At 71.0% G+C, this 56,135-nt stretch carries 47 protein-coding genes, 1 rRNA gene, 2 pseudogenes and 1 riboswitch (1 of these 51 only partly in view); of the genes and pseudogenes, 32 read left to right on the top strand and 18 right to left on the bottom strand.

All coding sequences use genetic code 11. The features are described from left to right. From rrf to IF04_RS0128170, 11 genes and pseudogenes are all read left to right on the top strand, one after another. A 5S ribosomal RNA gene (gene rrf, locus IF04_RS40430) occupies window positions 1-73 on the top strand; the annotation flags it as partial. A gap of 217 nt (window positions 74-290) precedes the next feature. Then, window positions 291-899, top strand: a complete 609-nt coding sequence (gene clsA / locus IF04_RS0128220) for a cardiolipin synthase ClsA (protein WP_030263923.1) — start codon at window positions 291-293, stop codon at window positions 897-899. A 112-nt stretch (window positions 900-1,011) separates the two neighbouring features. Further along, the gene (locus IF04_RS0128215) at window positions 1,012-3,507 is read left to right on the top strand and encodes a mannose-1-phosphate guanyltransferase (RefSeq protein ID WP_030263921.1); all 2,496 of its coding nucleotides are present in this window, start codon (window positions 1,012-1,014) and stop codon (window positions 3,505-3,507) included. A gap of 84 nt (window positions 3,508-3,591) precedes the next feature. Then, on the top strand, window positions 3,592-4,509 hold the full coding sequence (locus IF04_RS0128210) for a DUF881 domain-containing protein (protein ID WP_037960976.1): 918 nt from the start codon (window positions 3,592-3,594) through the stop codon (window positions 4,507-4,509). Further along, a complete protein-coding gene (locus IF04_RS0128205) occupies window positions 4,506-4,838 on the top strand; it encodes a small basic family protein (RefSeq protein WP_003984969.1) in 333 nt (110 codons plus the stop codon). The genes IF04_RS0128210 and IF04_RS0128205 overlap by 4 nt, the downstream gene beginning before the upstream one ends. A 695-nt stretch (window positions 4,839-5,533) precedes the next feature. Beyond that, complete coding sequence (locus IF04_RS0128195) at window positions 5,534-6,460, top strand: DUF881 domain-containing protein (RefSeq protein ID WP_078600891.1); 927 nt, start codon at window positions 5,534-5,536, stop codon at window positions 6,458-6,460. 439 nt (window positions 6,461-6,899) lie between these two features. Continuing rightward, window positions 6,900-7,436, top strand: a complete 537-nt coding sequence (locus IF04_RS40155; protein WP_030263908.1) for a double zinc ribbon and FHA domain-containing protein — start codon at window positions 6,900-6,902, stop codon at window positions 7,434-7,436. A 17-nt stretch (window positions 7,437-7,453) separates the two neighbouring features. Continuing rightward, complete coding sequence (ftsR, locus tag IF04_RS0128185; protein WP_030263905.1) at window positions 7,454-8,203, top strand: transcriptional regulator FtsR; 750 nt, start codon at window positions 7,454-7,456, stop codon at window positions 8,201-8,203. Window positions 8,204-8,277: 74 nt separating this feature from the next. Continuing rightward, complete coding sequence (locus IF04_RS0128180; RefSeq protein ID WP_030263902.1) at window positions 8,278-8,751, top strand: bifunctional nuclease family protein; 474 nt, start codon at window positions 8,278-8,280, stop codon at window positions 8,749-8,751. Between the two features lie 390 nt (window positions 8,752-9,141). Beyond that, window positions 9,142-9,587, top strand: a pseudogene (locus IF04_RS36100) (MerR family transcriptional regulator). 170 nt (window positions 9,588-9,757) lie between these two features. After that, window positions 9,758-11,383 carry a DNA polymerase IV gene (locus IF04_RS0128170; RefSeq protein WP_078600895.1) on the top strand — a complete coding sequence of 542 codons (1,626 nt, stop codon included), beginning with the start codon at window positions 9,758-9,760 and terminating at the stop codon, window positions 11,381-11,383. Here the strand turns inward: IF04_RS0128170 and IF04_RS39945 are convergent. Beyond that, window positions 11,269-11,727: pseudogene (locus IF04_RS39945) on the bottom strand (PRC-barrel domain-containing protein); the annotation flags it as partial. The gene IF04_RS0128170 and the pseudogene IF04_RS39945 sit on opposite strands and share 115 nt — an antisense overlap. Window positions 11,728-11,789: 62 nt before the next feature. Beyond that, a riboswitch (glycine riboswitch) is annotated at window positions 11,790-11,887 on the top strand. Between the two features lie 188 nt (window positions 11,888-12,075). Here IF04_RS39945 and gcvP point away from each other — a divergent pair. Beyond that, entirely contained in the window at window positions 12,076-14,961 is a 2,886-nt protein-coding gene (gene gcvP, locus IF04_RS0128160) for an aminomethyl-transferring glycine dehydrogenase (protein WP_030263891.1), read from the top strand. A gap of 131 nt (window positions 14,962-15,092) precedes the next feature. Here the strand turns inward: gcvP and IF04_RS0128155 are convergent, their stop codons facing one another. Further along, complete coding sequence (locus IF04_RS0128155) at window positions 15,093-15,299, bottom strand: DUF5999 family protein (protein ID WP_030263889.1); 207 nt, start codon at window positions 15,297-15,299, stop codon at window positions 15,093-15,095. Window positions 15,300-15,687: 388 nt separating this feature from the next. Then, a complete protein-coding gene (locus IF04_RS0128150) occupies window positions 15,688-16,272 on the bottom strand; it encodes a hypothetical protein (RefSeq protein ID WP_030263886.1) in 585 nt (194 codons plus the stop codon). 534 nt (window positions 16,273-16,806) lie between these two features. On the opposite strand from IF04_RS0128150, the gene IF04_RS0128145 reads away from it, so the two are divergent. Both IF04_RS0128145 and IF04_RS0128140 read left to right on the top strand, forming a co-directional pair. Continuing rightward, complete coding sequence (locus IF04_RS0128145; protein WP_030263883.1) at window positions 16,807-18,309, top strand: glutamate-cysteine ligase family protein; 1,503 nt, start codon at window positions 16,807-16,809, stop codon at window positions 18,307-18,309. 274 nt (window positions 18,310-18,583) lie between these two features. Beyond that, window positions 18,584-19,378 carry a CPBP family intramembrane glutamic endopeptidase gene (locus IF04_RS0128140; protein ID WP_245654534.1) on the top strand — a complete coding sequence of 265 codons (795 nt, stop codon included), beginning with the start codon at window positions 18,584-18,586 and terminating at the stop codon, window positions 19,376-19,378. A gap of 104 nt (window positions 19,379-19,482) precedes the next feature. On the opposite strand, the gene IF04_RS0128135 is transcribed toward IF04_RS0128140, so the two are convergent. After that, entirely contained in the window at window positions 19,483-20,334 is an 852-nt protein-coding gene (locus IF04_RS0128135; protein ID WP_051831633.1) for a PhzF family phenazine biosynthesis protein, read from the bottom strand. Between the two features lie 257 nt (window positions 20,335-20,591). On the opposite strand from IF04_RS0128135, the gene IF04_RS36095 reads away from it, so the two are divergent. Next, window positions 20,592-21,185 (top strand): PadR family transcriptional regulator, encoded by a 594-nt coding sequence (locus tag IF04_RS36095; protein ID WP_030263877.1) that lies wholly within the window; start codon window positions 20,592-20,594, stop codon window positions 21,183-21,185. Window positions 21,186-21,269: 84 nt separating this feature from the next. On the opposite strand, the gene IF04_RS0128125 is transcribed toward IF04_RS36095, so the two are convergent. Continuing rightward, window positions 21,270-21,710 carry a type II toxin-antitoxin system Rv0910 family toxin gene (locus IF04_RS0128125; protein ID WP_030263874.1) on the bottom strand — a complete coding sequence of 147 codons (441 nt, stop codon included), beginning with the start codon at window positions 21,708-21,710 and terminating at the stop codon, window positions 21,270-21,272. A 359-nt stretch (window positions 21,711-22,069) separates the two neighbouring features. Between IF04_RS0128125 and IF04_RS0128120 the strand changes: the two genes are divergently transcribed. Together IF04_RS0128120 and IF04_RS0128115 are read left to right on the top strand one after the other, a co-directional pair. Continuing rightward, window positions 22,070-22,618 carry a Clp protease N-terminal domain-containing protein gene (locus IF04_RS0128120; protein ID WP_030263872.1) on the top strand — a complete coding sequence of 183 codons (549 nt, stop codon included), beginning with the start codon at window positions 22,070-22,072 and terminating at the stop codon, window positions 22,616-22,618. A gap of 125 nt (window positions 22,619-22,743) precedes the next feature. After that, entirely contained in the window at window positions 22,744-23,766 is a 1,023-nt protein-coding gene (locus IF04_RS0128115; protein ID WP_051831632.1) for an EamA family transporter, read from the top strand. A gap of 50 nt (window positions 23,767-23,816) precedes the next feature. On the opposite strand, the gene IF04_RS0128110 is transcribed toward IF04_RS0128115, so the two are convergent. Then, the gene (locus IF04_RS0128110; RefSeq protein WP_030263867.1) at window positions 23,817-24,449 is read right to left on the bottom strand and encodes an FMN-binding negative transcriptional regulator; all 633 of its coding nucleotides are present in this window, start codon (window positions 24,447-24,449) and stop codon (window positions 23,817-23,819) included. Between the two features lie 8 nt (window positions 24,450-24,457). After that, window positions 24,458-25,195, bottom strand: a complete 738-nt coding sequence (locus tag IF04_RS0128105) for a pyridoxamine 5'-phosphate oxidase family protein (protein ID WP_051831631.1) — start codon at window positions 25,193-25,195, stop codon at window positions 24,458-24,460. 37 nt (window positions 25,196-25,232) lie between these two features. Here IF04_RS0128105 and IF04_RS0128100 point away from each other — a divergent pair, with 37 nt between their 5' ends. Next, window positions 25,233-26,564 (top strand): aminotransferase class I/II-fold pyridoxal phosphate-dependent enzyme, encoded by a 1,332-nt coding sequence (locus IF04_RS0128100; protein WP_030263861.1) that lies wholly within the window; start codon window positions 25,233-25,235, stop codon window positions 26,562-26,564. A gap of 197 nt (window positions 26,565-26,761) precedes the next feature. Here IF04_RS0128100 and IF04_RS0128095 read toward each other — a convergent pair whose 3' ends face one another. Both IF04_RS0128095 and IF04_RS0128090 read right to left on the bottom strand, forming a co-directional pair. Then, the gene (locus IF04_RS0128095) at window positions 26,762-27,133 is read right to left on the bottom strand and encodes a DUF4180 domain-containing protein (RefSeq protein ID WP_030263857.1); all 372 of its coding nucleotides are present in this window, start codon (window positions 27,131-27,133) and stop codon (window positions 26,762-26,764) included. 85 nt (window positions 27,134-27,218) lie between these two features. Then, the gene (locus tag IF04_RS0128090) at window positions 27,219-28,274 is read right to left on the bottom strand and encodes a DMT family transporter (protein ID WP_030263854.1); all 1,056 of its coding nucleotides are present in this window, start codon (window positions 28,272-28,274) and stop codon (window positions 27,219-27,221) included. Window positions 28,275-28,349: 75 nt separating this feature from the next. Here IF04_RS0128090 and IF04_RS0128085 point away from each other — a divergent pair, with 75 nt between their 5' ends. Continuing rightward, entirely contained in the window at window positions 28,350-29,255 is a 906-nt protein-coding gene (locus tag IF04_RS0128085) for a LysR family transcriptional regulator (protein WP_030263852.1), read from the top strand. Window positions 29,256-29,447: 192 nt separating this feature from the next. Here IF04_RS0128085 and IF04_RS0128080 read toward each other — a convergent pair whose 3' ends face one another. From IF04_RS0128080 to IF04_RS0128070, 3 genes are all read right to left on the bottom strand, one after another. After that, on the bottom strand, window positions 29,448-30,800 hold the full coding sequence (locus IF04_RS0128080) for a carboxyl transferase domain-containing protein (RefSeq protein ID WP_245654533.1): 1,353 nt from the start codon (window positions 30,798-30,800) through the stop codon (window positions 29,448-29,450). A 427-nt stretch (window positions 30,801-31,227) separates the two neighbouring features. Further along, entirely contained in the window at window positions 31,228-32,712 is a 1,485-nt protein-coding gene (locus tag IF04_RS0128075; protein WP_030263846.1) for an acyl-CoA synthetase, read from the bottom strand. Window positions 32,713-32,802: 90 nt separating this feature from the next. Next, the gene (locus tag IF04_RS0128070) at window positions 32,803-34,077 is read right to left on the bottom strand and encodes an SLC13 family permease (RefSeq protein ID WP_030263844.1); all 1,275 of its coding nucleotides are present in this window, start codon (window positions 34,075-34,077) and stop codon (window positions 32,803-32,805) included. 130 nt (window positions 34,078-34,207) lie between these two features. On the opposite strand from IF04_RS0128070, the gene IF04_RS0128065 reads away from it, so the two are divergent. Beyond that, a complete protein-coding gene (locus IF04_RS0128065; protein ID WP_030263841.1) occupies window positions 34,208-34,918 on the top strand; it encodes a FadR/GntR family transcriptional regulator in 711 nt (236 codons plus the stop codon). A 28-nt stretch (window positions 34,919-34,946) separates the two neighbouring features. On the opposite strand, the gene IF04_RS0128060 is transcribed toward IF04_RS0128065, so the two are convergent. Continuing rightward, window positions 34,947-35,417: a pyridoxamine 5'-phosphate oxidase family protein gene (locus IF04_RS0128060; protein ID WP_030263838.1), complete on the bottom strand. Its 471-nt coding sequence runs from the start codon at window positions 35,415-35,417 to the stop codon at window positions 34,947-34,949. Between the two features lie 200 nt (window positions 35,418-35,617). Between IF04_RS0128060 and IF04_RS0128055 the strand changes: the two genes are divergently transcribed. Beyond that, the gene (locus IF04_RS0128055) at window positions 35,618-36,271 is read left to right on the top strand and encodes a cysteine hydrolase family protein (protein WP_030263836.1); all 654 of its coding nucleotides are present in this window, start codon (window positions 35,618-35,620) and stop codon (window positions 36,269-36,271) included. 23 nt (window positions 36,272-36,294) lie between these two features. On the opposite strand, the gene IF04_RS0128050 is transcribed toward IF04_RS0128055, so the two are convergent. The 4 genes from IF04_RS0128050 to IF04_RS0128035 all read right to left on the bottom strand — a co-directional run bounded on the left by IF04_RS0128050 (window position 36,295) and on the right by IF04_RS0128035 (window position 41,898). Further along, complete coding sequence (locus tag IF04_RS0128050) at window positions 36,295-36,789, bottom strand: Rieske (2Fe-2S) protein (RefSeq protein WP_030263833.1); 495 nt, start codon at window positions 36,787-36,789, stop codon at window positions 36,295-36,297. Between the two features lie 126 nt (window positions 36,790-36,915). Next, entirely contained in the window at window positions 36,916-38,595 is a 1,680-nt protein-coding gene (locus tag IF04_RS0128045; protein WP_030263830.1) for an acyl-CoA dehydrogenase family protein, read from the bottom strand. Between the two features lie 192 nt (window positions 38,596-38,787). Further along, a complete protein-coding gene (locus tag IF04_RS0128040) occupies window positions 38,788-39,690 on the bottom strand; it encodes a LysR family transcriptional regulator (protein WP_030263828.1) in 903 nt (300 codons plus the stop codon). A 33-nt stretch (window positions 39,691-39,723) separates the two neighbouring features. Beyond that, window positions 39,724-41,898 carry a S9 family peptidase gene (locus tag IF04_RS0128035; RefSeq protein ID WP_051831630.1) on the bottom strand — a complete coding sequence of 725 codons (2,175 nt, stop codon included), beginning with the start codon at window positions 41,896-41,898 and terminating at the stop codon, window positions 39,724-39,726. Between the two features lie 198 nt (window positions 41,899-42,096). Here IF04_RS0128035 and IF04_RS0128030 point away from each other — a divergent pair, with 198 nt between their 5' ends. From IF04_RS0128030 to arfA, 7 genes are read left to right on the top strand one after another with little or no spacing between them, the layout of a single operon-like run. Continuing rightward, window positions 42,097-43,380 (top strand): extracellular solute-binding protein, encoded by a 1,284-nt coding sequence (locus IF04_RS0128030; protein WP_030263821.1) that lies wholly within the window; start codon window positions 42,097-42,099, stop codon window positions 43,378-43,380. A 13-nt stretch (window positions 43,381-43,393) separates the two neighbouring features. Next, window positions 43,394-44,350, top strand: a complete 957-nt coding sequence (locus IF04_RS0128025; RefSeq protein WP_030263818.1) for a carbohydrate ABC transporter permease — start codon at window positions 43,394-43,396, stop codon at window positions 44,348-44,350. Further along, entirely contained in the window at window positions 44,347-45,198 is an 852-nt protein-coding gene (locus IF04_RS0128020; RefSeq protein ID WP_051831629.1) for a carbohydrate ABC transporter permease, read from the top strand. Before IF04_RS0128025 ends, IF04_RS0128020 begins: the two co-directional genes overlap by 4 nt. Window positions 45,199-45,200: 2 nt before the next feature. Beyond that, window positions 45,201-45,803 (top strand): hypothetical protein, encoded by a 603-nt coding sequence (locus IF04_RS0128015; protein WP_245654532.1) that lies wholly within the window; start codon window positions 45,201-45,203, stop codon window positions 45,801-45,803. A gap of 19 nt (window positions 45,804-45,822) precedes the next feature. Next, window positions 45,823-48,567, top strand: coding sequence for an exo-rhamnogalacturonan lyase family protein (locus tag IF04_RS0128010; protein WP_030263809.1), 2,745 nt, complete (start codon window positions 45,823-45,825; stop codon window positions 48,565-48,567). Further along, a complete protein-coding gene (locus IF04_RS0128005) occupies window positions 48,564-49,604 on the top strand; it encodes a rhamnogalacturonan acetylesterase (protein ID WP_030263805.1) in 1,041 nt (346 codons plus the stop codon). Before IF04_RS0128010 ends, IF04_RS0128005 begins: the two co-directional genes overlap by 4 nt. A 56-nt stretch (window positions 49,605-49,660) precedes the next feature. Next, complete coding sequence (arfA, locus tag IF04_RS0128000; RefSeq protein WP_030263802.1) at window positions 49,661-51,190, top strand: arabinosylfuranosidase ArfA; 1,530 nt, start codon at window positions 49,661-49,663, stop codon at window positions 51,188-51,190. Between the two features lie 17 nt (window positions 51,191-51,207). Here the strand turns inward: arfA and IF04_RS0127995 are convergent, their stop codons facing one another. Continuing rightward, entirely contained in the window at window positions 51,208-53,094 is a 1,887-nt protein-coding gene (locus IF04_RS0127995) for a rhamnogalacturonan lyase (RefSeq protein ID WP_030263800.1), read from the bottom strand. A 189-nt stretch (window positions 53,095-53,283) separates the two neighbouring features. On the opposite strand from IF04_RS0127995, the gene IF04_RS0127990 reads away from it, so the two are divergent. From IF04_RS0127990 to IF04_RS0127975, 4 genes are all read left to right on the top strand, one after another. Next, window positions 53,284-53,808: a SigE family RNA polymerase sigma factor gene (locus IF04_RS0127990; protein WP_030263796.1), complete on the top strand. Its 525-nt coding sequence runs from the start codon at window positions 53,284-53,286 to the stop codon at window positions 53,806-53,808. A 13-nt stretch (window positions 53,809-53,821) separates the two neighbouring features. Further along, window positions 53,822-54,526, top strand: coding sequence for a hypothetical protein (locus tag IF04_RS0127985; RefSeq protein ID WP_030263794.1), 705 nt, complete (start codon window positions 53,822-53,824; stop codon window positions 54,524-54,526). Window positions 54,527-54,613: 87 nt separating this feature from the next. After that, window positions 54,614-55,447, top strand: coding sequence for a pectate lyase (locus IF04_RS0127980; protein ID WP_030263792.1), 834 nt, complete (start codon window positions 54,614-54,616; stop codon window positions 55,445-55,447). A gap of 174 nt (window positions 55,448-55,621) precedes the next feature. Continuing rightward, window positions 55,622-56,135 carry the 5' portion of a GntR family transcriptional regulator gene (locus tag IF04_RS0127975; RefSeq protein WP_030263790.1) on the top strand. The gene runs 170 nt beyond the window's last position, so only the first 514 of its 684 coding nucleotides appear in the window; the start codon lies at window positions 55,622-55,624; its stop codon lies beyond the right edge, outside the window.

Here is a 56,135-nt window from a genome sequence, read left to right as displayed (position 1 = left end):
CCCGGAAGCTAAGCCTTTCAGCGCCGATGGTACTGCAGGGGGGACCCTGTGGGAGAGTAGGACGCCGCCGAACAATTCTTCAGCTCCGGTCCCTGAACCAAAAAGGTTCAGGGGCCGGAGCTTTTTTGTTTTCGGTGTGTCCGGCTGCCGGCCGGCGTTTGTTTCCGGACATGGTGGAGCCTCGCCGCCGGCCTGACGGCGGCCGATACGGGGCCCGCGGTACAAGGGGACGAACCGGGCAGGTAAAGTCATGGGGCATCGTCGCTACGTTCCCCACAGGAGGCACACGGGTGGAGGTTCAGGAGACGCGCATCCAGACTGATCGCGTCCTCACCATCCCCAACATTCTGAGCATGGCTCGCCTGGTCGGCGTGCCCGTGTTCCTGTGGCTGATTCTGTGGCCGGAATTCGGTGGTCCCAAGGCTGACGGCTGGGCGCTGCTGGTGCTGGCTCTGAGCGGCGTCAGTGACTACCTGGACGGCAAGCTCGCACGCCGCTGGAATCAGATCAGCAAGCTGGGGCGCATTCTCGACCCGGCGGCCGACCGGCTGTACATACTGTCCACGCTGGTCGGTCTGACCTGGCGGGAGATCCTGCCGCTGTGGATCACGATCGCGCTGCTGGCCCGAGAGCTGATGCTGCTGATCGCGGTGGGCTGGCTCGCCCGGTACCGGTACGGGCCGCCCCAGGTGAACTTCCTGGGCAAGGCTGCCACGTTCAACTTGATGTATGCGTTCCCGTTGCTGCTTCTCAGTGACGGAAGTGGCTGGCTGCATACACTCGCTGCTATTTTCGGATGGGCGTTCGCCGGATGGGGTACAACGCTCTACTGGTGGGCAGGAATCCTCTACGTGGTTCAGGTCCGCCGCATCATCAAGGCGGACGCCGCGGCCGACTGAGCTCGCCGAACCGGCAGCCGTGCGATGGCCGGGTGCCCAACGCGAGAGAAGTGGGCCATCTGGCGGGCGAAGTCGGCAAGATCGTCGTCTCTTAGAGGAGGACGCTTCCGACATGAAGGCCGTTGTGATGGCGGGCGGAGAAGGCACGCGCCTTCGGCCCATGACTTCGAGCATGCCCAAGCCACTGCTTCCGGTGGCAAACAGGCCGATCATGGAGCACGTGCTGCGGCTGTTGAAACGGCATGGCCTCAGTGAGACCGTAGTGACGGTGCAATTCCTGGCCTCGCTGGTGAAAAACTATTTCGGCGACGGTGAAGAGCTCGGCATGGAGCTCACCTACGCCAATGAGGAAAAGCCGCTCGGCACCGCCGGCAGCGTCAAGAACGCCGAGGAGGCGCTCAAGGACGATGCCTTCCTGGTGATCTCGGGCGATGCCCTCACCGACTTCGACCTGACCGACCTGATCCGTTTCCACAAGGAGAAGGGCGCCCTCGTCACCGTCTGCCTGACGCGGGTCCCGAATCCGCTGGAGTTTGGTATCACGATTGTCGACGAGGACGGTCAGGTCGAGCGTTTCCTGGAGAAGCCGACCTGGGGTCAGGTTTTCTCCGACACCGTGAACACGGGCATTTATGTCATGGAGCCCGAGGTCTTCGACTACGTCGAACCGGACGTTCCGGTGGACTGGTCCGGCGATGTCTTCCCGCAGCTCATGAAGGAGGGCAAGCCGATCTACGGCTATGTCGCCGAGGGCTACTGGGAGGATGTCGGTACGCACGAGAGTTATGTAAAGGCCCAGGCCGACGTCCTCGAGGGAAAAGTCGATGTCGATATCGACGGCTTCGAGATGTCCCCGGGTGTGTGGGTGGCCGAGGGTGCCGAGGTTCACCCGGACGCCGTATTGCGCGGCCCGCTCTACATCGGCGACTACGCGAAGGTCGAGGCGGGCGTAGAGCTGCGTGAGCACACCGTCGTCGGCTCGAATGTCGTCGTGAAGAGCGGCGCGTTCCTGCACAAGGCTGTGGTGCACGACAACGTGTACATCGGGGAGCAGTGCAATCTTCGCGGCTGTGTCATCGGGAAGAACACCGATGTGATGCGGGCGGCCCGCATCGAGGACGGCGCCGTCATCGGCGACGAGTGCCTCGTCGGTGAGGAATCGATTGTTCAGGGCAACGTTCGCGTCTATCCGTTCAAGACGATCGAAGCGGGCGCGTTCGTCAACACTTCGGTGATCTGGGAGTCCCGCGGCCAGGCGCATCTTTTCGGCGCCCGCGGCGTTTCCGGAATTCTGAACGTGGAGATCACGCCCGAGCTGGCGGTGCGGCTCGCGGGCGCGTATGCGACGACGCTGAAGAAAGGTTCCTCGGTCACCACGGCGCGGGACCATTCCCGGGGTGCCCGGGCGCTGAAGCGTGCGGTGATCTCCGCGCTGCAGGCGAGCGCCATCGATGTACGCGACCTCGAGAACGTGCCGCTGCCGGTGGCCCGTCAGCAGACCGCGCGGGGCAGTGCCGGCGGAATCATGGTCCGCACGACGCCGGGCGTGCCGGACTCCGTGGACATCATGTTCTTCGACGAGCGGGGCGCGGACCTCTCACAGGGCGGGCAGCGCAAGCTCGACCGGGTGTACGCCCGCCAGGAGTACCGTCGTGCGTTCCCCGGCGAGATCGGTGATCTACACTTCCCGTCCAGCGTCTTCGACTCGTATACGGGTTCGCTGCTGCGGTCCGTGGATACGTCCGGGATCGCGGAGGCCGGCCTCAAGGTCGTCGTGGACGCTTCGAACGGCAGTGCCGGTCTGGTGCTGCCCAGCCTGCTGGGCCGCCTCGGGGTGGACTCCCTGACGATCAACCCCGGTCTCGACGAGTCGCGGCCCACGGAGACCGAGGACGCGCGGCGGTCCGGCCTCGTACGGCTCGGCGAGATCGTCGCGTCGGCGCGTGCGGCCTTCGGGGTGCGTTTCGACCCGGTGGGCGAGCGGCTGTCCCTCGTTGACGAGCGGGGGCGGATCATCGAGGACGACCGCGCCCTGTTGGTCATGCTGGACCTGGTGGCCGCCGAGCGGCGCAGCGGGCGAGTGGCGCTGCCCGTGACCACCACTCGTATCGCCGAGCAGGTGGCGGCGTACCACGGTACGCAGGTGGAGTGGACGACCACTTCGCCCGACGACCTGACCCGGGTCGGCAGGGCGGACGACACGATCTTCGGCGGCGACGGCCGGGGCGGCTTCATCGTCCCGGAGTTCGCGAGCGTCTTCGACGGCTCGGCCGCGTTCGTCCGGCTGATCGGTCTGGTGGCCCGTACGCAGCTCACGCTGAGCCAGATTGACGCGCGTATCCCGCGTGCGCATGTCCTCAAGCGCGATCTGGCGACCCCCTGGGCTGTCAAGGGGCTCGTCATGCGACATGTGGTGGAAGCGGCCGGCGACCGCTCCGTGGACACCACGGACGGCGTGCGGATCGTCGAGGCCGACGGGCGCTGGGTGCTGGTGCTGCCCGACCCGGCAGAGGCGGTCACCCACCTGTGGGCGGAGGGCCCGGACGACGCCTCCGCGCAGCAGCTCCTTGACGAGTGGGCGTCCGTAGTGGACAGCGCGGGCCGCTGACCCGAGTCCCCACCGGCGCGTCCGATTCGGCGCGCCGGTGGGGCCATTGGGTGACCGCGCCGCCGACGTGCGACGATGTGCGGCATGTCGCAGCAGCACCCCGAACGGAGCAGCCCCGGATACGCTCCGCGCCCCGATGCCTCCATGTCGCTGCTGACCAATGTCATGGAGCACAGCCTCGATGACGGGTACGCCGAAGCGGCGGCCCGTAAGGCGGCGACGGCCGGGGGCCTGCCCCGTACGCTGCGGGCCAAGTTGGGCTTGGCGGCCGGGCTGGTCCTCGCCGCGGTGGTCGTCACGGTGGGTGCAGCGCAGGCGCGGATATCAGCACCGACCCTGGCGAAGGAGCGCGAGGAGCTCATCGCCCGGATCGACCAGGGCACCGACAAGGCCGACAAGCTGCAGCAGCACGTCGACTCGCTCCGTGAGGACGTCGGCGACATGCAGCGCAGGGCGCTCAAGAAGAGCGACGGCGAACGGGCCGACCTGCTGGCGCTGCTGTCCGGCTCCACGCAGGTCACCGGGCCCGGGGTGAAACTGGTCGTGGACGACGCCAAGGAGGCGGAGACGGGCGGTGGCGGCCCCCGTGAGAGCACCGGCTTCTCCGATACCGGGCGGGTGCGCGACCGGGACATGCAACGGGTGGTCAACGGCCTCTGGGAATCCGGCGCCGAGGCCATCTCCGTCAATGGGCAGCGCCTCACGTCCCTCTCGGCGATCAGGGCGGCGGGAGACGCCATACTGGTCGACAACAAACCGCTGGCGCCTCCGTATACGGTGCTGGCGGTGGGGGACGGGCAGCGGCTGAGCACCACGTTCCAGGACAGCGCCGACGGTCAGTACCTGCATGTGCTGCAGCAGAACTACGGCGTCCGCACCAGGATTTCCACCGAGGGTGACCTCACGCTGCCGCCCGCGCCGAGCTTGATCGTACGTACCGCACAGCCGAAGACCGGTGCCGCGCAGCCGGGCGGCACCGACACAGGGAAGGGCACATCGTGATCGCCGTACTGGGCCTCATCGTGGGAGTCGTGGTCGGACTTGTCGTCCGCCCCGTGGTGCCGACGGTGGTCGAGCCCTACCTGCCGATCGCTGTCGTCGCGGCGCTGGACGCCGTGTTCGGCGGTCTGAGGGCGATGCTGGACGGCATTTTCGACGACAAGGTCTTTGTCGTCTCCTTCCTGTCCAATGTGGTTGTCGCCGCACTCATCGTCTTCCTCGGGGACAAGCTGGGCGTCGGCGCCCAACTCTCCACCGGTGTGGTCGTGGTGCTCGGCATCCGCATCTTCTCCAACGCCGCCGCGATTCGCCGGCACGTGTTCAGGGCGTGAGACCAATGGCATCCGACGAGCACGACGAGCACAACGAGCGTGATGAGGCGCAGGGGCGCGAGGAATCGCAGGAGCGCCCCGAGTCGCCCGAGGGCGACCGGACGGCCGGGCGCGACGAGACCGGGCCTGCTGAGGGCGGTGCGGCGCAGAAACGTCCCGTGACGCCTGGAAGTGGCGATCCGTCAGAAGACAGCGACACTCCGAAGGATGACGATGTCCCGGAGCGCCGCGAAACGCCCAAGGCGCCCGAGAAGTCCGGTAAGGCCGAGGAGGGTGAGCGTACCGAGGCGCCCGAGAAGCCGGTGACACGCAGGCCGGACGAGGCTGCCGATCAGGCGGCTGCCGCGCAGGCTCCGAAGGAGGAGCCCGGCGAAGGCCGTACGCAGCGTCCCGGCCCCGGACGTCTGCAAGGACCGCTGCAGGGCCCCACCCAAGGACGCCCGCCGCGCCCCGTACAAGGGCGGGGCGGCGGCCCCCAGGGGCCCGCTCAGGGACGTCCGCCGCGCCCGGTACAGGGCCGCCCGCAAGGAGGGCCGCAGGCCCGCCCTCAGGGGGGCGGTCAGGCCGGCCCTCATGGTGCGCACGGTGCCGTACGGGGGCGTCCGCAAGGGCCTGCGCAGGGACCTGGGCAAGGGCCCGGGCAGCGGCGCCCGCAAGCCCCCGGAGACCGTCCCGGGTCCGCTGGGCGGCTGCCCATGCCGCCCGAGCGGCAGGGTGCCGGCGGGCCTCCTCAGGGGGCGCAGCACGGCCGTCCTGGTGGCGCGTCGGCAGCGCCTCAGGGTGACCGTCCCGCGGCCGCCGCGGCATCGGGGGCGGAGCAGCGCGGCCCGGTAGGGCCCGGGCAGGCTGCCGCATCCGGTCAGCCGTCCGCGGCGCGGCCGGGTCCCGAAGGCGAGCCCCAGCTCACGGGTCGGGAGCGGCTGAAAGCGGGTCTGTGGCCGCCGCGACTGAACCGGGCTCAATTGATTGCCGCCGTACTGCTGTTCATTCTCGGGCTGGGGCTTGCTATTCAGGTACGTTCCACCAGTGACAGCAGTGCGCTGCGCGGAGCGCGCCAGGAGGACCTGGTGCGCATCCTTGACGAGCTCGATGACCGCTCGCAGCGCCTGGAGGACGAGCAACGGCGGTTGGAAGGCCAGAAGACCGAGCTGGAGAACAGCTCGGACCAGGCCGAGGAGGCCCGTAAGCAGACGGTGGAAAAAGAACAGCAGCTCGGGGTGCTGGCCGGTACGGTGGCGGCCGAGGGGCCCGGCATCGCGCTCACGATCGACGACCCGTCGCGCTCCGTCGAGGCGGACAAGCTTCTGGACACGATCCAGGAGCTGCGCGCGGCCGGCGCGGAGGCCATTCAGGTCAACGACGTCCGTGTCGTGGCGAACACCTACGTCTCGGACGTGCGGGGCGGTGTGGAGATCGACGGGAAGCGGGTCGTGCAGCCGTTCCGTTTCAAGGTCATCGGCAAGCCCGAGGACCTGGAGCCGGCCCTGAACATCCCCGGCGGAGTGGTTCAGACATTGGAGAAGGAGCAGGCCACGGTGTCTGTGACCCGTCAGGACAAGATTGTCGTGGACGCCTTGCGCAAGGCGGAACGGCCCGACTACGCGCGGTCGTCGTCGCAGTGAGGCGGGAACGTATGGCGAGGCGTGCGACGGGGCATGAGGTAGCCGGGGGTCGGCGCACCGCACAAGTGGTGCGTGGTGGAAACTGTGTGAAGGCCCCGGACGTTGAATGGATGTCCGGATCGGCCGGTGTGTGCATCGAGGGTTCGTCCTGCCCCACGGGCGGGTCTGTTTCGTTCAAGGGGAATCGCCCGTGAGTTTTTTTGCGAAGCTGTTCGGCAAGAGTGACCGCAAGGACGGCGGCAACGCCTCTGCGCGGCACGCCGCGCCACGGCAGTCAGGTGAGCCGGCGTCCAATGAGGAGCGCCCGCTCTTCCGTGACGAGGTGGCCGGCCCGGCCGGTGGTACTTCCGGTGGTCAGCAGCCCGGTTCTGTTGACCCTGCCGCGTCCGGCCCCATAGGTTTCCAGGAACCATCAGCCGCTACGGGTGGAGGGTCCGCCTTGCCGGTTTGTACGAGGTGCGGGCACCGCAATGCCGAGGCGAGCCGGTTCTGCTCCAACTGCGGCGCGCCGCTGCGCGCCGGTGGGCAGGCCGAGCGTCCCTCTGAGACGACCTCGACCATCTCCATCTCGGGTATCGAGGCGTACGACGCGGAGACGACGGGGCAGACCCCGATGCCTTCGCTGTCCCCCGAGGCCCAGGCCGCCGTGGACGCGCTGCCGCTCGGCTCCGCGCTCCTCGTCGTGCGCCGGGGCCCCAATTCCGGCAGCCGCTTCCTGCTGGACGGTGAGCTGACCACGGCCGGCCGCCATCCGCAGAGTGACATCTTCCTGGACGACGTGACGGTCTCCCGCAGCCATGTGGAGTTCCGCCGCGGCCAGGACGGCGGCTTCACCGTCACCGACGTCGGCAGCCTGAACGGCACCTACGTCAACCGCGAGCGGATCGACTCCGTTCCGCTGGCGAACGGCGACGAGGTGCAGATCGGCAAGTTCCGCCTGGTCTTCTACGCGAGCCAGCGGGGCGTCGGCATCTGACCTGCCAGGGAAGGCACATGCACCACACACCGTCCGGCGGTGCCGGTTCCTCCGGCACCGCCGCCGCGGGCGGCGAGCTGGTGAGCATCGGTACGGTGCTCAATCTGCTGCGCGACGAATTCCCCGAGGTCACGATCTCCAAGATCCGTTTCCTGGAGTCCGAGGGCCTGGTCGAGCCGCAGCGTACGCCGTCCGGGTACCGCAAGTTCAGCACGGAGGACGTCGAGCGGCTGGCGGGCGTGCTGCGGATGCAGCGCGACCACTACCTGCCGCTGAAGGTCATCCGTGAGCACCTGGACGCCGTGGCGCGCGGTGAGGACGTGCAGCTCCCGGCACCCGCCTCGCCGCCCAGGGAGTTCCTGGACGGTGTACAGGAGCCGTCCGGTGAGCATCCGACGGCCGCCCGGATCGGCCGCGACGAGCTGTTGGCCGCCACTGAGGTGGACGAGTCCGAGCTCGCGGACTGGGAGGCGTACGGTCTGCTCGCCCCGGCGTCCGACGGCGGGTACGGCATCGAAGCCGTCGCGGTCGCCAAGCTCGTCGCCGAGCTGGGCCGCTTCGGCCTGGAAGCGCGTCATCTGCGGGCGGTGAAGGCCGCTGCGGAGCGCGAGGCGGGCCTGATCGAGCAGGTCGTGGCGCCGCTGAAGCGGCATCGCAACCCGCAGACCAGGGCCCATGCGGAAGCCACGGCCAGGGAGCTGGCCACGCTCTCCGTACGACTTCATGCGGCCTTGGTCCAGGCCGCTCTCCACGTCCGGCTGCCGTGACCTTGGGTACGGTCACCCCCGCCGAGGGGGTGCCCGACTACCCAAACCGGCCGGGCACGTCCTAGGGTTGCTGTGTGAACGAGCTCGACGTCGTGGGTGTCCGGGTAGAAATGCCTTCCAACCAACCGATCGTGCTGTTGCGCGAGGTGGGAGGCGACCGCTACCTGCCCATTTGGATCGGGCCCGGCGAGGCGACCGCCATCGCCTTCGCCCAGCAGGGCATGGCCCCTGCCAGGCCGCTGACGCACGACCTGTTCAAGGACGTGCTGGAGGCGGTGGGCCAGGAGCTGTCCCAGGTGCGCATCACGGACCTGCGGGAAGGTGTCTTCTACGCCGAGCTGGTCTTCGCCAGCGGTGTGGAGGTCAGCGCCCGCCCGTCCGACGCCATAGCGCTGGCGCTGCGCACGGGTACGCCGATCTACGGGACCGACGGGGTGCTGGACGATGCCGGCATCGCGATCCCGGATGAGCAGGAGGACGAGGTGGAGAAGTTCCGCGAGTTCCTCGATCAGATCTCGCCCGAGGACTTCGGCACCAACAGCCAGTAGGGCCGCAGCGGGCGCCGCGCCGTAAGGGAGCGAGCGGGGCGCACGGCAGCACACCCGGCGCACAACCCACCAGACATTCCCCGCATAAAGTCACGTGAAACCACTCGTAGGGTGATTATCACTCGGCGTGGCGAGCGCGGCGATCGTTGACGCACCCCGAGTGACTGCATACCGTCGATAAGGCAGGTCCCGTCCGGGACGTGAAGGACGGAGGTCGGCGTGGCAATCACCGGCGACGGTACGGCGGCGGGAGGGGCATTGCCGCTTCACACTGGCGCGGCGAATCGTGCCCCGGTAAACCGTGCCCCGGCTCAGGCCGCCGGGAAGCCGGCGGACCCGGTCGGCGAGACGGTCGGATACCGAGGCCCGACGGCATGCGCCGCCGCGGGGATCACTTACCGGCAGCTGGACTACTGGGCGCGTACGGGACTGGTCGAGCCCAGCGTGCGGCCGGCGTACGGCTCGGGCACCCAGCGGCTCTACAGCTTCCGGGACGTCGTCGTCCTGAAGATCGTCAAGCGGCTGCTGGACACCGGCGTCTCGCTGCAGAACATCCGTACGGCCGTGCAGCACCTCGCCTCCCGTGAACTGCCCGATCTGGCCCAGATGACGCTGATGAGCGATGGCGCGACGGTGTACGAGTGCACGTCGCCCGACGAGGTCGTCGATCTGCTCCAGGGTGGTCAGGGCTCTTCGGTATCGCCGTCGGCGTGGTCTGGCGGGATGTGGAGGCCGGACTGTCGCAGCTCCACGGAGAGCGCGTGGACACCGGGGAGACCCTCGTCGGCCACAACCCCCACGACGAGCTGGCCCGCCGGAGGAACCGGGCGGTCTAGAGCGCCCGGGCGGTACGACACGGGGGCGGACGCGCGGTACGGAGGCCGTGCGGGCGCACGGTACGACGCGGGGCACGGAAGCCGCTGTACGGCTCGTGCAGAGCTCTCCCGGCCGCGCTTCCGGCCCGCCGAGCGGCCGATTGTCAGTGGCGTACGGCACCATCAGTGACGTGAGACGTGCGCCGACGATTCTGCATCTGGACATGGATGCGTTCTTCGCGGCCGCCGAGCAGGCGGCCAAGCCCAGCCTGCGCGGGAAGCCCGTGGTGGTGGGCGGCATCGGCGGGCGCGGCGTCGTCTCCACCGCGTCGTACGAGGCCCGCGTCTTCGGCGTCCGCTCGGCCATGCCCACTGCCCAGGCCCGCCGGCTCTGCCCCAACGCCGCCTACCTCACGCCCCGCTTCCACGTGTACCGCCAGGTGAGCGAAAAGGTGATGGCGCTGCTGCACGAGCTGTCGCCCCTGGTGGAGCCGCTGAGCCTGGACGAGGCGTTCGTGGACCTGGAGGCCGGCGGCGTCGCCGACGACGCGGCATCGGCCCGTGCGGTGGGTGAACAGCTGCGCCGCGACATCCTGGCGGTCACGGGACTGACCGGCTCGGTGGGCCTCGCGGGCGCCAAGATGCTCGCGAAGATCGCGTCCGAGCAGGCGAAGCCGGACGGCCTGGTGCTGATCGAGCCGGGCACCGAGCGCGAGCTGCTCGGGCCGATGACCGTGCGGACGCTGCCGGGCGTCGGCCCGGCCACGGCCGAGGCGCTGCGCAAGGCCGGGATCCACACGGTCGCGGAGACTGCCGAGGCCGGCGAGGCGGAGCTGGTGCGGCTGCTGGGGCGGGCGCACGGCACGGGGCTGTACGCGATGGCGCTCGGCCGGGACGACCGGCCCGTGGTCGCGGAGCGGGACGCCAAGTCGGTCTCCGTCGAGGACACCTTCGAGGTGGACCTCACCGACCGTACGAGGGTGCGCGCCGAGGTGATGCGGCTGGCGGACCGGTGCGTGCAGCGGCTGCGCGCGGCCGGACGCTCGGGCCGTACGGTCGTGCTGAAGGTGCGCAACTACGACTTCTCCACGCTGACCCGGTCCGAGACGCAGCGCGGGCCGACGGACGACCCCGCGGTGGTGCGGGAGGCGGCGGGGCGGCTGCTGGATCTGATCGACACGACGGGCGGGGTGCGGCTGCTCGGCGTGGGGGTGACCGGCCTCGCCGACTTCACGCAGGAGGACCTCTTCGCGCAGGTGGCGACGGAGCGGGCGGCCGAGGAGGCCCGGCTCGTCGAGGAGGCCAGGGCGGTGGACGGGGCGGCAGCGAACAGTGGGGGAGAAGAGGCTGAGGAGGCCGCTGAGCGGCCCAGGAAGTGGCTGCCGGGCCTGGACGTGGTCCATGCCGAGTACGGCCCCGGATGGGTCCAGGGAAGCGGCCTGGGGCGGGTCACCGTACGGTTCGAACAGCCCTGGTCCGCTCCCGGACGGGTACGGACGTTCCTGGTGGACGATCCGGCGCTGTCGCCGGGGGAGGCGCTGCCTCTGGTGGGCGGCGGTCCGGACGTTCCGCCGGTGGCCGATGAGGGCGCGCACCCGCCCATAACGTCGGATCCGCTCCGGCCGATGGCCGCGGATCCGCCCTCGCCGACAGCTCCGGCAGCCCCGACGGCCGCGGAGTCGTTCCCGCCTGCCGCTCAGTCCTCCGACGAGCCCGCTATCCGTCCGAACTCCCGGTCGGCGGACCCGGCGGCCGGGCGGCCGACCGCGTCCTCCCCGGCGAGCTCCGCGTCCGTGGCGGAGATATCCAGCCGGTAGTGGTGGTAGAGCTGCAGTTCCTGCTCCGGTGAGAGGTGGCGGCCCACCCCGAAGTCCGGCGCGTCCTTGATCAGCTTCCGCTCGTACGGCACGTGCAGCGCGTCGTCGACCAGCCGGCTCGGCTCCAGCGGCACGAACGCGTCCCGGCTGAAGAGCCCCGTACGGACCGCCGCCCACTCCGGCTCGCCGGTCGCGTCGTCCAGGTACACCTCGTCGACGGTGCCGATCTTGGTGCCGTGCCGGTCGAACGCCTTGCGGCCGATCAGACTGCGGGGATCGATGTCGGTCTGCACTGTTCCTCCTACCTGCTGGAACTGCCCTCTGCACCCTACGAAACGGCACATTTACCGCCCTGGCCACTCGAGGGATGCCGAGCAGTCGCGCTGGTAGGCTGGTCAGCGATCGATGACCCCGTGCGGGAGAGCTCTCCGACCCCCGGGCCGGAGGCGCCGAAGGAGCAACTCCTCCCCGGAATCTCTCAGGCACACGTACCGCGCGGACGAGATCACTCTGGAAAGCAGGGCGGGCCACGGACCAGCGCAGTACCGGAGCCCCTCCTCACCGACGGTGAAAACCGGACGCTGCGTGCGTTCCGGTGAAGCTCTCAGGTTGAGATGACAGAGGGGGAGGCCGTCCGGGCACCAGCGCCGTGGTGCCCCTCGTAGGTCCCAGAGACCAGGAGGCCCCCGCAGATGACCACCAACCGCATCTCGTTGACCGAGCTGGAGCGCGGCACCCCCTTCGAGCAGCGCCACATCGGCCCCGACCAGGCGGCCCAGGCGAAGATGCTCGCGCACATCGGCTTCGGCTCGCTGGACGAACTGACCGCGGCCGCCGTCCCCGACGTGATCAAGAGCGCCGAGGCGCTGGACCTGCCCCAGGGCCGCACCGAAGCGGAGGTCCTGGACGAGCTGCGGGGCCTCGCGGACCGCAACCGCGTGCTCTCCTCCATGATCGGCCTGGGTTACTACGGCACGTTCACGCCGCCGGTCATCCTGCGCAACGTCATGGAGAACCCGGCCTGGTACACCGCGTACACCCCGTACCAGCCGGAGATCTCGCAGGGCCGGCTCGAAGCCCTGCTGAACTTCCAGACCATGGTCGCCGACCTCACCGGACTGCCCACCTCGGGCGCCTCGCTGCTGGACGAGGGCACCGCGGCCGCCGAGGCCATGGCGCTCGCCCGCCGCGTCGGCAAGGTCAAGAAGGGCGTCTTCCTCGTCGACGCCGACTGCCTGCCGCAGACCGTCGCCGTCATAGAGACCCGCGCCGAGCCCACCGGCGTCGAGGTCGTCGTCGCCGACCTGAGTGAGGGCATCCCCGCCGAGATCGCCGAGCGCGGCGTCTTCGGTGTGCTGCTGCAGTACCCCGGCGCCTCCGGCGCGGTCCGCGACCCCCGCGCGCTCATCGAACAGGCTCACGAACTTGGCGCGATCGTGACCGTCGCCGCCGACCTGCTCGCGCTGACCCTGCTCACCTCGCCCGGTGAGCTCGGCGCCGACATCGCGGTCGGCACGACGCAGCGCTTCGGTGTGCCGATGGGCTTCGGCGGCCCGCACGCCGGCTTCATGGCCGTCCGCGAGAAGTTCGCCCGCAGCCTCCCCGGCCGCCTGGTCGGCGTCTCCGTCGACGCCGACGGCAACAAGGCGTACCGCCTGGCTCTGCAGACCCGCGAGCAGCACATCCGCCGTGAGAAGGCCACCAGCAACATCTGCACCGCGCAGGTCCTTCTCGCCGTCATGGCCGGCATGTACGCCGTGTACCACGGCCCCGAGGGCCTGGCCGCCATCGCCCGCCGCACGCACCGTTACGCCACCGTCCTCGCCGAGGGCCTGCGCGCCGGCGGCATCGACGTCGTGCACGGCACGTACTTCGACACCCTCACCGCGCGGGTCCCCGGCCGCGCCGCCGAGATCGTCGCCGCCGCCCGCGAGGCCGGCGTCAATCTCCGCCAGGTCGACGCCGACCTGATCGGCATCGCCTGCGACGAGACCACCGGGCGCGCCCAGCTCACCGCCGTGTTCGGCGCCTTCGGCGTCCAGGGCGACATCGATCAGCTGGACGCGGCTGCCGCCGACGCGCTGCCCGAGTCCCTGTTGCGCAGCGACGACTACCTCGCCCACCCGGTCTTCCACCAGTACCGCTCCGAGACCGCGATGCTGCGCTACCTGCGCACCCTCGCCGACCGCGACTACGCGCTGGACCGCGGCATGATCCCGCTCGGCTCCTGCACGATGAAGCTGAACGCGACCACCGAGATGGAGCCGGTGACCTGGCCGCAGTTCGGCCAGCTGCACCCCTTCGCGCCGGTCGACCAGGCCCAGGGGTACCTCACCCTCATCCAGGAGCTGGAGGAGCGCCTCGCCGTCGTCACCGGCTACGACAAGGTCTCCCTGCAGCCCAACGCCGGTTCGCAGGGCGAGCTCGCGGGCCTGCTGGCGGTCCGCGCGTACCACCGCGCCAACGGCGACGAGCAGCGCACCGTCTGCCTCATCCCGTCCTCCGCGCACGGCACCAACGCCGCCAGCGCCGTGATGGCCGGCATGAAGGTCGTCGTCGTCAAGACCGGCGAGGACGGCGAGGTCGACGCGGACGACCTGCACGCCAAGATCGAGCAGTACCGCGACGAGCTGGCCGTCCTGATGGTGACCTACCCGTCCACGCACGGCGTGTTCGAGGAGCACATCACCCAGATCTGCGCGGCCGTGCACGACGCGGGCGGTCAGGTCTACGTCGACGGCGCCAACCTGAACGCGCTGGTCGGCGTCGCCGAGCCGGGCAAGTTCGGCGGCGACGTCTCGCACCTGAACCTGCACAAGACCTTCTGCATCCCGCACGGCGGCGGCGGTCCGGGCGTCGGCCCGGTGGGCGTGCGCGCGCACCTCGCGCCGTACCTTCCCAACCACCCGCTGCAGCCCACCGCGGGTCCCGAGACCGGCGTCGGCCCGATCTCCGCCGCGCCCTGGGGCTCGGCCGGCATCCTGCCGATCTCCTGGGCGTACGTCCGGCTCATGGGCGGCGAGGGCCTCAAGCGCGCCACGCAGGTCGCGGTGCTCTCCGCCAACTACATCGCCAAGCGCCTGGAGCCGCACTATCCGGTGCTGTACACGGGCCCCGGCGGTCTTGTCGCGCACGAGTGCATCATCGACGTACGGCCGCTGACCAAGGCCACCGGCGTCAGCATCGACGACGTCGCCAAGCGCCTGATCGACTACGGCTTCCACGCGCCGACGATGTCCTTCCCCGTGGCCGGCACGCTCATGATCGAGCCGACCGAGAGTGAGGACCTCGCCGAACTGGACCGTTTCTGCGACGCGATGATCGCCATCCGCGCGGAGATCGAGAAGGTCGGCACGGGGGAGTGGGACAAGGAAGACAACCCGCTGCGCAACGCCCCGCACACCGCCGCCTCCCTCACCGGCGAGTGGAACCACCCGTACACCCGTGAGGAAGCCGTGCACCCGGCCGGCGTGGACGCCGCGGCCAAGTACTGGCCGCCGGTGCGCCGCATCGACGGCGCCTACGGCGACCGCAACCTCGTGTGCTCCTGCCCGCCGCTGGAGGACTACGACGGCTGACGGCGCCCGGCGCGCTTCCTGAGCTGACGGCGGCCGGCGCTCTTCCTGAAGTCCAGGCAAGCGTCCCGGCACGTCAAAGGGCCCTCGGCGATCTCCGCCGGGGGCCCTGCTCGTTCTTCCCGCTCACCGCGTCAGGCTGCGGTGACGACCTGCCCGGTGCCCATCGGCCGGTGCGGGTCGATGACCTGCCCGTCCGGCAGGAGCTCACCGGTGTCCTCGAAGAGGAGGACGCCGTTGCACAACAGGCTCCAGCCCTGCTCCGGGTGGTGCGCCACAAGATGGGCGGCCTCCCGGTCGGCGGACTCTGCTGACGGACACGGTGGCTGGTGCTGGCACATGGATGCTGTCTTTCGCTGCGGTGTGGTGGTGGACGTCTTCCTGCGGCTCGATGAGGTGTTCATGGCCGCCCCCCGTTCGGTAGTTCGCTCCCAGTGTTGCCCTACGGACGTGATTCCGCAGGGATTTCGCAGCAGCGGTACTTACTCGGTAAAGACGCATCACCCATGCGGGCGGTTGCCGCTTCTCGTAGTGCACCTCTGGGTGGTCTTGACTGGTCATTGTGGGCTAGTCACCCGGCGGAACGGTGCGTTCGAGGGAGCACCGGACGTTCGGGGGGAGCGGCCGGACAGCAGTGCGCCCCGCGGCGAGGAGAACCGCGGGGCGCACTCCGGTGAATCGGAACCGATCCGGCACACGGCGCTTCGAGGGACGCCGCGTCCCGGGACCTCAGGCCGGCGAGCCCAGAAGGGACGCGGGCGTGAGGCGGAGCGTGAGACGGGACAGGAGCTCGGCGACACGGTGCGGCCGGTGGGCGGCGATGCCGGGGGGAGCCGGGGCGAGTGGGACCAGCAGATCCCCCGCCGCCGGGCACCCTTCGGCACCGTCCGCCGTGACGTCCTCGTGCAGCCACAGCGTGAGCATGTACAGCTCCGGTACGGAGAGCAGCCGTGGCTGGTACGCGGTGGGCACGGATTCGGCCTGGTGCAGGGCCCGTTCGATCGCGGACACATACGGACCCTCGCCGAAGTGCGAGAACGCCCAGCCGTCCGGCGTGAGCATGGCGTCCGCCGTGGCCAGCGCATGCTCACCGCCGCGGATGAGGAATCGCCAGCCGGTCAGGCGGGTACGCGGGGTGCCGCGACGGGAGACGTCGTCGAGTACATGGACGGGCAGGGGGCGTTCGGGACGCAGGGGCCCCTGGTGGACACGGAGGGCGGGGGTCGGAGCCTCACGTACGGCGGTAGGAGAACCGAGGGCGGTGAGGACGCTGCGCAGGGCGGGAGCGGGAGCAGGGGGTACATGCAGCGGCATGGTGGGTCGCCTCTCACTTGGGAGACACGGTGGTGCTGGGCAAGTGCGGACGGCGCTGTCAGCAGACGGGAGCAGAGCGTGGCCGACCGGGGCCATGGCCCGGCGGGGGTGTCAGCCGCTGTGCCTCAGCCTCGGAAATGCCCCGCTAGCTGGGCGCCAACTCTCTGCCTCGTCCACGAAGTTTATACGACAGGTGTTCAGTGCTTGTTTCGACTACCGCTCACGGAGATTTTTGGCAAGTCGTATTACGGCCCGTTCTCCACGGTGTTTTCGATGCAATTATGCACCCCGCTGGTCCGCGGACCTCGGATTACCCCGGCGACGCGGTCGGCCTGATGTCATCGTGCTTTGGAACAGGGCCAATGCGCGGGGCCCGAGCCCCCTCGGTATGCCCTCGGAATGTGCCATTCGGCTCGCGCTCCCCAGCCTATCGGGGGCACCCGGCTCCCCGAGGCGTTATCGAACCGATTGCCGGGCATCATCGACCGCACGGGCCCGCGGCCGCGGGCCGGCCACGTCAGGAGGGACGCTTCGATGGGGGAGAAGGTCACGGCCGGTGGAATTGAGCACGACGACCGGCAGCGTTATCGAAGAAGACTGGGCGAGTGCCTGGAGGGTTTGACGAGGCTACTGGACGAGAAGCGCTTCGACCGCCCGAAGAACCTCATGGGCATAGAGATAGAATTGAATCTTGCCAGCGCCGACGGCATGCCCAGGATGATGAACTCCGAGGTGCTGGAACGCATCGCCAGCAGGGATTTCCAGACCGAGCTCGCCCAGTTCAATCTTGAAGTCAATATCCTGCCGCACCGCCTCTCCGGGCGCGTGCTGGACCAGCTCGCCGAAGAACTGCGCACCGGCCTCGCCTACGCCGACCGCAAGGCCCGCGAGGTCGCCGCCCGTATCGTGATGATCGGCATTCTGCCCACGCTCACCGCTGAGGACCTGGTCTCCTCGAACCTCTCCGAGGCCGACCGCTACACGCTCCTCAACAACGAGATGCGCGCCGCACGCGGCGAAGACTTCGAGATCGACATCGAAGGGGTGGAGCGGCTCACCGCCACCTCACCCTCCATCGCCCCCGAAGCCGCCTGCACCTCCGTACAACTGCACCTCCAGGTCACCCCGAACCGCTTCGCCGCCGTATGGAACGCCGCCCAGGCACTCACCGCCGTACAGGTCGCCATCGGCGCCAACTCGCCCTTCCTCTTCGGCCGCGAACTGTGGCGCGAGTCCCGGCCCCCCGTCTTCCAGCAGTCCACCGACACCCGCCCGCCCGAACTCCAGACCCAGGGCGTCCGCCCGCGCACCTGGTTCGGTGAACGCTGGATCGAATCTGCACACGACCTCTTCGAAGAGAACGTTCGCTACTTTCCCCCGCTGCTCCCGATGTGCGGCGAGGAGGATCCGCTCGCCGTACTGGAGAAGGGGGGCGTGCCGGAACTCTCCGAACTGGTCCTGCACAACGGCACGGTCTACCGCTGGAACCGCCCCGTCTACGCCGTCGCCGAAGGCGTCCCCCACCTCCGTGTCGAGAATCGCGTGCTGCCGGCCGGCCCCACCGTCACCGACGTCATCGCCAACACCGCCTTCTACTACGGCCTCGTACGGGCCCTGGCCGACGAACCCCGGCCCATCTGGACCCGGCTGCCGTTCGCCGCCGCCGCCGAGAACTTCGACACCGCCTGCCGCTACGGCATCGACGCCGCCCTCCAGTGGCCACGCCCCGGCCGCTCCGGTGGCATCGCCCAGATCCCCGCCGTACGCCTCGTCCTCCAGGAGCTGCTGCCCATGGCCGCCGCCGGACTGGACGGCTGGGGCGTGGCACCGGCCGACCGGGACCACTACCTCGGCGTCATCGAGGCCCGCTGCCGGCGCCGCGTCAACGGTGCCTCCTGGCAGGCCGCCGCCTTCCATCGTGCCCTGCAGGGCGGCCTGGAGCGCGAGGAAGCCCTGGCCGCGATGACCCGGCGGTACAGCGAACTGATGCATGAGGGGCGGCCGGTGCATGAGTGGCCGTTGGAGGGGGTTGTGTAGGGGCTGGGGCAGGGGGCTGCTGGCTTCCTGGAGCGAGGTGGGGGCGTACGGGGCTGGCCGTACGCCCCCACCTCTGGCCGTCCTGGGCACGGCCCCCGTGCTGACGGCCTCCGGTCCTTCGGGCAAGCTGTGATCTCCTCCATGCGGAGGGCGCCCGTACTCGGCTTGTCGCGCGCGCTCTTCGTACCTGCTGTCCGAGACCCTGGCAGGGCAGTGGAGGCGTACCGGCGCTATCGCGGAACTGGAGGCAGGCGTGCAGTCCGAAGTGCACCCCGTGGCTGAATCTCTCCCTGACCAGGGCCCGCCCGGCGGCCTCGCACGCAGCACCCTGAGAAGCGAGACCCTGATCGTCCTCGCCCTCTCCGTCGGCGCCAGCGCGGTATCCGCCCTCATCAGCTTCACGGGATCACTCACCAAGCCCGGCGGTCTGAAGGACCAGGCGGCGAACCTCAACAGCTCGCAGGCGCCCGGCCGCCCATGGCTGGATCTCGCCTGGCAGCTCTTCGGGATCGCCACCGCGCTGGTACCCGTACTGCTCGTCGCCCACCTGCTGCTCAGGGAGCGCGCGGGCGGCCTGCGCGCCCTCGGCTTCGACCGCCGGCGCCCCGGCTTCGACCTCGGCTGGGGACTCGTCGTGGCGGCCGGTATCGGAGGCAGCGGCCTGCTGCTCTACCTGGGGGCCAGGGCGGCCGGGGCCAACCTCACCGTCGTACCGGAATCGCTGCCCGATGTGTGGTGGAAGTTCCCGGTACTGATTGCCTCCGCGCTGCAGAACGCCGTACTGGAAGAAGTGATCGTCCTCGGCTACCTGTTGCGCCGCCTCGGCCAGTTGGGCTGGTCACCGATGGCCGCACTCGTGGCCAGCTCGGTCCTCCGCGGCTCGTACCACCTGTACCAGGGCATCGGCGGCTTCGTCGGCAACATGGTGATGGGCGCACTCTTCGTACTTATCTACCGCCGCTGTGGACGAATCGCCCCCCTCGTCGCCGCCCATGCCATCATCGACATCATCGCGTTCGCCGGCTACGCCCTCCTGGCGGGGAGAGTGGGGTGGCTGCCTACGGGGTGAGGGGGAGGTGGGGTGGGGTGGGGGTGGGGGCCCCAGAGGCCGCCGAGGAAAAATCCCCCTCCCCGCCCTCGCCTCCATCCCCACCCCCGCTCGCTCCTCAGCCTTCAGCCCCCACTTGCCCCCTCACCCCCAGCCCGCGCCGCCTCCGTAAGCTCGCCGTCGATGACCGTCACCGCGCGTCCGGTCAGCAGCGTGCGGTCGCCGCGCAGAGCAGTGCGCACGAATCCGGTACGGGCGGAGCCCTGCAGGCCGGTCAGCTCGTCGCGGCCCAGCCGCTCCGACCAGAAGGGCGCGAGCGCGGTGTGCGCGCTCCCTGTCACGGGATCCTCGTCAATACCCACACCCGGGAAGAAGCACCGCGTGGCGAAGTCATAACCGCCGTCCGGGTCCTCGGCGCGCGCCGTCGCGATCACGCCCCGACTGCCGAACCGGATCAGCGCCGCGAGATCCGGGGACAGCTCGCGTACGGTCCGCTCGTCCGCCACCTCCACGAGCAGGTCCCCGACCTGTGACCCCGTCTCGTACGTGGAAACCGGCTCGGCGCCGAGCGCGGTGGCCAGCCCCGGCGGTACGGGCACCGCGGTGAGCGGCGCGGTCGGGAAGTCCATCGTGATCGAACCGTCCGCCGATGCCGTGGTGGTCAGCACGCCGCTGCGGGTCGCGAAGCGGACCGTTCCGGTGGCCGTCCCGGTGGAGTGCAGTACGTGCGCGGTGGCGAGCGTGGCGTGGCCGCACATGTCGACCTCGGTGGCGGGGGTGAGCCAGCGCAGCGCCCAGTCGGCCTCGTCACTGTCCGGCAGCGGCAGCGCGAACGCGGTCTCCGAGAGGTTGACCTGGGCCGCGACCTGCTGCAGCCAGTGCTGGTCGGGGAAGGAGGGGCCGTTCAGCAGCACGACTCCCGCCGGATTGCCGGCGAAGGGGCGGTCGGTGAAGGCGTCGACGATTCGAATTCTCATGGCGCGAGCCTAGGCATCGGAGATCGCGAGCGACGAGGTCCAATCCGCGAATATTGGCCTGCACGAGAACGCCGAGTGGCACGTACTCCTCAAGCCAGTTTCCAGGCCGCGCACCCAACGGGCCTCGGGCTCCCACGGATTCCGACACCCGTCAGCGCTCAACACCGGCAGAAACCCGCCGGCGAATCCTTGTCGACCGAACGCTTCCGATATATCGTTGAAGCATCGTGACAGATCAACGATGGGAGTGACGAGAAATGCGTCCACATGGACACGAGCACTGGGCAGCCGGGCGTCACGGTGGTGGCCGGGGTGAATACGAGGGGCGGCGCGCCGCCTTCGGGCCGTTCGGGCCGCCCTTCGGTGGGCCTCCGTTCGGCGGTGGCCGGGGCCGGGGAGGCCCGCGCGGCCGGGCGCGGCGTGGTGACGTGCGCGCTTCGATCCTGGCGCTTCTCAAGGACCGCCCGATGCACGGTTACGAGATGATCCAGGAGATCGCCGAGCGCAGCGGCGGTACATGGAAGCCGAGCCCCGGCTCCGTGTACCCGACCCTTCAGCTGTTGGAGGACGAGGGCCTGATCGCCAGCCGGAGCGAGGGCGGCAAGAAGCTGTTCGAGCTCACCGACGAGGGGCGTGCGGCTGCGGAGAGCGGCTCGGACGCCCCCTGGGAAGAAGCCGGCCGCGGCGTGGACTGGGAGGCGATGAACGAGGTCCGCAAGGCGGGCGGCGGCCTGGTCGAAGCGTTTCGGCAGGTTTGGGCGACCGGGACGCCCGAGCAGCGCGAGAAGGCGATCACGGTCGTCAATCGGGCGCGGAAGGAGCTCTACCTGATCCTCGCCGAGGATGAGTGAGCGAAGCTTGCGAGTGATCGAGTACGGAGAACGAGGGCCGGGCGAGGCCGTGGCCGGTGCGCGGACCGGCCACGGCTCTCGCGATCAGGCGACCAGTCGCGCGAGTCTGCCGAGCGACTCCTCGAGTGCGGACGTCGCCGAGTCCCTGAGCTTGCCGGCCATCAGCGACACGGCCGCGCCGGTGAACGAACCGTCGATCCGTACGGTCGTGGCCCCGGTCGTCGCCTCGCTCTCCGGTGCGAGTGTGTACCGCATCCCGAGGGTCACGCCCATCGGGCCCTTGCCCCGGAGATCGAGCAGGCGGGCGGGCTCCACGGTCCGCACCGTCCAGGTCACCTCGGCCGGAAAGCCCATGAGCTTCATGTTCTCCGCGTAAGTGGCCCCGGGTTCCAGCGTCGCCGGGCCCCCTTCGGGGAAGCTGGTGTGGGTGGCGTTCCACTGGTCGTAGCCGTCGAAATCGGTCAGGCGGTCCCAAATCTTCTCCGCCGGTGCTTCTATGTGAGCCTGGGCGGTGACATCGGCCATGCGGCACCCCTTGGTGACGACCCAAGGGCCGTCCGGTCGGTGACTGGTCCTGCGAGTCCTGCGCGCTCTGCGTGTCCTGCGTGGTGCCGCGGAAGGTAGCCGCCGGAGGTGCAAGGTTCAATACTGATGGGCCGTCAGGTAATTCGGGGGTGTACGGCCGTCAGATGCGTCAGGGGGGCGTAGTGGTGTGGTGCGGGGCGCGCGTCCGTGCCTCTGCCGCATCCTTGATCGCGGCTTCCGTGCCGGGCATATCCTCCGTAGGGATGAGATTCCGTTCCCGCGTACCCAACCATGGTCGGATGCGCAAATGCTCCCTCCCGGGGATGTTCCGGTAGCAAGAGCCTGGTGGGGTGAGTACTGTGCAAAACCGTACTGTGTACAACAGCGGACCGGGTCCGTCGCCGGAGGACCTTGATGCTTGCCTGACCGACGAGCTCGCGTCGGTGCTGACGTCTGCCCGCAGGCGGGCCACCCGCGACGGGGACCGGCAAGTGGACACCGCCCACCTCCTGCACGGCCTCCTCGAATCCGACCCGGCCGTACGGGAGATGGTCGACCCCGAAGGCGGCAGGATCGCGGGCCTCCTCGGGTACCTCGTGCAGCGCAGCATCGGTTACGGACGGCAGTGGCACGGCACGGTGGAGGACTCCGGGGCGGTGCCGATCGTGACCGAGGGCGGTGTCCCGGGCTGGTCACCGGCCGCTGCGGCTGCCATGGACGGCGCGCGGGACCGCGCGCACGCCCGCTATGCCGTCCGTGCCGAATGCCTCGATCTGCTGGCCGCGCTCGTGGACGACGCGGAATGCCGTGCCGTCGAGGTACTGCGCCGGGCTTCGATCGACACGGTGCAGCTCGCGGTACGCCTGGACCGGCAGACGCAGGACGTGATGTTGGAGGATGAGCGGTAACTCCCTTATTGGAGGGCGAGCGGTAACTCCCGCACCGAACCGCACTCTCCTGAATGCCCCCTGTCCCGCCTAGCGACAGGGGTATTGGTGATGACGCTGCTGACCTCCCCTGCCATCATGGCCGGATGCACGCGACTGTGGAGACGGAATCGAGTCAGAGAGGCAGGGGGAGAGGCTTCGGCCTCGGTCTGGCCCTGCTGTCGGCGTTGGCCTTCGGCGGATCGGGCGTGGCCGCCAAACCGCTGATCGCAGCCGGTCTGGAGCCCTTGCACGTCACCTGGTTGCGGAGCGCGGGCGCCGCGCTCGTCATGCTGCCCCTCGCCTGGCGCCACCGCGCCCTGTTGCGCCGTCGCCCCGCGCTGCTGGCGGGATTCGGGCTGCTCGCCGTCGCGGGCGTCCAGGCGTGTTACTTCGCGGCGCTTTCCCGGATTCCGGTCGGCGTCGCGCTGCTCATCGAATACCTGGCACCCGCCCTGGTCCTGGGCTGGGTGCGCTTCGTGCAGCGCCGGCCCGTCAGCCGCGCCGCCGCGGCCGGTGCCGTCCTCGCCGTCGGCGGTCTCGCCTGTGTTGTGGAGGTGTGGGCCGGGCTGAGCTTCGATGTGTTCGGGCTGGCGCTCGCGCTGGGCGCGGCCTGCTGCCAGGTGGGGTACTTCGTTCTCTCCGACCACGGCGGTGACGGCGACGACGCCACGCACCCGCTCGGCGTGATCGCGTACGGTCTGCTTTTCGGCGCACTCGTACTGACCGTGGTCGCGCGCCCCTGGACCATGGACTGGTCGGTGCTCGTCGGCACCGCGGACATGGACGGCACGGGCGTCCCCGCCGTGCTGCTCCTCGCGTGGCTCGTCCTGATGGCGACGGTGCTCGCCTACCTCACCGGCGTGATCTCCATCCGCCGGCTGTCGCCGCAGGTCGCAGGCGTCGTCGCCTGCCTGGAGGCGGTGATCGCCACCGTACTGGCGTGGGTGCTGCTCGGCGAGCACCTGTCCGCGCCGCAGATCATCGGCGGTGCGGTGGTACTGATCGGTGCGTTCATCGCGCAGTCCACCACACCCAAGGCGCCTCGGGATGTGGCGTCGCAGCACGATGGCGAGGCGCATCCGGAAGCCGCCTTGCCGGCCGGTACAGCGGGCACGCCCGGCTTGTAAGAGCCTGCGCCCGGGTTATGGCACAGGCTTTGTCCGCCCGGTCAGCAGTACTACACCGCCATGCGGCGCAGCTGGTGGGAGCGGGCCGCGGCGTCTCTGGGGCCGTCGCGGTCTGCCAGTCGCTGTGCGATGCGTTCCTGTACCTCCCTGCTCTTCTTGCCGGCGTACTTGAACTTGGCGCGCACCTCCGTCACTTCGAGGCGCAGCGCGCGGATGCCCGAGAGCATGCGGCCGTACGGCGGGCCGTCGGCCGTGACCGGGGCCGACCCGCCCTCGGGTTGGAAGTGCGCCATCTGGCGACGCAGCAGCTCGGCCTTCTCCTCCGGGTCGTCCACGACGTGAGCCGTGCAGCGGAGCTGGACCGCCGCATAGAAGCTCGTGGGTACGCCGTGCTCGGGCGGGGTGCCCTCGGCGGCCTGCCAGGGGCCGGGTATGAAGGTGTAGTCGTCGACGACGCTGAGCACGACGGAAGGGTCGGCCTGCAGCGCGGGCCACAGGGGGTTCGGGCGGGCGAGGTGGGTGACGGCCTCGCGGCGGCCGGCGTCGTACGCGAAGTGCAGCGGCTGTATCCACGGCGGATCGCTGGGCAGACCGTTGCCCGCGAGCTGGCCGAAATCGTGTCCGGCCAGCCAGGTCTGCCACTCGGTGTCGTCGGACGGCGCGTCCCAGGGATGGATCAGCATGGCCGACCTCAGAGGTCCTCGAGGTAGGCGGGCAGGGGGACACCGGGGGCCAGGTCGTCGGACGGTATGGGGGCGCCGTATGTGGGCGCCACGGGGACGACGCCGCTCCAGTGGGGGAGCGAGAGGTCCTCGGGCTCGTCGTTCGGCCCGCCGGTACGGATCTTGGCGGAGACCTCGGTCAGGTCGAGCCGGATGACGGCCGTGGCGGCCAGCTCCTTGGCGTTTCCGGGGCGGGAGTCGGCGGCGCGGCCGGGCAGTACCTGGTCCACCAGCGCGTCGAGTGCCGCGGTCTTCTCCTCGGGGTCGGTGACCTGGTGGGCGGTGCCGTGCACCACGACGCTGCGGTAGTTGAGGGAGTGGTGGAAGGCGGAGCGGGCGAGGACCAGGCCGTCGACGTGGGTGACGGTCACACATACCGCCAGGCCGGGGTCCGTCTGGCGGGCCTGGCGCAGCGGCCGCGAGCCCGTGGAGCCGTGGAGGTAGAGGCGGCTGCCGACGCGGCCGTAGAGCGTGGGCAGTACGACCGGGGCGCCGTCGCGCACGAAGCCGAGGTGGCAGACGTATCCGGCGTCGAGGATGGAATGGACGGTGTCGTGGTCGTACGCGGCGCGGTCGGCGGACCGCGTCGGGACCGTGCGCTCGCTCGGGGCGTAGGCCGCGGATGAGCCGTCACCGGCACCGGTCTCGGCGACGGCGGCGAACTCGGGACCGGCGTCGGACGTTGTGGGAGATACGGGCTCGGGCATCTTGCCAACTCCATTGCACTAGTGCATAATCAAGTTTGTGCTAGAAGAGTATCGGATCGAAGGGCGGCGCGCATCGGAAATTGCCGCCAGCGTCGAGCGAGCCGTCGGTGCGGGCGAGCTCCTACCAGGCGAACTGCTGCCCCCTATGCGGGAGTTGGCCGTCTATCTAGAGGTGAATCCCAATACGGTCGCGTCCGCGTACCGGACGCTGCGGGACCGCGGGGTGATCGAGACCGCGGGGCGACGCGGCACCCGGGTGCGTCCACGGCCGACGAGTACGCCGCGCGAGGCGCTGCGGGTCGACGTGCCGCCGGGCGTGCGGAACGTGTCCGACGGCAACCCCGACCCCGCGCTGCTCCCCGCGCTCGGGCCGGCGCTCGCCGCGGCCGCGGACCGTGCCACGGCCCGCCCGACGCTGTACGGTGCGCCCTTGATCGACGAGGAGCTGGCCGGCCGGGCGCGGGCCGCGCTGGATGCCGACGGTGTACCGGCCGGTCCGGTCGCCGTGACCTCCGGCTCGCTCGACGCCATTGAGCGGGTGCTCGCCGCGCATCTCCGGCCCGGTGATGCGGTGGCGGTCGAGGACCCGGGCTGGGGGAGCCTGCTGGATCTCATTCCGGCGCTGGGCCTGCGCCCTGTTCCGGTGGGGATGGATGAGGACGGGCCGCTGCCGACGGAGCTGGAGCGGGCGCTGGCGCTCGGGGTGCGGGCGGCGATCGTCACGGACCGGGCGCAGAATCCGACCGGGGCGGCGGTGAGCGCCGAGCGCGCCGAGGAGCTGCGGTCGCTGCTGGCCGAGTATCCGACCGTGCTGCTGGTCGAGGACGATCACGGTCATCACATCGTCGATGTCCCGCTGCATCCGCTGGCGGGGGTGACCGATCACTGGGTCATGGTGCGGTCGACGGCCAAGGCGTACGGGCCGGACCTGCGGCTGGCGGTCCTCACGGGTGATGCCGTCACGGTGGACCGGGTGCGCGGGCGGCAGCGCCTGGGTCCCGGCTGGGTCAGCCATCTGCTGCAGGACACGGTGATCCATCTCTGGCAGACGGATGCGGTGGACCCGAGCGAGGTCGCAGGCTCCTATGGGCGTCGCCGCGACGAGCTCATACGGGCCCTGGCGGAACGGGGCGTCGCGGCGCAGGGCCGCAGTGGGATGAACGTCTGGGTGCCGGTCCCCGAGGAGACGGGCACGGTGTCGCGGCTGCTGCACGCCGGCTGGGCGGTGGCGCCCGGCGCCCGGTTCCGGATGGAGTCCCCGCCCGGCATACGCGTCACCGTGTCCACCCTCTCGCACGGCGACACCGAGCCGCTCGCCGAGGCGATAGCGGCCGCCTGCCTGCCGGGGGAGGCTCGCCGGTACGACTGATTGGCATCGCTGATCGGTACGACGGATCGGTGTGGCTGGCCGGCGTGACGGGGCAGTGCGGATGGCCGGCACGACGGGGTGGCCCGGCGGCCCGGCGGCCGGTGCGGGCGGGTCGGTGCGGTGGGTCGGTGTGACTGGCGGGCGGGGCGGGTCCCCGGTCAGGGGTGCCTGGCTCTTCGGTCGCCCCGCTGGCTCTTCTAGTTCTTCAGGCGCTGCTGGAGTTCGTCGAGGTCGGTGAGGAACCAGGTCTGTCGTCCGCGGTTGCATTCCCGGACGAAGTCCTGCAGGGCTGAACTGGCCGCTGTGTGAGGGGAGATGTCGCCGAGGACGACGAGTCCCATGCGGTAGTTGACGAACTTCTGGACGATCTCGCCGGCGACGCGGGTGCGCAGTTGGAAGAACTGCTCGTCGAGCCGCTCGGCGGGAATGACGACCCACTGGGCACCCTGGTAGGAGGCGTTGCCGATGAGATCCAGGACGTCGCGTTCGTCGGCGATGGTCTGGCCGTCCTCGGCGGCGTAGATCAGGACGGGCACGTCGTGGATCGTCTGCAGGGTCAGGGTGCTCATGGGGGATGACACTAACGGGGGATGGGGGTGTGGTCGACGGAATTGTCCGGGCGGTGGCTGCCGATAGCCAGCAGCCAGTACCTGGTCATTCGGTCGGGCGGGGGCGGCTCTGGGTGAGGGCGGCGCCGGCCAGGACGATCAGGGCGCCGACGGGGGTATTCCAGGCGAGGTGTTCGTCCAGGACGGCGACGCCGGCGGCGGTGGCGATGACCGGGACGAAGTACGTGACCATCTGCGCGGTGGTGGGGCCGACTTCGGCGACCAGACCGTACTGGAGGAGGAAGGCGAAGCCGGTGCCAAGGGCACCGAGGGCGACGATCGCCAGCAGGGGGACGACGGGGAACGAGGTCGGGAGGGAGGTGAAGAACGGTGTCACCACGGCCAGTTGGAGCGTGGCCAGCATCAGCTGGGCGCTGGACATGGAGAGGCTGGAGTTGCTGCTGCCCGCGAGGGTGCGGCGGACGTAGATCCAGCCGATCGGGTAGCAGAGCGAGGCGCCCAGCGCCATGAACGTGCCCAGCGGGTCCGTGCCGGAGAAGCCCTGCCAGGCGCCGAGGACGGTCAGCACACCGAGGAACCCGAGGCCGAGTCCGGCGACGCGGCGGCGGGTGGGGCGGTCCTCGGACAGTGCCACCACGGACAGGGCCATGCCCCACAGCGGGGAGGTGGCGTTGCAGATGCCGGCCAGCGTGGAGGGGATGGTCAGCTCGGAGTACGCGAAGAGTGAGAAGGGGAGGGCGTTGAGGAACAGGGCGGCCACCGCCAGATGAGCCCAGGTCCGGGGGGTACGGGGCAGCCGGTCCCGCTTGGCGACGAGTACGGCGGCCAGTACGGCCGTTCCGAAGATCATGCGGCCGAGCGTGACGTGCAGCGGGGCGTAGCCCTGCGTGCCGACCTTGATGAACAGGAAGCTGAATCCCCAGATCAGCGCCAGGACCGCGAATCGGATGCGCCAGTCGATGGCGGACCGCGGCGCGGCCGGGGAAGCGGGCGAAGTAGGAGCGGGCGAGGCGGGACCTGGCGAAGCGGGGGCGGGTGCAGTCGGAGCGGGCGAAGGGAGAGGGGTGTGGGTGGTGGAGGGCGCTGCGGGGGTGGGTGTCGTGGTGGACCGGGATGAGGAGGTGGCGGCGGTGGAGCTCATGGTGTACACGATCGTCTGTCTTTATCGCGTAGCACAAGTGAGAATTCGTGGGGTGCATCGCTTAGCATTCCTTATATGTTGAACATGGAGCGGCTGCGGACGCTCAGCGCCGTGGCGCGGCACGGGTCGGTGCGGGCGGCGGCCGAGGGGCTGCACGTCACCACCTCCGCCGTCTCGCAGCAACTGGCGAAGCTGGAGCGGGAGACGGGGCAGCAACTGCTGGCCAAGAACGGGCGGGGAGTGCGGCTGACCGATGCGGGCCGGTTGCTCGCCGGGCACGCGGCGCGCATCCTCTCGCAGGTCGAGCTGGCCGAGGCGGAGCTGGAGGCGCACCGCGGGCAGGCGGTGGGCGAGTTGCGGATGGGGGCGTTCCCCACGGCGGCGCGCGGGCTGTTCCCCGACGCCCTCGCCGCGCTGGTCGTCGATCACCCGCAGTTGCGCGCGCGGCTGTGGGAGATGGAGCCGGGCGATTCGGTACGGGCGGTGGTGCGCGGCGACATCGACCTGGGCGTCGTACTGGACTGGTACAACCGTCCGTTGTCGCTGCCGGAGGGGTTGGCGAAGGCGCCGCTGCTGGACGATCCGGCGGATGTGGCCATGCCGTCGGACCACCGGCTGGCGGGGCGGCGCACGGTGGAGCTGGAGGACTTCGCGGAGGACGCGTGGATCTCCTGGCCACAGGGGGAGTTCTGCCACGACTGGCTGATGTTCACGCTGCGCAGCAAGGGGATCGAGCCGCGGATCGCGCACATGGCCGAGGAGCACGGCACGCAGCTCGCCCTGATCGCGAGGGGTCTCGGCGTGGCGGTCGCGCCCCGGCTCGGGCGGGGGCCGGTGCCGGAGGGGGTGAGAGTGGTGCCTGTGCGGCATCCGATGCGGCGGCATGTGTACGCGATCTGGCGCGCCGACGCGGACCGCCGCCCGTCGATCCGCGCGGCGGTCGCGGCGCTGCGCGAGGTGGGCGGAGGGATGGAGATGTGAGAGGGGCGGAGACGTAACGGAGGTGGGTGGAGAGGCGGAGGGGTGACAGGGGCGAGTGAACGGGTGGAGATGTGACAGGGGCCGGGGAGGTGGCAGAAGGCCGGGGATGTGGCGGGCGCTGTGAGGTCGGGCGCCGGCGCACCATGCGGTGGCCGGCGCCCGGGTGGGGTGGGGAGGGGATGCGGTGGACGGTCAGTTGGCTGGGACGATGCCGCGGATCAGGCCGAGGGACATCAGGTCCTGGGGGCGGAGGTGGAGTTGGTCGGCGGTGTGGGGGACTTCGGACGGTGAGCGTTTGAGGATGGCGGTGGCCAGTTCGGGGGCGATGACGGAGAAGTAGCTGTCCGGGGTCGCCCACAGGCGGCCCGGTGCGGCCAGTGCCAGGGCTCCGCCCGAGCCGCCCTCGCCGATGAGCAGCGAGGTCAGCGGGGTGCGCGCTGCGGCCATGGCGGCGAAGAGGTCCGCGATGGCGGCACCGGCGCCGGACCGTTCGGCCTCGGCGTCGTTGGCCGCGCCCGGGGTGTCCACGAGGGTGAGGACGGGGATGCCGAGGCGGTCGGCGAGGCGTACGAGGCGGGCGGCGGTGCGGAAGCCGGCCGGGCGGGTGGCGGTGCCGCACTGGGCCGCGTACGCGACCGTGCGGCCGGCGCGGTGGCCGAATCCGCAGCGCACGCCGTCGTCCACGCCGCCGCAGCGGTCGCCGCTGATGTCCTCGCGCCAGTCGAAGTACGTGTCCAAGTACGCGTCGGCGCGCGGGCGTTCGGGGGCGCGGGTCCGTTGTACGGCGCTCCAGCCGGAGTCCGGCGGGTCGCCCGCGCCCTGGGCGGCCGGTACCGGGGCGGGCTCCTCGTCCGGAGTGGTCAGCAGCCGCAGCCAGCGGGCGAGCGTGCCGCGGAGCTGTTCGGGCGGCACGACGGCGTCGACGTGCCCGGTGGCCAGCTGGCCTTCGGCGGTGTACGCGGACGGATCGGCGTCGGCGGGGCGTACGCGGGAGCCGGCGAAGCCGACCTGGGCGCCGGGCAGCGCCAGCACGACGTCCGCGCCGGCGCCGAGCGTCGCCCAGCCGCCGCCGGTCGTCGGGTCGCGCAGGACGGCGAGCTGTGGCAGTCCGGCGGCGCGGTTGAGTGTGGACTGGCCGGCGATGCGTTGCAGTTGGGTGAGGGCGAGCATGCCCTCCTGCATGCGGCTGCCGCCGGTGGCGATCAAGGAGACGACAGGGAGGCGGAGTTCGCGGGCCCGGGTGTACGCGGCCTCCAGGCGGTCGCCGGTGCGGCTGCCGAGTGAGCCGCCCAGGTAGCGGAACTCGAAGGAGATCACGACGGTGCGGGTGCCGCCGATGGCGGCGGTGCCGCAGACGACGGACTCGCGTTCGCCGGTCGACTCCGTGGCGCGGGCGCGGGCGGCGCCGTAGCCGTCCCAGCGGAGAGGGCCGTCGTCGGGCGGGGACAGGGCGGTTGCCGGCTCCTCGGGCCGGGGCTCCGCCGTCCCCGGGGGCTCGGCAGGTTCCGAGCCGGGGAGCGGCTGGAAGGTGCCCGCGTCCGTCACCTGCGCGAGCACCTCCCGGGCGGAGGGCCGTGCAGCGGGCCGTGCAGGGGGCTCGTCGTCGGCGACGCGAGCGGAGAGCCCACCGGCGAGCGGAGCGGATCCCTGATCCGAGGGGGAGGCCCCGGACGGAGCGGCGGACGAACCCGCAGATGGATCGGCGGATGAAGCGGGGGATGAAGCGGGGGACGAGCCCTTGGGCGAACCCGCGGACCGATCCGAGGAGGATCCCGAAGACGGGTCCGTGGACGAAGCCGCAGCAGGGTCCCCGGACGGATCTCCGGACGAACCCGCGGACATGCCTGCGGAGAGATCCGCAGGCATGTCCGCGCCCCGCCCCGCAGGCGACCCAGCACCCCACCCCGCAGTCGCCCCTGCAGGCGTGTCCGCAGTCGTCCCCGGAGGCGCGCCCCGCCCCCGTGTCGGTTCCTCACGCATGGAGGCCCCGCTTGAGGATCTTGCCCATGTCGTTGCGGGGGAGGGCGTCGAGGTAGTGGACGACGCGGGGGCGCTTGTGCGGGGCGAGTTGGGCGGCGACGTGGTCGGCGAGTTCCGTGGGGGTGGGCCGGGTGCCCGGTGCCGGGACGATCCAGGCGACGATGCGTTCGCCGAGGTCCTCGTCCGGCTCGCCCGTTACCGCGGCCTCGGCGACGCCGGGGTGTTCCAGCAGGGCGTTCTCGATCTCGCCCGCGCCGATCTTGTAACCGCCGCTCTTGATCAGGTCGGTGGCCTTGCGGCCGACGATGCGGTAGCGGCCCGCCGCGTCCCGGGTGGCCATGTCGCCCGTACGGAACCAGCCCCCGTCGAACGCCTCGGCCGTCGCGTCCGGCCGGTTCAGGTACTCGACGAAGAGGTTCGGGCCACGGACCTGGATCTCGCCGACCGTCTCGCCGTCGTTTGATTCGATGACCTTGCCGGATTCGTCGACCAGGCGTGCCTGTACGCCCGGGAGTGGGACGCCGACCGTGCCGGGAGCGGAGGTGTCGTCGGCGCGTACCGCGGTGTTCATCAGGGTCTCGGTCATGCCGTAGCGCTCGACGACGCGCGCGCCGGTCGCCGCCTTGATCTTCTGGTGGTCCGTCAGTGGGAGTGCCGCCGAGCCGGAGACCAGCAGCCGGGCGCCGCCCAGCGCCTTGGCGAGCGCCGGGTTCTCGCCCGCCTCGGCGGCCAGCCGGTGGTACATCGTCGGCACGCCGAACAGCATCGTGCCGGCGCCGCCCAGTTCGCGCGCCACGCCCTCGGTGGAGAAGCGGCCGAGGTGGTGCACGGTGCCGCCGCGGCGCAGCGGGCCGAGGATGCCGAGGATCAGTCCGTGGACGTGGAACAGCGGCAGGCCGTGGACGAGTACGTCGTCAGCGGTCCACTGCCAGGCGTCTTCGAGGGCGTCGAGCGTGGCGGCGATGGCGCGCCGGGGGATGACCACGCCCTTGGGGCGGCCGGTGGTGCCGGAGGTGTACACGATCACGGCGGGGGCCTCGGCGCCCGGCTCCGGAGGCAGCTCGACCGTCCGGGGCTCAGTGGTCCTCGGCTGATCCTCGGCCGTCGCGCCGCCCTCGATCCCCTCGTACGGATCCACGTCGATGCGGGGGAGCGTGGCGAGCGCGCCGGGGAGTTCGGTGTCCGGTTCGGCCAGGACGAGGGTGGGGGCGCTGTCGGACACGATGTGTGCCAGCTCGCTCTCGCCGATCTTGGGGTTGACCGGTACCGCCGGTACCCCCGCGAGCAGCGCCGCGACCACCGCGACCGAGGTCTCCAGCGTGGGCGTGGCCCACACCGCCACCCGCCGCTCGGCGCCGATCCGCTCCGCGAGCGCGCCGGCGGACGCGGCGAGCTGCCCGTAGGTCAGCGCGCGGTCCTGGAAACGCAGTGCGGTACGGGAGGACGCTGTACGCAGCGCCGGGAAAAGCTCGTTCACCGAAACTCCTTCGTTCTCTTGCTGTTCGGGTACCCGGGGTACCCGTTCCTGGATACCTGTGGCCACGGGCCGGCGGTCGTGGCCCGTGGCTCAGCCGAAGCCCGGGACCACCAGCGCCAGCCAGACCAGCGCCGGTACGGCCGCGACCACGAGGGCTCCGTACACCATCAACTGCTTGAAGAAACCGTCCCGGTCGACATTCTTGGCGTTCGCCAGCACCAGTGCGCCGTTCGTCGAGAACGGGCTCACATCGACGACGGTGGCGGAGACGGCGAGCGCCGCGACCATGCCCACGGCCCCGATCTCACCCTGTGCCAGGAACGGCACGGCCAGCGGGATCAGCGCCCCGATGATGCCGACGGAGGAGGCGAAGGCGGAGACCAGCGCGCCGATGTAGCACAGCAGCAGCGCGGCCAGCAGCGGGATGCCGATGCCGCCGACGGCCTCGCCCGCCCAGGTGATGGTGCCCATCTGGTCCAGGACGCCGACGTAGGTGAGGACGCCGCAGATCAGCAGCACGGTGGGCCAGGTGATCTCCGCGACGGCGGCCTTGCTGTCCTGCGGCCAGACGGCGCTGAGGACGACGGCGAGGGTGATCGCGGAGAGACCGGCGTCCAGGTCGAGGACGAGCACCGCCACGACGAGGGCCAGGAGGGCGAGAAGAGTGGCGGCACGGGCGGGCGTGAGGGCGAGGGCACCGGCCGCCGGGGCCGCGCTTCCCTCGTCGGAGTCGCTCTGCGCGCGGCTCGCGCCACCCGTACGAGGGAGTCGGAGGCCGCCCAGGGCGACGAACAGGACCGCCGCGATGAGGAGGTTGACGACCAGGCTGGCGGCGAAGAGGGCGAGCGGGCTGCCGGGCAGGTCCTCGCGGGCGACGATGCCGTTGACCGTCGACCCGTAGATGCTGATCGGCGAGAAGCCGCCGGCCTGCGCGCCGTGCACCACCAGGGCGCCCATGAGCAGCGGTTTGATGCCGTACTGCGCCGCGAAGCCGAGCGCGAGCGGCGCGACGATCGCCACCGCCGCCGGGCTGACCGCGCCGATCGCGGTGAGCGCGGCGGTGACCGCGAACATCACCCAGGGGATCAGCGCGACCCGCCCGCCGACGAGCCGTACGGAGGCGTGCACCAGCCAGTCGGTGGTGCCGTTGGCGCGGGCGATGGCGAAGAGGTATGTCACGCCGACCAGGACCACGAACAGATCGCCGGGGAAGCCCGCGAAGATCTCGTCCGCGTCCATGCCCGCGACCAGCGTGCCCACGCCGAACGCCGCCGCGAACGCCAGCGCGCCCATGTTGATGGAGCGGGTCGTGGCCAGTACGAAGATCACCGCGAGCACGAGTATCGAGAGCACTTCGGGCGACATCTGCGGCTCCGTTCGTGGGACGATAATGGCCAGGTGGCACAGTGGCCAAGTGGCTGAGCCACTTTGCTGCTCGCCGACGGAGTGCGTCAATACTCTTGTCGCGACAGGAACCGATCGAGGGGGCCAACCGATGTCCGAGGCACTGCGCCCGATGTCCCGGCCACGGCTCTACGAGCAGGTGGTCGAGCGGCTGCGCCAGTACGCCGCCGAAGACGGGCTGGGCGCGGGCGACCGCCTGCCGGCGGAGCGCGAGCTGGCCCAGCGGCTCGGCGTCAGCCGGGCGTCCGTGAAGCAGGCGATCGTCGTGCTGGAGGTGCAGGGCCTGGTCGAGGTGCGGCACGGCGGCGGCACCTATCTGGTGCGCGACACCCTCGACGCGGCGGAGCCCGTCGAGCGCCTGGTCGAGCGGCGCCGCCGGCTGCCGGACGTCCTGGAAGCGCGCGAGGCCATGGAGACCAAGCTCGCCGAACTGGCGGCCCGCCGCCGTACGGACGCCGACCTCGCGGCGCTCGACGACGCCCTGGCGCACATGGCGAAGGACGTCGAGGACGGCGGCCCGGGCGTCGAGGGCGACCGCCGCTTCCACGCCGCCGTCACCGCGGCGGCGCACAGCGCGCTGCTCGCCGAGTTCATGCGCTCCATCGCCGAGCAGATCGGCGAGAGCCGCAACGAATCGCTGCGCCAGCCCGGCCGCCCCAAGCGGTCACTCGCGCAGCACCGGCGGATCCTGGAGGCCGTCCGGGCGGGCGACCCGAAGGCCGCGGCGGCGGCCATGCGCCGGCACCTCCGTACGGTCGCCGAGGTACGGCTGCTGACCTGGACCCCGGAGGACGACCGCTGAGGCGCGCTCGGCCGGCTCGCCCCGGCGGCTAACCCGGGATCTTGCGGAAGTCCCAGGAGGCCACCGCGTCCGGTGTGAGCCGCAGCCAGGCGTGCCGGCCGTCGTGCGGCATCGTCTCCAGGCCGAAGTACTTCGCCGCGAAGAGCTCTTCGGGCGCCGCGAGCTCCGGGCAGGGCTCGCCGCGCCGCGGTGCCTCGCCGACGAACGCCACGCTGCCCGACAGTTCGGCGCCGCGCAGTTCGCCGTACTCGTGGCCGTCGTCGACCACGACCGCCACCCGCTGGTCCTTCACGAGGTGGGCCCAACGTCGGCTGCGGGTGAGGGAGTACAGCCACATTGCGGTGCCGTCCCAGACGAACCACAGCGCCCCGACGTGCGGTGCGCCGTCCGGCCCGACCGTGGCGATCCGGCAGGTCCGCTGCCGTGCCAGAAAGGCGTCCAACTCCTCCGGGCTCATCATGATCCGGCGTCCCCTGCGCTGCCCTGCCGCTGCCGCCATCCGCGGCCACCTCCCCGGTCGCTCCCTGGCCACCTGACCAGGTGTCAGGAATCATGAGCCTTCCGCCCGACGAACGCAATGGACGCCCGGAGCGTCCCTACGAACGCAATGGACCCGGACCACCCCACGACCGCCCACCAGGCCCCACCCCAGGCTCCGCTCCCAAGCCCCGTCCCAGGGTCATCCCAGGAGGTTCCCCCATGCCCACGGAATCCCAAGTCGCGCACCTCGTCGAGCAGCTCGACCCCGCCATCACCGCGCTGCTCACCGTCGAGTGCCAGAACGGTGTCGTCGGCGCGGACAGCGCGCTGCCCGAACTGGCCGAGGCCGCCCGTACGTCCGGCGCGCTGGCCAGGGTGGCGCGGCTGACCGCCGCCGCGCACGAGGCCGGCGTTCAGGTCCTGCACGCGGTCGCCGAGCGCCGCCCCGACGGCCGCGGCTCCAGCCGCAACGCCCGCCTCTTCCGCGCGGCCGGGCAACTGCCCGTACAGCAGCTCACGGGGACGACCGCGGTACGGATCGCCGACCCGATACCGGTGTCCGAGAACGACCTGGTCGTCCGGCGGCTGCACGGGCTGTCGCCGATCGCCGGTACGGAGGTGGACGCGCTGCTGCGCAACCTCGGCGTCCGCAACGTGGTGATCGTCGGCGTCTCGGCGAACGTGGCGATACCGAACGCGGTCTTCGACGCGGTCAACCTCGGCTACACGGCGGTGGTGCCCGCCGATGCCATCGCCGGGGTGCCGGCCGAGTACACCCCGGCGATGGTGCGGAACACGCTCGCCCTGGTCGCCACCGTCACCTCCACGGACGCGGTACTGACCTGCTGGAAGCGGTCGCCGCGGGTGCGGTGAGGGGAGTTTTGAAGAGCGGGGGCTCAGGACAGTTCGATCTCGCCGCCCCGGACCTTCAGCGGTACGGCCGGCAGGCCCTTGGTCGCCGGGCCGTGCCGCACGCTGCCGTCCGCGATGGCGTACTTGCTGCCGTGGCAGCGGCAGTTGATCGTGCCGTCGCTGACGTCGGCCACGAGGCAGCCCGCGTGCCGGCAGATCGCCGAGAACGCCTTGAAATCGCCCTTCTCGGGCTGGGTCACCACGACCTTCTGCGCCTTGAAGATCTTCCCGCCGCCGGCGGGGATCTCCGAGGTCTTGGCCAGCGCCTTGGCGCCCCCGCCGGTGGCACCGCTCTCGGACGACGGGGAACCGCCGGAAGACGGCGAGCCCGACGCGGACGATGGCGAGCCGTATCCGCCACCCCCGCCACCCCCGTCGCCCCCGCACGCGGCGAGCGCCGCGGTCAGGCCCGCCGCGCCCGCCGCGGCGACGACCGTGCGCCGGGCGGCGCCGGCACGTTCCTGTGATGGTGAGCTCATGGTGACTCCAGAGGTCCCGGTCCCGGTTTGTCCTTCTGTCTTGTGAAGGTTCCATACGGACCGGCGGCCTCCGGTGTTCAAAGCGTCGGCCGAAAGGGTGGTCGTGCCCGCCTGTCCGCCGCCCTCCTAGACATCCGCCTCGGCGACAGCGATCGGTACCGAGCCGCCCTCCGCCAACGCGGCCAGATGGGCAAGGGCGGTGCGCGGCAGCGCCTCCGGGTCGGTGAGCAGCGCGAGGTAGACGTGCGCGGCCAGCAGGGCCCGCCCGTTCGGCACGGGCGCCGTGCACTCGTACGCCGCCTGTTCCAGCAGCAGCGTCGCCATCACGGTGCGGGTCAGCTCCTCCGCGTACCGCCCGGCGCGCATCTCCTGCTCCGCCGCCGGGCCCGCGAGCAGCCGGTCGCCGCGGGCCGCCAGCTCCTCCCAGCGGACCGCCAGCCGCTTCCCGGCGGGCAGGGACAGGGCGCGTGCCCGCTCCCCGTACGCCCGCGCAAGAGTGTGGTGCGCGGCGTAGCGGCGCAGGCAGCGGAGCACGTCCAGGGCGATCACGTTGGACGAGCCCTCCCAGATGGAGCCGAGGTGGGCGTCGCGCAGCAGCCGGGGGTTCACCCAGTCCTCGATGTAGCCGTTGCCGCCGCGGATCTCCATCGCCTCGCCCGTGACGGTACGGGCGCGCTTGCAGACCGTGTACTTGGCGAGCGGCGTGAGGACGCGTACGAGGTCCCGGGCGGCCGCGTCGCCCGCGTCGGCCTCGTCCAGCCGGGCCGCGGCCTCCAGGACCAGGGCGAGTGAAGCCTCCGCGTCGAGGATCATCGGCAGCAGCGTCGCGCGCATCAGGGGCTGCTCGAACAGCGGCGTACCGAAGACCACCCGCTCCCGGGCGTGGGCGACCGATTCGCGGACCGCGCGGCGCATCAGGGCGGCGGAGCGCATCGCGTTGGACAGCCGGGAGACGTTGAGCATCTCGGCCATCTGCCGGAAGCCGCGGGTGAGGTCGCCGACCGGGGTGGCGTACGCGCCGTCCAGCGTGACCTCGCCGCTGGCGATGGAGCGCGAGCCGAGCTTGTCCTTGAGGCGGTCGATGCGGACCGCGTTACGGGTGCCGTCCGGGCGCAGCCGCGGCACCAGGAACATGCCGAGGCCGCGCGTGCCCTCGCCCTGCCCCGGCACGCGCGCGAGCGTGAGGACGATGTCGGCGCCGGGGTTGGAGGCGAACCACTTCCGTCCGGTGAGCGTCCAGTGCGTTCCCCGGTCACTGGCCACGGTCTCGGTGCGCCCGACATCCGTGCCGCCCTGCTTCTCGGTCATGAACATCGCGCCAGTGGCGCGCGTCGCGGGATCGGTGGAGGTGAGCGCGGCGATCTCGGCGGCGTACCGCTCGGGGTCGAAGAGACGCAGCACGCGCGCGGCGGAGTCGGTCATGGACAGCGGGCAGGCCATGCCGAACTCGGACTGCACATAGAGGTAGGACAGTGCGTACTTGACGGTGTGCGGGGTGCGCGCCGGGTGGCCGTGGACGCCGGGGCGGTGCGACATCGCGGCGAGGCCGAAGCACTCGTACGCGATCTCCGCCAGCCGGTCGTGGGCGGGGTGGTACTCGATCTCGTCGATGCGTTCGCCGTCGGGTGCGTAGGAGCGCAGCCGGGGCGGATTGGCGTCGGCGAGCGCCGCCTGCCGGTCGATCTCACCGGCGGCGAGCGCCCCGAGCTCCGTGAGTAGCGGTTCGATACGGGCGCGGTCGTCGGCGGACAGTACCCGGTCCAGGAGCGGGCGCAGGGCGGGGTCCTGGTCGGCGAAGTTCGGCATACGGGTCTCCAGGTGCCTTGAAGTGATCCGCGCGGCATGACGAGACGCCGATCACCTTCGCAGGAGCCGGTGAGCGCTGTCCAAGATGTATTCGCGACCCCATTGAGACGTGATCGAGGACAATCGCCCGCCACCAGCAGGCTTCGAAGCCCGGCTCCAGGACACGCGCGTACGGCACGTCCGTGCCCGGCGTTACGGCTCGTACTCCGCCGGCGTGGGCAGCACCCGCTCCGCGACCTTCAGCACGTTGTGCAGCGCCGCCGACTCGTTGCCCGCGCGCCAGGCGAGGGCGATCGGCAGCGGGGCCACCTCGCCCGCCAGCGGGCGGAAGACCACGTGCTCCAGTCGGATGTTGCGCGCCGACTCCACCACCAGCGCCACGCCCACCCCGGCCCCGACCAGCGCCAGCAGGTTGTAGGAGTCCGGCGCCTCCTGGGCGACGCGCGGTGAGAAGCCGGCGGCGTGACAGGCGTGCACCAGCGCGTCCCGCACCGCCGAGCCGCGCGCGGCGGGGAAGGTCACGAAGCGCTCCCGCGCCAGCGCGGCGACGTCGACCGCCTCCCGCGCGGCCAGCGGATGGGTGTCCGGCAGCGCCAGGACCAGCCGCTCGACGCGGACGACCCGGGAGACGATGCCGCGCCGCACGGGGAGCGAGACGAAGCCGAGGTCCAGGGTGCCGTCGGTGATCCGGCCGAGCGCCTCGCCCGAGTAGACCTGGCCCTGCAACGACAGCTCGATACCGGGGTATTCGGAGGTGACCGCGCGGGCCAGCGGAGGCAGCGCCGCGTAGCTGCTGGCGCCCGCGTAGCCCACGGTGACCCGGCCCGCCTCGCCGAGGCTGACCGACTGGACCGTACGGCGCACGGCGGCCGCGTCGGCGAGGAGGTTGCGGGCCGGCTCCAGCAGGGCCTGGCCGGCCGCGGTGAGCCGTACCGAGCGGGTGGTGCGGTCGAAGAGGGCGGCGCCCAGGTCCCGCTCCAGCAGCCGGATCTGCTGGCTGAGCGGGGACTGGGCGATGTGCAGGCGTTCCGCGGCCCGGCCGAAGTGCAGTTCCTCGGCGACGGCCACGAATCCGGTGAGATGGCGCAGTTCCACGCGCCGCACCCTTTCAGTGCGCGCGACCGCCGCTCAAGCGCCGCGCACGGGCGCCGGACCGGGCGGCCGGGTTCCGGCGGGGTTCCGGCCAAGACCGAGCGCGTCCAGGAGGAAGTCGCGCTGGAACAGGAGGAGGTTCTCGTTGACCTGGTCGTCGGCGGGGGCGTGGGTGGCGCCGGGCAGTGGCAGGACCGTGTGCGGGCGGCCGGCGGCGAGCAGTTCGGCCGAGAACCGCAGCATGTTGGCGACCGTGACGTTGTCGTCCGCGAGGCCGTGGATCAGCAGCAGCGGGCGGCGCAGCAGATGGCCCCGGCCGGTCAGCGAGGACCGCTCGTAGTTCTGCGGCTGCTCGTCGGGGTGGCCGAGGAAACGCTCCTTCCAGTGCGTGTCGTACAGCCGCTGGTCGGTCGGCGCGGCGCCGGCCACCGCCGCGTGGAAGACCTCCGGGCGGAGCAGTACCGCGGCGGCGGCCAGGAACCCGCTGAAGGACCAGCCGCGGATCGCCACCCGGTCCAGGTCGAGGTCCGGGACCTGCTCGGCGGCGGCGTGCAGCGCGTCGACCTGGTCCTCCAGGGCGGGCGTGAGCTGGTCGCCGTGGACCGCCTTCTCCCACTCCGGGCCGCGCCCCGGTGTGCCGCGCCCGTCGGCGACCAGCACGGCGAAGCCCTGCTCGGCGAACCACTGCGAGACGCAGGCGGTCCAGCCGCGCGCGGCGACCGCGAGCTGCATGCCGGGCCCGGCGTACGGGTCGAGCAGTACGGGCAGCGGCCCCGTACCGGGCTCGTACCACGAGGGCAGGTACAGCGCGGCACGCAACTGGCGTTTGCCGAGCAGGAGATGGCGCGGACGAGGGGTGACGACCGGGGCTTCTGCCAAACAGGCAATGGCGGTCGGGGCAGGTGTCGCGACCCCGCCCTCCCCGCGGACCTCCGCGTACGGCCCCTCCGGCGTCACCCCATGGAACACCGCCGTGCCGCCCCCGACCACGGCCCCGTGCGTACCGGGCCCCTCGCTCAGCCGCACCGGTGCGTCCGCTTCCGGGTCGTGGCACCACACATGCGTCTCCACGGGGTCGTCGGAGGCGGTGAAGTACACCCGATCGCCCTCGGTACCCAGCACGCCGCGCACTTGCAGACCGGCCGGCGTGACCGCCTTGCCGCCGACCGCGAGGTGCCGGGTGCCGGCCACGTCATGGGTGAGCACCAGCGCGCCGGACGCGGTCCTGGCGGGCGTGCCGGGCACCAGCTCCACCCAGGCCGGGTCGGTCCGCTCGTCGAGGAGCGAGGTCGCGCCGGTGTCCGGGTCCACGGCGAGGGTGCGCAGCGAGCGCTGGTTCCGGGACTGCACCCCGATGAGCGGGCCGTGCGCGTCCCAGCCGACGGTGGCCAGGTACTCGTACGCCACCCGGTCCCACACCACCTCCGTACGGCTGCCGTCCAGGCCGTACACCCACAGGCTCACGTCCGCGTTGTCCGTGCCCGTCAGCGGGTACCGGATCGCACGCGGCGGCCGGTCGGGGTGTGCCGGGTCGCTGATCCAGCGCCGGTGGACGCGCGTGGTGTCCACCCGCGCGACGAGCAGCCGGTCGCCGTCCGGCGACCACCAGTGGCCGCGCAGCCGGCCCATGGACTCAGCGGCGGTGTACTCGGCGAGGCCGTAAGTGATCTCGGGGCCCTCGGCGGCGGCCAGTTGCCGGTCCCGGCCGGCCGCGCCCGCACCCGCGTCCGGTACCTCCACGATGTGCAGCGAACGGCCCGTCACATAGGCGATGTGGCGGCCGTCAGGGGAAGGGCGCGGGTCGAAGACGGGCCCCGCTGCCGGTACCGGGAAGGGCTCACCGCCGTCCGTGCGTACCGCCCACAGCGCGCCACCCAGCGCGAAGACCGCGAGGCGCGCCGCGCGGTCGGTCGCGTACGCCACCACACCGGCGGAGCGCTCGCGGGCCCGCTCCCGGCGCAGCCGTTCCTCCTCCGGCACCTCGCCCCCGCCGCCCACCAGCGCTGTCGGGTCGGCGAGGAGCCGCTCGGCGCCGTCCGCCAGCAGCCAGAGCCGGCCGATCGGATCCCGGCCGCCTCCGGTACGGGTGAACAGGACGCGCTCTCCGTCGGGGGAGACGGTGAAGTTCCGTGGCACGCCCAGTGAGAAGCGGCGGGTGCGGGCGAATTGGCGGGGAAAGGCGGCGCTGCCGGAAGTGTGGGTGGAGTCCATGGAGGAGTCTTATCGGCTGCGCGGCGGTCCGGGACAGTGCGTACTCGGGGCTGTGAATCGATTCATCCTGCACGGGATTCCGCCGAGTGGTGCAGCTTCTCAATTCGGTCCGATCCGTTGACCCGGTACCTGCCCGTCTCTACCTTGTGCAGCAAGCGCTTTCCTTGAACGATTCAACGGTTGTGCGGAGGACGGACTGTGCGTGCCAGTGGGAGAGTTGACCGGCGCGGCCTGCTCAAGATCACGGGTGGCTCGGTGGCCGCCCTGGGTCTGACGGCGGCCGGCTGCGGCACCGGCGGGGGATCGGCGGACGGTACCGTCACGATCCGGTACGCATGGTGGGGCGCCGACGACCGGGCCAAGCGGATCAACCAGAGCATCGAGCTTTTCGAGAAGAAGCACCCCAAGATCAAGGTCAAGACGGACTTCCAGGACTACGTGGCCTTCTGGGAAAAGTTCCAGACCCAGGCCGCGGGCGGCAACCCGCCGGACGTGTTCCAGTGCGCCATCGCCTTCCTGCGGAAGTACGACAAGCGGGGCGTGCTGCTCGACCTCAAGCAGCAGGTCGACGCGGGCCACCTGAAGATGACGGGCTTCCGGTCGGGCCTGGAGAAGGTCGGCGAGGTCGACGGCAAGCTGCTCGGCGTGCCGGTCGGCTCCAACACGATGTCCCTCGTCATCGACGAGAAGGCCTTCGCGAAGGCCGGCGTCACTCCGAAACAGGGCTGGACCTGGGACCAGTACTTCGCCGCGCTGAAGAAGATCCGCGACACCCAGAACCGCGCCGGTGACAGCGGCTACTACGGCGTCATGTACCTCTACGACCTCTACCTCCGGCAGCAGGGCAAGGCGTTCTTCACCGAGAACGGCCTCGGCTTCGACGAGGCCGACCTGCGGGAATGGTGGGCGGACGGCTACGCCGCGGTGCGGTCCGGGCTGGTCGCCGACCCCAAGAAGGTCGTGCAGATCGCGCCCAAGTCGGCGGTCTCCGACGGCCTGGCGGCCTCCGAGTTCACCTGGGACAACTTCTCCGTCCGGTACGACTCGGAGGGCGACAGCACGTACGGGCTCGCGCCGGTGCCGACCACCGACGGCGAGAAGACCGGGCAGTACCTCTCGTCCCTGATGCTGAGCGCATCGGCGCGCACCAAGTACCCGCAGCAGGTCGCCCGGTTCATCGACTTCATGGTGCACGACCCCGAGGTCGGCAAGATCATGGGGTACGACCGAGGCATCCTCGCGACCGAGGCGCAGTACAAGGCCTTCCGGCCGAGCGATCCGGTGAACAAGGCGATCGCCGCGTACGAGGAGAAGACCGCGGCGGCCGGGGTCTTCGGGCCGGTCACCCCGCACCCGGCGGGCGCCGACACCGTCGAGGCCGCGTTCCTGCGGATCGGCACGGACCTCGGCGTGGGGAAGACGAAGGCCCCCGACGCCGTGCGGCAGTTCTTCGCCGAGGCGAAGTCCGCCCTGGCCGGCTGAGGGGGAACGCGCAGTGACCCTCGTCAAGGCCCCGCCCGGCCGCGTCCGTACGCGACGCGCCGTCACCCCCGTCGCCCTGCGGCGGCGCGACCGCCGCGACAATCTCGCGGGCTATCTCTTCATGTCCCCGTGGATCGCCGGGTTCCTGCTGCTCACCGCGGGCCCGATGATCGCCTCCCTCTACTTCGCCTTCACCGACTACAACCTCTTCAACACGCCCACGTGGATCGGCCTGGACAACTTCACCCAGATGTTCGCCGACCCGCGGTGGCAGAAGTCGGTCGAGGTCACCGCCAAGTACGTCATCATCGGCACGCCGCTGAAGCTGCTGCTGGCACTCGGTGTGGCCCTGCTGCTCGCCCGGAACGGGCGCGGCCAGGGCTTCTACCGGGCCGCCTTCTACGCCCCCTCGCTCATCGGCGCGAGCGTCACCGTCGGCTTCGTCTGGCGCGCGCTCTTCTCCGACGGCGCGATCGTCGACCGTGCGCAGTCGTTCCTCGGCTTCCACGTGGGCGGCTGGGTCGGCGACCCGGAGTGGGTGCTCTACAGTCTGGCCGCGCTCACCGTGTGGCAGTTCGGCGCGCCGATGGTCATCTTCCTGGCCGGGCTCAAGCAGGTGCCGCGCGAGCTGTACGAGGCGGCGGCGGTGGACGGCGCGGGACCGCTGCGGCGGTTCTGGAGCGTCACCCTGCCGATGATCTCCCCGGTGCTGTTCTTCAACGTCCTGCTGGAGACCATCCACGCCTTCCAGATCTTCGGCTCGGCGTACGTGGTCTCCAACGCGACCTGCGGGCCCGCCGATTCGGCCCTTGTCTACACCTGTTACCTCTACCAGAAGGGCTTCAAGGAGGCTCAAATGGGATTCGCCTCCGCGATGGCCTGGATGCTGCTGCTCGCCGTGGCACTGGTGACGGCGGTGCTGTTCTGGTCCCAGAAGCGGTGGGTCCACTACGAGGAGGCAGCCCGGTGAGCGTCCTCGGTACGTCCCGCCGGCGCGCCGGCGTCGCCTGGCACCTCGGTGCCCTGGTCGTCCTCGCGGTCGTCCTCTACCCGGTGGTGTGGGTCATCGGAGCCGCGTTCAAGCCCAGCCGCGAGATCGTCGGCAGTCTGGAGCTGTTCCCGGTCCGCCCCGTCCTGGACAACTTCCGCGGGCTGGCCGACGGGATCGCCGACATCCCGATCGCCACGTTCTTCGGCAACTCGCTGTTCTACGCGGTGGGTTCCGTCGTCGGTGTGCTCGTCTCCGCCTCGCTGACGGCGTACGCGTTCGCCAAGATCCGGTTCGCCGGGCGGAAGCTGATGTTCACGCTGATGATCGGCACGCTGCTGCTGCCGTACCACGTGCTGCTGATCCCGCAGTACGTGATGTTCCAGAAGCTGGAACTGATCAACACTTATGTGCCGCTGCTCATCGGGAAGTTCCTGGCCACCGAGGCGTTCTTCGTCTTCCTGATGGTGCAGTTCATGCGCAACCTGCCGCGCGAGCTGGACGAGGCCGCCCGCCTCGACGGCTGCGGGCACCTGCGGATCTACTGGTCCGTCGTGCTGCCGCTGTGCCGCCCGGCCCTCATCACCAGCGCGATCTTCACGTTCATCAACGCCTGGAACGACTTCATGGGCCCGCTGATCTACCTCAACGAGCCGGGCAAGTACACCGTTTCGCTCGGGATGATGATGTTCCGGGACCAGGAGAGCGTGGCCAACTACGGCGGCATGATCGCGATGGCGCTGGTGGCGCTGCTGCCCGTGCTGGCCTTCTTCCTCGCCTTCCAGCGGTACCTGATCGACGGCATGGCCACGTCCGGACTGAAGGGCTGACCGTGACGGAGTCCCGTTTCCGGGAGCGGTTCGGGCTCTTCGCCGAGGTTCTGCTGACCGGTGTGTGGATCGGCCTGGCCGCGTTGCCGCTGGTCACCTACCCGGCGGCGTTCGCGGCGGGGGCCCGCCATCTGCGGCGGTACACGAGCCATCGGCCCGCCGGCTTCCGGCAGTTCGCGGCGGATGTACGGGCGGCCGCCCGCACGGGCTGGGCCGTCGGTGCCGGCGGCTGGGTGGCCTGCTGGCTGGCGTGGCTGGACCTGGAGGCGGTACGCAACGGACTGCCCGGGGGCCCGCTGGTGGGCGCGGCCGGTCTCCTCGCGCTGTGCGGGGCCGCCGTGGCGGGGCTGCGGGCGGCCGCGGTCTGGGAGCCCGGGGCGTCCTGGCGGGCGCTGCTCGCTGCCGCCGGCCGGCGCACGGTCCTCGACCCTGCCGGGTCCTTCCTGCTGGTGGGCGGGGTGGCCGTGGTCGCCGTCTCCGCCTGGTTCAGCCCGCCGCTGGCGATCCCGGTACTCGGCGCCCTCGCCGCGGCGGCGCTCGCCGTGGAGGAGCGGTACGGGCGGCGCCGGACCGCGGCGGGCCACGCCACAACTGCTCTCGACTAGCGAACGGAAAGGAACAACGATGTCTCCGATCCCCCGCAGATCCCTTCTGAAGGCGGCCGCGGCCGCCGGTGCCGTCGCCCACTTCAGCTGGTCCCTCGGCAGCGCGCCGGCGGCCGCCGCCGACGGGCCCGGCAAGCGTGCCGCCGGCGGCCCCGTCGAGCTGACCTGGCTGGAGGACGGCGGCCTGGGCGCGGCGCCGGGCTCGACCCTCGGCGTGCCCTGGCCCAAGGGCGCGTACGAGGCGGACCAGGAATTCACCCTCACCGACGGCGGCGGCAAGGCCGTACCCGTCCAGACCTGGCCGCTCGCCTACTGGCCCGACGGCTCCCTGAAGTGGACCGCGCACGCCCTGGGCCCGCAGTCGGCCGCCGAGAAGTACACGCTCAAGGCCGGTGCCCCCACCGCGCCCGCCAAGAAGGTCACCGTCGACCGCAAGGGCGGCACCGTCGACGTCGATACCGGCGTGATCACCGCCCGGATCGGCACGAGCGGTGCCACGCTAGTGAAGTCCGTCCGCAGAGGCGCCACCGAGATCGCCAAGGACGGCCGCCTCGTGCTGCTGCGCCAGGGCGAGATCGAGGACGGCGACCAGGGCACCGAGAAGTACGAGCGCTTCGAGAGCGCCATCGGCGAGGTGGAGGTCGAGCAGGACGGCCCGGTCCGCGCGGTCGTCCGCATCGACGGCAAGCACCGCCGCGGCAACCGCTCCTGGCTGCCGTTCTCCGTCCGCCTCTACTTCTACGCGGGCGCCGAGTCCATCCGCATGGTCCACACGATCACGTACGACGGGACGCAGGAGCCCGGCAAGGCGAGCGGGGACTTCATCCGCGGACTCGGCGTGCGCTTCACCGTGCCGATGCGCGACGAGAGCTACGACCGGCACATCCGCATCGGCGGCGACGGCACCGGCCTGCTGCGCGAGGCGGTCAAGGGCATCACCGGGCTGCGCCGCGACCCGGGTGCCGCCGTGCAGGCCGCCCAGTTCGAGGGGAAGAAGCTGCCCGACCCGGCCACCTGGGACCAGCGGGTGACCAGCCGGCTGCACCTCATCCCCGAGTGGGGCGACTACACGCTCTCCCAGCTCTCCGCCGACGGGTTCACGGTGCGCAAGCGCACCAAGAAGGGCCACGGCTGGATCCCGGCCGGCGGCGGCCACCGCGCCTCGGGCTTCGGCTACGTCGGCGGCGCGAGCGGCGGCTTCGCCTTCGGGCTGCGCGACTTCTGGGAGAAGCACCCGGCCGGACTCGACATCCGCGGGGCGCAGACGGAGGAGGCCGAGGTCACCCTCTGGCTCTGGTCCTCCGAGGCCCCGCCCATGGACCTGCGCTTCTACCACGACGGCATGGGCCAGGACAGCTACGCCGAGCAGCTCGAAGGGCTCAACATCACCTACGAGGACTACGAGCCGGAGTTCGGCACGCCGTACGGCATCGCCCGCACCAGCGAACTCCTCTTCTGGGCGCACGACACCACCCCGGCCGCCGACGCGCTCGCGAGCCAGGTCGAAGCCGTCCGCACCCTGCCCCAACTCGCCCCGCCACCACGCCAGTTCATCACCGCCGGTGTCTTCGGCCCCGGCCTCTACGCCGAGCCCGACCGCTCGACGCCCGCCAAGGCCAGGATCGAGGACCATCTCGACTTCCTCTTCACCTACTACAAGGACCAGGTGGAGCAGCGGCGCTGGTACGGCTTCTGGGACTACGGCGACGTGATGCACTTCTACGACACGGCCCGCCACCAGTGGCGCTACGACGTCGGCGGCTACGCCTGGGACAACTCCGAGCTCTCGCCCGACCTCTGGCTCTGGTACGCCTATCTGCGCTCCGGGCGCGCCGATATCTTCCGCTTCGCCGAGGCCATGACCCGGCACACCGGCGAGGTCGACGTCTACCACCTCGGCAAATGGGCCGGACTCGGCACCCGGCACGGCGTCCAGCACTACGCCGACAGTGCGAAGCAGCAGCGCATCGCCAACACCACCTACCGCCGCTTCTACTACTTCCTCACCGCCGACGAACGGGTCGGCGACCTGATGCACGCCAACGTCGACTCCGACGAGACGTTCCTCGTCCTCGACCCGCAGCGCAAGGTCCGCCCCGATTCCGACTACAAGCCCGACCCGCACGCCCTCTCCATCGGCTTCGGCACCGACTGGTCCGGGCTGGTCTCCGCGTGGCTGACCGAGTGGGAGCGGCGCGGAACCAAGTGGCAGAAGGCCAGGGCGCGGGTGCTGTCCACGATGGAGACCATCGCGGCCCAGCCCAACGGCTTCGTGCAGGGCAGCGGACTCTACGACCTGGACACCGGGAAGTTCGCCGTCGCGGAGAAGCCGGTGGTCAGTGTGTCGCACCTGTCCGCCGTCTTCGGCCTCAACGAGCTGTGCGCCGAGCTGATCGACCTGGTCGACAACGAGAAGTTCGAGGAGGCGTACCTCGACTACTGCCGCTACTTCAACGCCACCAAGGCGGAGCAGAAGGCGCGTTACGGCGCGGACTTCGGCAGCCTGATCCTCTTCCAGGGCCACTCCCGGCTCGACGCGTACGCCGCTCACCGTACGGGCGACAAGAAGCTCGCCCAGCGCGCGTGGGACAAGTTCCTCCGCTCCGACGGCTACACGGAGAGCGCGCCCTGGAAGACGGAGAAGGTGTCCGGGCCGACCGCGCTCGTCCCCGGCGGCGAGGCACCCTGGGTGTCCACCAATGACACCGCGCTCTATGGCCTCGCCGCCATCGAGAACCTGGCGTTGCTGGGGGAGCCGCGATGAGACGCACCGCGCTGTGCGTCCTGATGGCGGCCTTCGCCGCCGGCGGCCTGACCGCCGCCCCGGCGCGGGCCGCCGCGCCCCACGGCCCGTGCACGGCCGGGGCCACCGGGATCGGCTGCCACTTCGACGTGGCCCCCGGCACGTACGACGTGTCGGTGGTACTCGGCGGAGAGACGGCGGCGCGTACCTCCGTCACCGCCGAGATCCGCCGCGCGATGCTGCCCGAGACGGCCACCGCGGCGGGCCGTACGGTCCGCCGGTCCTTCACCGTCGACGTCCGCACGCCCGAGGGCGAGCCGACCGGTGCCACCGGCACCCCCGGCCTCGATCTCACCTTCGGCGGCGCGGCGCCGGCCCTCTCCGGCATCCGCGTCACCCCGGCCCCGGCCCGCTCCGCACGCAAGGTCCTGCTGGTCGGCGACTCGACCGGCTGCGACCAGGCGGGCGCACCGTACGCCGGGTGGGGACAGCAGCTGTCGCAGTACCTGCGCCGGGGCGCCGCCGTCGCCAACCACGCCGACTCCGGCGAGAGCACCGTCTCGTACCTCGCCGACCCCCGGCTCTTCGACACGGTCGAGGCCCGCATCCAACGCGGCGACCTCGTCCTCGTACAGCTCGCCCACAACGACAAGCAGACCGACGAGGCCACCTACCGCAGCAACCTCTCCGCCATGGTCGACCGCATCCGAGCCCGTGGCGGCCGCCCCGTCCTGGTCACTCCGATCGTGCGCCGCTGGTTCAACGCCGACGGCACGCTGAACAACCCCACCGCCCTGCTGGTCAACGGCCTGGGCGTGGACCATCCCGCGGTGCTCCGGGAGGTCGCCGCCGCGCGTGACGTACCGCTGATCGACCTCACCGCGCGGACCAAACAGCTCGTCGAGTCACTGGGGACGGAGGCCTCCAAGGCGCTGTACCTGACCAATGAGGCGCGCGACAACACCCACACCTCCGAGCACGGCGCGACGGTCTACGCGGGCCTGGTCCGCGACGCGCTCCGCGCCCAGCACCTGCTGCCCGAGCGGGATCTGCGGTGACCGCGCCGCGCCCCGGACCCCGCCCCGGACCCCGCCCCGGACCCCGGAAGGACGCCATGCCACGCACCGCACGTCCGGCCCGCTTCACCCTCGACCCCGCCTTCACCGTCGGCGAGGCCGGCCCGCGGCTCTTCGGCGCCTTCGTCGAGCACCTCGGCCGCTGCGTCTACACCGGCATCTTCGAGCCGGACCACCCCGCCGCCGACGAGGCCGGGCTCCGTACCGACGTGCTGGCCCTGATCCGGGAACTCGGCGTCACCACGATCCGCTACCCCGGCGGCAACTTCGTCTCCGGCTACAAGTGGGAGGACTCGGTCGGCCCCGTCGAGCGGCGGCCCCGCCGCCTGGACCTTGCCTGGCGGTCGACGGAGACCAACCGCTTCGGCCTCTCCGAGTACCTCGCCTTCCTGAAGAAGCTGGGCCCGCAGGCCGAGCCCATGATGGCGCTCAACCTCGGCACCCGCGGAGTGGCCGAGGCGCTGGAACTCCAGGAGTACGCCAACCACCCGGCCGGCACCGAGCTGTCCGAGCTCCGCATCGCGCACGGCGACAAGGACCCGTACGGCATCCGCCTGTGGTGCCTGGGCAACGAGCTGGACGGGCCCTGGCAGACCGGCCACAAGACGGCCGGGGAGTACGCCCGGCTCGCCGCCGAGACGGCCCGCGCCATGCGGCAGGCCGACCCCTCCGTGGAGCTGGTCGCCTGCGGCTCCTCCAGCCGGTCCATGCCCACCTTCGCGGAGTGGGAGGCGACCGTGCTCGCGGAGACCTACGACCTGGTGGACCACGTCTCGCTGCATGCCTACTACGAAGAACTGGACGGGGACCGGGACTCGTTCCTCGCCTCGGCCGTCGACATGGAGTCCTTCATCGAGGACACCGTGGCGACCTGCGACCACATCGGCGCGCGGCTGAAATCCAAGAAGCGGATCACCCTCTCCTTCGACGAGTGGAACGTCTGGTACATGTCCCGGGCGCAGCGGGAGGCCACCACCGCGGACCCGGCGGACTGGCCCGAGGCGCCGCGGCTGCTGGAGGACAACTACAGCGTCACCGACGCCGTCGTCCTCGGCTCGTTGCTGATCGCCCTGCTGCGCCACGCCGACCGGGTGGCCGTCGCCTGCCTCGCTCAGCTCGTCAATGTGATCGCGCCGATCCTGACCGAGCCGGGCGGCCCGGCCTGGCGGCAGACCACGTTCCACCCGTTCGCGCAGGCATCACGGTACGGCCGCGGCCAGGTCCTGGACGTACGGGTGGACTCGCCCACGTACGCGACGGCGAAGTACGGCGAGGTGCCGCTGCTGCACGCCACCGCCGTGCGCGACCCGGAGTCCGGCGCGGTCACCGTCTTCGCCGTCAACCGGAGCCAGGACGCCGCGCTGCCCCTGGAGGTGGCGCTGCGCGGGCTGGAGGTGACGCGTCTCGCCGGGCACAGTGCGCTGGCCGACGCGGACCCGGAGGCCCGCAACACCCTCGCCGTGCCGGAGCGGGTCGTGCCGCACGAGGTGAGCGGCACGACGCTCCAGGGCGGCACACTCCGCGCCACCCTGGAGCCGCTGTCGTGGAACGTCATCCGGCTGGCCTGACGGTCCGGCGCATGTGCTTACGGAGTGGTGATCTGCGGCCGGGGCGGCGTTGCCATTCCGTTGCCCAAGTAGAAGCCGGTGTGCGGCGGTTGGTTGTAGCCGGAGTTCTGCCAGGCCAGGCCGGTGCGGTACATGGTGTCGTGCAGCAGTGTGGTGATCTTCGTGCCGGTCTCGTGGGGCGTGGAGTAGATCCGCAGGTTGCGGTTGTCCGACGTCCGCCAGACGACCTCCTCGCGCCAGTCGCCGAGGATGTCGCCGGACAGCACCGGAGTCGCCTTGGTGCCGTTGTTCGAGGCCACCGACGCACCGGTCAGCAGGCGGGTGTCACCGCTCGTGCCGTACTTGTCGATGCGCGTGCCGTCGAGGAGTTCGCGGGTGGTGTCACCGTCCCACCAGCTGAGGAAGTTGGCCGAGGACGGCTCGCGGCCCTTGGCGGCGCCCGCCTCGTCGCGCACCTGGGTGTCGGCGGCCGACCACATCTCGGCGCCGGCGTTGCCGGACCAGATGTCACCGGCCACGCCGCGCCCGTTGTCGCAGCAGGCGGCGAGCTTCCAGCGGACGGCGCCGTTCTTCGGGTCGAGGTACAGCTCGGCGGGCTGCCCTGTGGACTCGGAGACCTTGAAGTACTCCAGGCCCGGAGTGCCGGGGTCGAGGTCCGCGAGGTGTTGTGCGTCGCCGTGCCCGGTCTTCGCGGTCCACAGCCCGGAGCCGTTGTCGTCCACCGTCATCGAGCCGTACACCACCTCGTCCCTGCCGTCGCCGTCCACGTCGCCGACGGAGAGGCTGTGCGAGCCCTGGCCGTCGTAGCCCTTGCCCTTGTTGGTGGAGGAGTCGGTGTCGAAGGTCCAGCGGCGGGTGAAGGCGCCGTTCCGCCAGTCCCAGGCCGCGATCACACTGCGGGTGTAGTAGCCGCGTGCCATGATCAGCGAGGGCCGGGAGCCGTCCAGGTACGCGGTTCCGGCGAGGAAGCGGTCCGCACGGTTTCCGTAACTGTCGCCCCAGGACGCGACGTTGCCGCGCGCGGGCACGTAGTCGGTGGTGCCCATCGCGGCGCCGGTGCGGCCGTTGAACATGGTGAGGTACTCGGGCCCGGACAGCACGTAGCCACTGCTGTTGCGGTGGTCGGCGGACGCACTGCCGACCGTCTTGCCCTGCCCGTCGACCGTGCCGTCCGCGGTCTTCATGGCGACCTCGGCCTTGCCGTCGCCGTCGTAGTCGTACACCTGGAACTGGGTGTAGTGGGCTCCCGAGCGGATGTTGCGGCCGAGGTCGATGCGCCACAGCCGGGTGCCGTCGAGTTTGATGCCGTCCACGATCGTGTTGCCGGTGTAGCCGGACTGCGAGTTGTCCTTGGCGTTCGTGGGCTGCCACTTCAGGACGAAGTCCAGCGCGCCGTCGCCGTCGAGGTCGCCCACCGACGCGTCGTTGGCCTCGTAGGTGTACGCCACGCCGTCCGGAGTGGTGCCACCCGCCGGGGGTGTGAGGGGCACGTCCTTGTACCCGGCGCGGAACTGTACGGCGTGCGCGGAGTCGCCCTGTTCCGTGCCGTTGACGACCGCGCGGACGGTGTAGTCGGCCTGTTCGGGGGCGCCGGAGTGGAAGTAGTTGGTGGAGTTGGTGATCGGGGCGGAGTTGACCTTGGTGCCGGCCCGGTAGACGTTGAAGGAGACGCTGTCCGGGTCGGTGCCGAGCCAGCGCCAGCTGATCAGGTTGCCGTCGTTGGTGTGGACGCTGACCACGCCGCGGTCGAGTTTCTCGGCCTGGCGCGCAGTGGCGGCGGACGAGGTGCCGGCCAGTGCGCCGAGCCCTGTCGTGGCGAGTGCACCGGTCACGACGGCGGTGAGCAGGGCGCGGCGATGTCTGCGCCGGTGGCTGGTGGTGCGGGGTGTTCCGGGGTGCTTCACGATGCCTCCTGCGGTGCGGGTGGGGGTACGGGAGTGGCCCGTTGTGCAGAGGTGGGCGCCGGGCCCCGGAGGGTTGCCGCTCGCTTGCCAGGCAGTGGCGGTGCACCTAGCCTATGTTCGCCCTGCCGGGTGATGGTCGAAATCTCGAACGCGACGGAGGGGTGAGTGAACGGGACCGTGAACCCAACGATGGCCGGGCGCACCGACGCCGCGGCCGAGTTCCGTGCGTTCTTCGAGTGTCATTACGCCGAACTCGCCCGGCTGGCACGGCTGTTAACTGGTGATGCCGAGGGGGCCGACGATTTGGCGGCGGACGCGCTGGTCGCGCTCTGGCGCCGTTGGGACCGGGTCCGGGCCGCAGACCACCCCGCCGCGTACGCCCGGGGTGTCGTGGCCAATCTGGCCCGCAGCCACATCCGCAGCGCGATCCGCGAGCGCCGCCGCATCACGCTGTTCTGGGCCCAGTGCTCCGACCACGCCGAAGCGCCGGACGTACCCGCCGTGGTCGATGTCCAACAGGCGCTGCGCACCCTGCCGTTCCGCAAGCGGGCCTGTGTCGTCCTGCGGCACGCCTTCGACCTGTCCGAGCGGGAGACCGCGCTCGCCCTCGGCATCTCGGTCGGTACGGTGAAGAGCCAGACGTCCAAGGGGATGGCGCAACTGGAACGGCTGCTGGGGCCTCAGGCCACTGTCCTCGTACCACTACGGAACTGATCGGCGGGCGTACGTGAACGACGAGCTGCGCCGGCGGCTGCGGGAGGCCGCCACGGCGCACCGGCCGGACCGGGAGCGGATGCTCGCCCGGATCGAGCGCGGCACGGCGGCGTCCGGGACGCCCGTCCCGCGGCGCCCCGCCCGGGCGGCGCCGTGGCTGCGCGTCGCGGGCGCCACGGCGGCCGTCGCGGCGGTCCTGGCGGCCGGAGGTTACGGGGCGTCCGCGGTACTGAGCGGCCCCGGTCGCGGTGACCGGCCTGTGCAGGCCGCCCCGCCGCACGTCCCCTCGCAGGCCCCACGTACCGAGGACGGCCCGCTCTGGAGCGACGGCCCACTCTGGAGCGACGGCTCTGTCGACCCGCACAGCAACGCGTACTGGGCCCAGAGCAATGTCACCTTGAAGACGACGGAGCCACTGACCTCGCTCACCGTGGAACTGCGGATCGCGCACACCGGCGGAGTGGCGTCGACCGGCGCCTGGCGCACGCTGCCCGAGGGCGACTTCACCCTCCGTACGGACACCGAGGACGGCTTCCTCGTGTACCGCTGGCGGCTCAGGCCCGGCCGCACGGTGCCCGCGGGCACGCATGTCTTCGCAGGGCAGTACGACCACGCCCGCGGCGGCCGGGACGCCGGTGCCGACAGCTACACGGCCGCCGCGCGGTTCGGCAGCCAACAGGCCGCAGTGCGCGGTGACTTCGCGCCGCGACGCGACTGAGGTAAAAACTTCCGGAGTCCCGGCAACCCCTCCCGTACCCGGTGGCGACCTGACGACGCAAGTCTCACCCCCACCGAAGGACGGGACATGACAACAGCAGAAAAGCGGTCCGCCGGCCGCCACCGCAGGTCTCTCAACCGCCGCCGGGCGGTACTCGGCGGTGCCGTCGCGGCCGGGCTGACCGGCGCAGCCCTCCTCGCGACGTCGCTCACCGGCACGGCGAGCGCCGCCGCCGGCTGGCCGACCCCCGGCGGCAGCCAGGCCGTCTCCAAGACCATCGAGGTCTCCGGCACGTACGACGGCGGCCTCAAGCGCCACTACGGCAGTGGCGACCTGGGCGGTGACGGCCAGGAGGAGGGCCAGGACCCGATCTTCAAGCTGAAGGACGGGGCCGTGCTCAAGAACGTCGTCATCGGCTCGCCGGCCGCCGACGGCGTGCACTGCTCGGGCACCTGCACGCTGCAGAACGTGTGGTGGGAGGATGTCGGCGAGGACGCCGCCACCTTCAAGGGCACCTCCTCCGGCGCGACGTACACCGTCACCGGCGGCGGCGCGAGGAAGGCCGACGACAAGGTCTTCCAGTTCAACGGCGCGGGCAAGCTCAACATCAGCGGCTTCCAGGTCTCCGACTTCGGCAAGCTCGTGCGCAGCTGCGGCAACTGCTCGACCCAGTACAAGCGCACCATCAGCGTCAGCGACGTGGATGTGACCGCGCCCGGCAAGTCCCTGGTCGGCATCAACACCAACTACGGGGACACCGCGACGCTGAAGAGCATCCGCATCCACGGCGACAGCAGCAAGAAAATCAAGCCGTGCGTGCGCTACACGGGCAACGACAACGGTGACGAGCCGGTCGAGACGGGCAGCGGCCCGGACGGCACGTACTGCCGCTACTCGGCGTCCGACATCTCGTACAACTGACCCGTCCGCAACACCGGTTGACGACCGACTGTTTGGGTGGCGGCCGCCTTCTTCGCCGTTCTCGTGTCAGAAGCGTTGACGAACCCCCCGAGGGGTTCTAGCTTCATCGCGTCGTACTTCATACGTCGTATATGAGACGTGATGCGCGAGATACGAGAACTGAGAGCGGCCGCCATGACTTTCGCCCCCGCCCCGATCCCTTCCCGCACGCAGTACGTGCTGGAAGCGGTCAAACACCGCATCCTCACCGGGCAGTTGAGCCCCGGCCAGTCACTGGTCGAGGCCGAACTCGCCGCCCAGTACGGGGTCTCCAAGACGCCCGTGCGCGAGGCGCTGAAGACCCTCGCCGGTACCGGCCTCGTGGTCATGAGCCAGTACAAGGGCGTCACCGTGCGGATGGTCGACGCGGCCATGGCGCGCGAGGTCTACGACGTGCGGCTGCTGCTGGAGCCGGAGGCGGTCCGCCGTACCGTCCGCAGCGCCGCCTCCGTCGAGGACGCCCGTACGGCGCTGACCCGGGCGGCCGAGGCCGCCGACCCGGCGGACCGGTCGCTCGCCAACCGCGACTTCCACCGCGCGCTGTACCTGCCGTGCGGCAATCCGCTGCTGTCCCGGATGCTCGACGAGGTCCGCGACCAGGCCGCGCTCGTCTCGACCGTCGCCTGGGCGGCCGTGCCGTCCTGGGAGC

Origin of the sequence: Streptomyces violens, assembly GCF_000717745.1 — a bacterium.
Classification (GTDB): Bacteria; Actinomycetota; Actinomycetes; order Streptomycetales; family Streptomycetaceae; genus Streptomyces; species Streptomyces violens.
This window is presented reverse-complemented; position numbering and strand designations above follow the sequence as displayed.

Bases quoted from the DNA above. Each gene is read 5' to 3' on its own strand.
- IF04_RS0128215 (WP_030263921.1), top strand. From the start codon at position 1,012: ATGAAGGCCGTTGTGATGGCGGGCGGAGAAGGCACGCGCCTTCGGCCC.
- IF04_RS0128210 (WP_037960976.1), top strand. From the start codon at position 3,592: ATGTCGCAGCAGCACCCCGAACGGAGCAGCCCCGGATACGCTCCGCGC.
- IF04_RS0128195 (WP_078600891.1), top strand. From the start codon at position 5,534: ATGCCGCCCGAGCGGCAGGGTGCCGGCGGGCCTCCTCAGGGGGCGCAG.
- ftsR (WP_030263905.1), top strand. From the start codon at position 7,454: ATGCACCACACACCGTCCGGCGGTGCCGGTTCCTCCGGCACCGCCGCC.
- gcvP (WP_030263891.1), top strand. From the start codon at position 12,076: ATGACCACCAACCGCATCTCGTTGACCGAGCTGGAGCGCGGCACCCCC.
- IF04_RS0128155 (WP_030263889.1), bottom strand. From the start codon at position 15,299: ATGTGCCAGCACCAGCCACCGTGTCCGTCAGCAGAGTCCGCCGACCGG.
- IF04_RS0128150 (WP_030263886.1), bottom strand. From the start codon at position 16,272: ATGCCGCTGCATGTACCCCCTGCTCCCGCTCCCGCCCTGCGCAGCGTC.
- IF04_RS0128145 (WP_030263883.1), top strand. From the start codon at position 16,807: ATGGGGGAGAAGGTCACGGCCGGTGGAATTGAGCACGACGACCGGCAG.
- IF04_RS0128135 (WP_051831633.1), bottom strand. From the start codon at position 20,334: ATGAGAATTCGAATCGTCGACGCCTTCACCGACCGCCCCTTCGCCGGC.
- IF04_RS36095 (WP_030263877.1), top strand. From the start codon at position 20,592: ATGCGTCCACATGGACACGAGCACTGGGCAGCCGGGCGTCACGGTGGT.
- IF04_RS0128125 (WP_030263874.1), bottom strand. From the start codon at position 21,710: ATGGCCGATGTCACCGCCCAGGCTCACATAGAAGCACCGGCGGAGAAG.
- IF04_RS0128115 (WP_051831632.1), top strand. From the start codon at position 22,744: ATGCACGCGACTGTGGAGACGGAATCGAGTCAGAGAGGCAGGGGGAGA.
- IF04_RS0128110 (WP_030263867.1), bottom strand. From the start codon at position 24,449: ATGCTGATCCATCCCTGGGACGCGCCGTCCGACGACACCGAGTGGCAG.
- IF04_RS0128105 (WP_051831631.1), bottom strand. From the start codon at position 25,195: ATGCCCGAGCCCGTATCTCCCACAACGTCCGACGCCGGTCCCGAGTTC.
- IF04_RS0128095 (WP_030263857.1), bottom strand. From the start codon at position 27,133: ATGAGCACCCTGACCCTGCAGACGATCCACGACGTGCCCGTCCTGATC.
- IF04_RS0128090 (WP_030263854.1), bottom strand. From the start codon at position 28,274: ATGAGCTCCACCGCCGCCACCTCCTCATCCCGGTCCACCACGACACCC.
- IF04_RS0128085 (WP_030263852.1), top strand. From the start codon at position 28,350: ATGTTGAACATGGAGCGGCTGCGGACGCTCAGCGCCGTGGCGCGGCAC.
- IF04_RS0128070 (WP_030263844.1), bottom strand. From the start codon at position 34,077: ATGTCGCCCGAAGTGCTCTCGATACTCGTGCTCGCGGTGATCTTCGTA.
- IF04_RS0128065 (WP_030263841.1), top strand. From the start codon at position 34,208: ATGTCCGAGGCACTGCGCCCGATGTCCCGGCCACGGCTCTACGAGCAG.
- IF04_RS0128060 (WP_030263838.1), bottom strand. From the start codon at position 35,417: ATGGCGGCAGCGGCAGGGCAGCGCAGGGGACGCCGGATCATGATGAGC.
- IF04_RS0128055 (WP_030263836.1), top strand. From the start codon at position 35,618: ATGCCCACGGAATCCCAAGTCGCGCACCTCGTCGAGCAGCTCGACCCC.
- IF04_RS0128050 (WP_030263833.1), bottom strand. From the start codon at position 36,789: ATGAGCTCACCATCACAGGAACGTGCCGGCGCCGCCCGGCGCACGGTC.
- IF04_RS0128045 (WP_030263830.1), bottom strand. From the start codon at position 38,595: ATGCCGAACTTCGCCGACCAGGACCCCGCCCTGCGCCCGCTCCTGGAC.
- IF04_RS0128035 (WP_051831630.1), bottom strand. From the start codon at position 41,898: ATGGACTCCACCCACACTTCCGGCAGCGCCGCCTTTCCCCGCCAATTC.
- IF04_RS0128010 (WP_030263809.1), top strand. From the start codon at position 45,823: ATGTCTCCGATCCCCCGCAGATCCCTTCTGAAGGCGGCCGCGGCCGCC.
- IF04_RS0128005 (WP_030263805.1), top strand. From the start codon at position 48,564: ATGAGACGCACCGCGCTGTGCGTCCTGATGGCGGCCTTCGCCGCCGGC.
- arfA (WP_030263802.1), top strand. From the start codon at position 49,661: ATGCCACGCACCGCACGTCCGGCCCGCTTCACCCTCGACCCCGCCTTC.
- IF04_RS0127990 (WP_030263796.1), top strand. From the start codon at position 53,284: ATGGCCGGGCGCACCGACGCCGCGGCCGAGTTCCGTGCGTTCTTCGAG.
- IF04_RS0127980 (WP_030263792.1), top strand. From the start codon at position 54,614: ATGACAACAGCAGAAAAGCGGTCCGCCGGCCGCCACCGCAGGTCTCTC.